58 protein-coding genes, 2 pseudogenes and 1 riboswitch (1 of these 61 running past the window's edge) are annotated in these 55,238 nt (G+C 68.3%); of the genes and pseudogenes, 26 read left to right on the top strand and 34 right to left on the bottom strand.

What is annotated here, in order from left to right; translation table 11 throughout:
• The 4 genes from ABD340_RS24770 to ABD340_RS24755 all read right to left on the bottom strand — a co-directional run.
• Positions 1–88 carry the 5' portion of an aliphatic sulfonate ABC transporter substrate-binding protein gene (locus ABD340_RS24770; RefSeq protein WP_344591989.1) on the bottom strand. 905 nt of this gene lie to the left of the window's left edge, so 88 of the gene's 993 nt are visible here — the first part of the coding sequence; it begins with the start codon at positions 86–88; its stop codon lies beyond the left edge, outside the window.
• Between the two features lie 13 nt (positions 89–101).
• A complete protein-coding gene (locus ABD340_RS24765; RefSeq protein WP_344591988.1) occupies positions 102–920 on the bottom strand; it encodes an ABC transporter ATP-binding protein in 819 nt (272 codons plus the stop codon).
• A complete protein-coding gene (locus ABD340_RS24760) occupies positions 917–1,630 on the bottom strand; it encodes an ABC transporter permease (protein ID WP_344593244.1) in 714 nt (237 codons plus the stop codon). Before ABD340_RS24760 ends, ABD340_RS24765 begins: the two co-directional genes overlap by 4 nt.
• 118 nt (positions 1,631–1,748) lie before the next feature.
• Positions 1,749–3,005, bottom strand: coding sequence for an ROK family transcriptional regulator (locus ABD340_RS24755; protein ID WP_344591987.1), 1,257 nt, complete (start codon positions 3,003–3,005; stop codon positions 1,749–1,751).
• 216 nt (positions 3,006–3,221) lie between these two features.
• Between ABD340_RS24755 and ABD340_RS24750 the strand changes: the two genes are divergently transcribed.
• From ABD340_RS24750 to ABD340_RS24730, 5 genes are all read left to right on the top strand, one after another.
• Positions 3,222–4,559: a family 43 glycosylhydrolase gene (locus ABD340_RS24750; protein ID WP_344591985.1), complete on the top strand. Its 1,338-nt coding sequence runs from the start codon at positions 3,222–3,224 to the stop codon at positions 4,557–4,559.
• Positions 4,552–5,772, top strand: a complete 1,221-nt coding sequence (locus ABD340_RS24745) for a hypothetical protein (protein WP_344591984.1) — start codon at positions 4,552–4,554, stop codon at positions 5,770–5,772. The genes ABD340_RS24750 and ABD340_RS24745 overlap by 8 nt, the downstream gene beginning before the upstream one ends.
• Before the next feature lie 825 nt (positions 5,773–6,597).
• The gene (locus ABD340_RS24740; protein ID WP_344591983.1) at positions 6,598–7,350 is read left to right on the top strand and encodes a hypothetical protein; all 753 of its coding nucleotides are present in this window, start codon (positions 6,598–6,600) and stop codon (positions 7,348–7,350) included.
• A 323-nt stretch (positions 7,351–7,673) separates the two neighbouring features.
• Entirely contained in the window at positions 7,674–8,027 is a 354-nt protein-coding gene (locus ABD340_RS24735; protein WP_344591982.1) for a transposase, read from the top strand.
• A 308-nt stretch (positions 8,028–8,335) separates the two neighbouring features.
• Complete coding sequence (locus tag ABD340_RS24730; RefSeq protein WP_344591981.1) at positions 8,336–8,929, top strand: ASCH domain-containing protein; 594 nt, start codon at positions 8,336–8,338, stop codon at positions 8,927–8,929.
• Between the two features lie 28 nt (positions 8,930–8,957).
• Here ABD340_RS24730 and ABD340_RS24725 read toward each other — a convergent pair whose 3' ends face one another.
• The gene (locus tag ABD340_RS24725; RefSeq protein ID WP_344591979.1) at positions 8,958–10,439 is read right to left on the bottom strand and encodes an RNA-guided endonuclease InsQ/TnpB family protein; all 1,482 of its coding nucleotides are present in this window, start codon (positions 10,437–10,439) and stop codon (positions 8,958–8,960) included.
• 489 nt (positions 10,440–10,928) lie between these two features.
• Between ABD340_RS24725 and ABD340_RS24720 the strand changes: the two genes are divergently transcribed.
• Positions 10,929–11,453, top strand: coding sequence for a pyridoxamine 5'-phosphate oxidase family protein (locus tag ABD340_RS24720; protein WP_344591978.1), 525 nt, complete (start codon positions 10,929–10,931; stop codon positions 11,451–11,453).
• A 626-nt stretch (positions 11,454–12,079) separates the two neighbouring features.
• Positions 12,080–12,493 (top strand): hypothetical protein, encoded by a 414-nt coding sequence (locus tag ABD340_RS24715; RefSeq protein ID WP_344591977.1) that lies wholly within the window; start codon positions 12,080–12,082, stop codon positions 12,491–12,493.
• A 102-nt stretch (positions 12,494–12,595) separates the two neighbouring features.
• On the opposite strand, the gene ABD340_RS24710 is transcribed toward ABD340_RS24715, so the two are convergent.
• The 5 genes from ABD340_RS24710 to ABD340_RS24690 all read right to left on the bottom strand — a co-directional run bounded on the left by ABD340_RS24710 (position 12,596) and on the right by ABD340_RS24690 (position 18,167).
• The gene (locus ABD340_RS24710; RefSeq protein WP_344591976.1) at positions 12,596–13,102 is read right to left on the bottom strand and encodes a hypothetical protein; all 507 of its coding nucleotides are present in this window, start codon (positions 13,100–13,102) and stop codon (positions 12,596–12,598) included.
• Positions 13,103–13,459: 357 nt separating this feature from the next.
• The gene (locus ABD340_RS24705) at positions 13,460–14,215 is read right to left on the bottom strand and encodes a spermidine synthase family protein (protein ID WP_344591974.1); all 756 of its coding nucleotides are present in this window, start codon (positions 14,213–14,215) and stop codon (positions 13,460–13,462) included.
• A 307-nt stretch (positions 14,216–14,522) separates the two neighbouring features.
• Entirely contained in the window at positions 14,523–15,722 is a 1,200-nt protein-coding gene (locus ABD340_RS24700) for an NAD(P)/FAD-dependent oxidoreductase (RefSeq protein ID WP_344591973.1), read from the bottom strand.
• 413 nt (positions 15,723–16,135) lie between these two features.
• Positions 16,136–16,855, bottom strand: a complete 720-nt coding sequence (locus tag ABD340_RS24695; RefSeq protein WP_344591972.1) for a TetR/AcrR family transcriptional regulator — start codon at positions 16,853–16,855, stop codon at positions 16,136–16,138.
• Between the two features lie 91 nt (positions 16,856–16,946).
• Positions 16,947–18,167: an FAD-dependent monooxygenase gene (locus ABD340_RS24690; RefSeq protein WP_344591970.1), complete on the bottom strand. Its 1,221-nt coding sequence runs from the start codon at positions 18,165–18,167 to the stop codon at positions 16,947–16,949.
• 84 nt (positions 18,168–18,251) lie between these two features.
• On the opposite strand from ABD340_RS24690, the gene ABD340_RS24685 reads away from it, so the two are divergent.
• From ABD340_RS24685 to ABD340_RS24665, 5 genes are all read left to right on the top strand, one after another.
• The gene (locus ABD340_RS24685) at positions 18,252–19,016 is read left to right on the top strand and encodes an alpha/beta fold hydrolase (protein WP_344591969.1); all 765 of its coding nucleotides are present in this window, start codon (positions 18,252–18,254) and stop codon (positions 19,014–19,016) included.
• A gap of 280 nt (positions 19,017–19,296) precedes the next feature.
• On the top strand, positions 19,297–19,497 hold the full coding sequence (locus ABD340_RS24680; protein ID WP_344591968.1) for a hypothetical protein: 201 nt from the start codon (positions 19,297–19,299) through the stop codon (positions 19,495–19,497).
• Between the two features lie 220 nt (positions 19,498–19,717).
• Entirely contained in the window at positions 19,718–19,942 is a 225-nt protein-coding gene (locus tag ABD340_RS24675; protein WP_344591966.1) for a hypothetical protein, read from the top strand.
• Positions 19,942–20,331 carry an integrase core domain-containing protein gene (locus tag ABD340_RS24670; RefSeq protein WP_344591964.1) on the top strand — a complete coding sequence of 130 codons (390 nt, stop codon included), beginning with the start codon at positions 19,942–19,944 and terminating at the stop codon, positions 20,329–20,331. Before ABD340_RS24675 ends, ABD340_RS24670 begins: the two co-directional genes overlap by 1 nt.
• A gap of 993 nt (positions 20,332–21,324) precedes the next feature.
• Entirely contained in the window at positions 21,325–21,558 is a 234-nt protein-coding gene (locus ABD340_RS24665; protein ID WP_344591962.1) for a transposase family protein, read from the top strand.
• Here the strand turns inward: ABD340_RS24665 and ABD340_RS24660 are convergent.
• Complete coding sequence (locus ABD340_RS24660; protein ID WP_344591960.1) at positions 21,540–22,118, bottom strand: dihydrofolate reductase family protein; 579 nt, start codon at positions 22,116–22,118, stop codon at positions 21,540–21,542. The genes ABD340_RS24665 and ABD340_RS24660 overlap by 19 nt on opposite strands.
• A 277-nt stretch (positions 22,119–22,395) precedes the next feature.
• On the opposite strand from ABD340_RS24660, the gene ABD340_RS48065 reads away from it, so the two are divergent.
• Entirely contained in the window at positions 22,396–22,749 is a 354-nt protein-coding gene (locus ABD340_RS48065) for a helix-turn-helix domain-containing protein (protein ID WP_425547456.1), read from the top strand.
• Here the strand turns inward: ABD340_RS48065 and ABD340_RS48060 are convergent.
• From ABD340_RS48060 to ABD340_RS24630, 6 genes and pseudogenes are all read right to left on the bottom strand, one after another.
• Positions 22,653–22,853, bottom strand: a pseudogene (locus tag ABD340_RS48060) (hypothetical protein); the annotation flags it as partial. The gene ABD340_RS48065 and the pseudogene ABD340_RS48060 sit on opposite strands and share 97 nt — an antisense overlap.
• Positions 22,850–23,314 (bottom strand): FAD binding domain-containing protein, encoded by a 465-nt coding sequence (locus tag ABD340_RS24650; protein WP_344591959.1) that lies wholly within the window; start codon positions 23,312–23,314, stop codon positions 22,850–22,852. The gene ABD340_RS24650 and the pseudogene ABD340_RS48060, both read right to left, overlap by 4 nt.
• Positions 23,254–23,724 (bottom strand): FAD binding domain-containing protein, encoded by a 471-nt coding sequence (locus tag ABD340_RS24645; RefSeq protein ID WP_344591957.1) that lies wholly within the window; start codon positions 23,722–23,724, stop codon positions 23,254–23,256. The genes ABD340_RS24650 and ABD340_RS24645 overlap by 61 nt, the downstream gene beginning before the upstream one ends.
• A gap of 109 nt (positions 23,725–23,833) precedes the next feature.
• Positions 23,834–24,073 (bottom strand): (2Fe-2S)-binding protein, encoded by a 240-nt coding sequence (locus tag ABD340_RS24640; RefSeq protein WP_344591956.1) that lies wholly within the window; start codon positions 24,071–24,073, stop codon positions 23,834–23,836.
• A 560-nt stretch (positions 24,074–24,633) separates the two neighbouring features.
• Entirely contained in the window at positions 24,634–25,344 is a 711-nt protein-coding gene (locus ABD340_RS24635) for an alpha/beta hydrolase (RefSeq protein ID WP_344591954.1), read from the bottom strand.
• Between the two features lie 188 nt (positions 25,345–25,532).
• Positions 25,533–25,997: an alpha/beta fold hydrolase gene (locus ABD340_RS24630; RefSeq protein WP_425547455.1), complete on the bottom strand. Its 465-nt coding sequence runs from the start codon at positions 25,995–25,997 to the stop codon at positions 25,533–25,535.
• A 2-nt stretch (positions 25,998–25,999) separates the two neighbouring features.
• Between ABD340_RS24630 and ABD340_RS24625 the strand changes: the two genes are divergently transcribed.
• Positions 26,000–26,176: a hypothetical protein gene (locus ABD340_RS24625; RefSeq protein ID WP_344591951.1), complete on the top strand. Its 177-nt coding sequence runs from the start codon at positions 26,000–26,002 to the stop codon at positions 26,174–26,176.
• A 143-nt stretch (positions 26,177–26,319) separates the two neighbouring features.
• Here ABD340_RS24625 and ABD340_RS24620 read toward each other — a convergent pair whose 3' ends face one another.
• The 8 genes from ABD340_RS24620 to ABD340_RS24580 form a co-directional block, all read right to left on the bottom strand.
• Complete coding sequence (locus ABD340_RS24620) at positions 26,320–26,727, bottom strand: TetR/AcrR family transcriptional regulator (protein ID WP_344591950.1); 408 nt, start codon at positions 26,725–26,727, stop codon at positions 26,320–26,322.
• 34 nt (positions 26,728–26,761) lie between these two features.
• The gene (locus tag ABD340_RS24615) at positions 26,762–27,016 is read right to left on the bottom strand and encodes a tyrosine-type recombinase/integrase (protein WP_344591949.1); all 255 of its coding nucleotides are present in this window, start codon (positions 27,014–27,016) and stop codon (positions 26,762–26,764) included.
• A gap of 185 nt (positions 27,017–27,201) precedes the next feature.
• Positions 27,202–28,140, bottom strand: a complete 939-nt coding sequence (locus ABD340_RS24610; RefSeq protein WP_344591947.1) for a sterol desaturase family protein — start codon at positions 28,138–28,140, stop codon at positions 27,202–27,204.
• Positions 28,141–28,221: 81 nt separating this feature from the next.
• Positions 28,222–29,052 (bottom strand): AraC family transcriptional regulator, encoded by an 831-nt coding sequence (locus ABD340_RS24605; RefSeq protein ID WP_344591945.1) that lies wholly within the window; start codon positions 29,050–29,052, stop codon positions 28,222–28,224.
• Positions 29,049–30,884, bottom strand: coding sequence for a DUF3703 domain-containing protein (locus tag ABD340_RS48055; RefSeq protein WP_425547433.1), 1,836 nt, complete (start codon positions 30,882–30,884; stop codon positions 29,049–29,051). The genes ABD340_RS24605 and ABD340_RS48055 overlap by 4 nt, the downstream gene beginning before the upstream one ends.
• Complete coding sequence (locus tag ABD340_RS24590; RefSeq protein ID WP_344591944.1) at positions 30,881–31,255, bottom strand: ArsR/SmtB family transcription factor; 375 nt, start codon at positions 31,253–31,255, stop codon at positions 30,881–30,883. Before ABD340_RS24590 ends, ABD340_RS48055 begins: the two co-directional genes overlap by 4 nt.
• 423 nt (positions 31,256–31,678) lie before the next feature.
• The gene (locus ABD340_RS24585; protein ID WP_344591942.1) at positions 31,679–31,900 is read right to left on the bottom strand and encodes a heavy-metal-associated domain-containing protein; all 222 of its coding nucleotides are present in this window, start codon (positions 31,898–31,900) and stop codon (positions 31,679–31,681) included.
• A 28-nt stretch (positions 31,901–31,928) separates the two neighbouring features.
• Positions 31,929–32,609 (bottom strand): urease accessory protein UreH domain-containing protein, encoded by a 681-nt coding sequence (locus tag ABD340_RS24580; RefSeq protein ID WP_344593240.1) that lies wholly within the window; start codon positions 32,607–32,609, stop codon positions 31,929–31,931.
• A gap of 1 nt (position 32,610) precedes the next feature.
• Between ABD340_RS24580 and ABD340_RS24575 the strand changes: the two are divergent.
• Positions 32,611–32,880: pseudogene (locus ABD340_RS24575) on the top strand (heavy metal translocating P-type ATPase); the annotation flags it as partial.
• A 210-nt stretch (positions 32,881–33,090) separates the two neighbouring features.
• Entirely contained in the window at positions 33,091–33,396 is a 306-nt protein-coding gene (locus ABD340_RS48050) for a tyrosine-type recombinase/integrase (RefSeq protein WP_425547454.1), read from the top strand.
• On the opposite strand, the gene ABD340_RS24570 is transcribed toward ABD340_RS48050, so the two are convergent.
• Both ABD340_RS24570 and ABD340_RS24565 read right to left on the bottom strand, forming a co-directional pair.
• The gene (locus ABD340_RS24570; RefSeq protein WP_344591941.1) at positions 33,299–34,090 is read right to left on the bottom strand and encodes a peptidoglycan recognition protein family protein; all 792 of its coding nucleotides are present in this window, start codon (positions 34,088–34,090) and stop codon (positions 33,299–33,301) included. The two genes, ABD340_RS48050 and ABD340_RS24570, sit on opposite strands and share 98 nt — an antisense overlap.
• 360 nt (positions 34,091–34,450) lie before the next feature.
• Positions 34,451–34,598, bottom strand: a riboswitch (cyclic di-AMP (ydaO/yuaA leader).
• Between the two features lie 155 nt (positions 34,599–34,753).
• A complete protein-coding gene (locus tag ABD340_RS24565; RefSeq protein ID WP_344591939.1) occupies positions 34,754–35,713 on the bottom strand; it encodes a coiled-coil domain-containing protein in 960 nt (319 codons plus the stop codon).
• Between the two features lie 1,304 nt (positions 35,714–37,017).
• On the opposite strand from ABD340_RS24565, the gene ABD340_RS24560 reads away from it, so the two are divergent.
• The 3 genes from ABD340_RS24560 to ABD340_RS48045 all read left to right on the top strand — a co-directional run bounded on the left by ABD340_RS24560 (position 37,018) and on the right by ABD340_RS48045 (position 39,610).
• Complete coding sequence (locus ABD340_RS24560; RefSeq protein WP_344591938.1) at positions 37,018–38,139, top strand: PLP-dependent cysteine synthase family protein; 1,122 nt, start codon at positions 37,018–37,020, stop codon at positions 38,137–38,139.
• Positions 38,136–39,401, top strand: coding sequence for an MDR family MFS transporter (locus ABD340_RS24555; RefSeq protein WP_344591936.1), 1,266 nt, complete (start codon positions 38,136–38,138; stop codon positions 39,399–39,401). The genes ABD340_RS24560 and ABD340_RS24555 overlap by 4 nt, the downstream gene beginning before the upstream one ends.
• An 80-nt stretch (positions 39,402–39,481) precedes the next feature.
• Positions 39,482–39,610: a hypothetical protein gene (locus tag ABD340_RS48045; protein ID WP_425547432.1), complete on the top strand. Its 129-nt coding sequence runs from the start codon at positions 39,482–39,484 to the stop codon at positions 39,608–39,610.
• Between the two features lie 1,172 nt (positions 39,611–40,782).
• Here ABD340_RS48045 and ABD340_RS24550 read toward each other — a convergent pair.
• Both ABD340_RS24550 and ABD340_RS24545 read right to left on the bottom strand, forming a co-directional pair.
• Positions 40,783–41,733 carry a M56 family metallopeptidase gene (locus tag ABD340_RS24550; protein WP_344591935.1) on the bottom strand — a complete coding sequence of 317 codons (951 nt, stop codon included), beginning with the start codon at positions 41,731–41,733 and terminating at the stop codon, positions 40,783–40,785.
• Positions 41,730–42,104, bottom strand: coding sequence for a BlaI/MecI/CopY family transcriptional regulator (locus tag ABD340_RS24545; RefSeq protein WP_344591933.1), 375 nt, complete (start codon positions 42,102–42,104; stop codon positions 41,730–41,732). Before ABD340_RS24545 ends, ABD340_RS24550 begins: the two co-directional genes overlap by 4 nt.
• Before the next feature lie 564 nt (positions 42,105–42,668).
• Between ABD340_RS24545 and ABD340_RS24540 the strand changes: the two genes are divergently transcribed.
• The 3 genes from ABD340_RS24540 to ABD340_RS24530 all read left to right on the top strand — a co-directional run bounded on the left by ABD340_RS24540 (position 42,669) and on the right by ABD340_RS24530 (position 44,534).
• Complete coding sequence (locus tag ABD340_RS24540; protein WP_344591931.1) at positions 42,669–43,091, top strand: DUF4396 domain-containing protein; 423 nt, start codon at positions 42,669–42,671, stop codon at positions 43,089–43,091.
• A gap of 125 nt (positions 43,092–43,216) precedes the next feature.
• A complete protein-coding gene (locus ABD340_RS24535; protein WP_344591930.1) occupies positions 43,217–43,597 on the top strand; it encodes a BlaI/MecI/CopY family transcriptional regulator in 381 nt (126 codons plus the stop codon).
• 4 nt (positions 43,598–43,601) lie between these two features.
• The gene (locus ABD340_RS24530) at positions 43,602–44,534 is read left to right on the top strand and encodes a M56 family metallopeptidase (RefSeq protein WP_344591929.1); all 933 of its coding nucleotides are present in this window, start codon (positions 43,602–43,604) and stop codon (positions 44,532–44,534) included.
• A gap of 261 nt (positions 44,535–44,795) precedes the next feature.
• Here ABD340_RS24530 and ABD340_RS24525 read toward each other — a convergent pair whose 3' ends face one another.
• Both ABD340_RS24525 and ABD340_RS24520 read right to left on the bottom strand, forming a co-directional pair.
• A complete protein-coding gene (locus ABD340_RS24525; RefSeq protein WP_344591928.1) occupies positions 44,796–45,347 on the bottom strand; it encodes a class I SAM-dependent methyltransferase in 552 nt (183 codons plus the stop codon).
• A 297-nt stretch (positions 45,348–45,644) separates the two neighbouring features.
• The gene (locus ABD340_RS24520) at positions 45,645–47,012 is read right to left on the bottom strand and encodes a YibE/F family protein (protein WP_344591926.1); all 1,368 of its coding nucleotides are present in this window, start codon (positions 47,010–47,012) and stop codon (positions 45,645–45,647) included.
• Between the two features lie 608 nt (positions 47,013–47,620).
• Between ABD340_RS24520 and ABD340_RS24515 the strand changes: the two genes are divergently transcribed.
• The 3 genes from ABD340_RS24515 (at position 47,621) to ABD340_RS24505 (ending at position 51,206) form a co-directional block, all read left to right on the top strand.
• Entirely contained in the window at positions 47,621–47,827 is a 207-nt protein-coding gene (locus ABD340_RS24515) for a heavy-metal-associated domain-containing protein (RefSeq protein ID WP_344591924.1), read from the top strand.
• Between the two features lie 224 nt (positions 47,828–48,051).
• Positions 48,052–48,822, top strand: a complete 771-nt coding sequence (locus tag ABD340_RS24510; RefSeq protein ID WP_344591923.1) for a hypothetical protein — start codon at positions 48,052–48,054, stop codon at positions 48,820–48,822.
• Positions 48,823–48,872: 50 nt separating this feature from the next.
• On the top strand, positions 48,873–51,206 hold the full coding sequence (locus ABD340_RS24505; RefSeq protein WP_344591922.1) for a heavy metal translocating P-type ATPase: 2,334 nt from the start codon (positions 48,873–48,875) through the stop codon (positions 51,204–51,206).
• 99 nt (positions 51,207–51,305) lie between these two features.
• Here the strand turns inward: ABD340_RS24505 and ABD340_RS24500 are convergent, their stop codons facing one another.
• Positions 51,306–51,989 carry a DUF305 domain-containing protein gene (locus tag ABD340_RS24500; RefSeq protein WP_344591920.1) on the bottom strand — a complete coding sequence of 228 codons (684 nt, stop codon included), beginning with the start codon at positions 51,987–51,989 and terminating at the stop codon, positions 51,306–51,308.
• Between the two features lie 933 nt (positions 51,990–52,922).
• Here ABD340_RS24500 and ABD340_RS24495 point away from each other — a divergent pair.
• The gene (locus ABD340_RS24495) at positions 52,923–53,774 is read left to right on the top strand and encodes a F510_1955 family glycosylhydrolase (protein ID WP_344591918.1); all 852 of its coding nucleotides are present in this window, start codon (positions 52,923–52,925) and stop codon (positions 53,772–53,774) included.
• Positions 53,775–54,435: 661 nt separating this feature from the next.
• On the opposite strand, the gene ABD340_RS24490 is transcribed toward ABD340_RS24495, so the two are convergent.
• Entirely contained in the window at positions 54,436–54,738 is a 303-nt protein-coding gene (locus ABD340_RS24490; protein WP_344591917.1) for an ArsR/SmtB family transcription factor, read from the bottom strand.
• Positions 54,738–54,917 carry a hypothetical protein gene (locus tag ABD340_RS24485; RefSeq protein WP_344591916.1) on the bottom strand — a complete coding sequence of 60 codons (180 nt, stop codon included), beginning with the start codon at positions 54,915–54,917 and terminating at the stop codon, positions 54,738–54,740. The genes ABD340_RS24490 and ABD340_RS24485 overlap by 1 nt, the downstream gene beginning before the upstream one ends.
• Between the last annotated feature and the right edge of the window lie 321 nt (positions 54,918–55,238).

Below are 55,238 nucleotides of genomic sequence, written 5' to 3'. Positions count from 1 at the left end.
CTCCGGAGTCGGTGCCGCAGGCGGACAGCATCATTACGGCGGCCATCCCGAAGGCGGTTGCGGCCGAGAGCTTGCGTGACAGTGACATGTCTGTCCTTCGGTCAGGGCGTTGTCGATGACGGCATGGGGTGCTTCGAATCGGCGGCCGTGCGGCCGTCCTGGTGGTACACGGAGTGCCAGACGCGGTTGCGCAGCGCTGCGAACTCCATGCTGAGTCGGAACTCCTCCGATCGTGGGTAGGGAAGGTCGACGTCGACCACGTCGTAGATGCGGCCAGGGCGGGCGGCCATCACGATGACGCGATTGGCGAGGAAGACCGCCTCGTCGACGTCATGCGTGATGAACAGGACGGTGCGCTGCTCCTTGCTCCAGGTGTCGAGCAGTTGGTCCTGGAGCTTCACCCTGGTGAGCGCGTCGAGCGCACCGAACGGCTCGTCCATCAAGAGGATCGAGGGGTTCACGGCATACGCGCGGGCGATCGCGCAGCGCTGCCGCATTCCGCCGGAGAGCATCTTGGGCAGCGCGTCGGCGAATTGCTCCAATCCGACCATCTCGATGAAGTGCTGGGCCCGGTCGCGGCGCTCTGCCTTGGGCACGCGCGCCGTCTTCAGCCCGAACTCGACGTTCTTGCGGACCGTCAGCCAGGGGAAGAGCGCGTACTGCTGGAAGATGACGCCGCGCTCGGGGCCGGGGCCGGAGACCGCCGAGCCGTCCACGAGCGCCTGCCCCTCCGTGGGCTCCTCAAGGCCGGCCAGGATGTTGAGCAACGTGCTCTTGCCGCATCCGGATGGGCCCACGACCGTGACGAACTCGTTGTCCGCGATGTCGAGCGAGACGTGGTCCAGCGCGGTGAAGGCGTCCTTGCCGAGTGCGAAGGTCTTGGTGATGCCCTTGACCGAGATCTTTGGCGCGGTGGTCATCGGCGCTCCTGCCATCCGGTGAGTTTGCGTTCGGCCAGCAGCAGCACCCGGTCCATGAGCAGGCCGAGGATTCCGATGGCGATGAGTCCGACGAAGATCGTGGGCAGGTCGTAGTACAGCTGCGCGTTCTGCATCCGGAACCCGAGGCCCTCTTGGGCGGCGATGAGTTCGGCGGCGACCAGCGTCGCCCAGGCCGAGCCGAGCCCGACCCGCATGCCAACGAGGATGAACGGGGTCGAGGCCGGCACGACCACCCGCACGAAAATGCCGGCATCCCTGGTACCGAGAACGCGGGCAGCGTTGATCAGGGTGCGGTCGACGTCGACCACGCCCTGGAATGTCGAGATGACGCAGACCAGGAACGCCGCCAAGAAGATGACGAAGATCTTCGGCGTCTCGCCGATGCCCATCAGCACGATGGCCAGCGGGATGATGGCCAGCGGCGGGATGGTGCGGAAGAACTGCACCCAGGGTTCGACAAGGCCGCGGACGAAGCCGTACCACCCCATGAGAAAGCCCACCGGGATCGCGAGGGCGGTACCGAGGGCGAAACCGGCGAGTACCCGGCCGATGCTGGCGGCGATGTCTTCCTGGAGCGTCCCGTTCGAAAGGAGCGTGCCTGCCCGCGACACCACCTCGGGCGGCGTCGGGAGACTGAGGCCCGCTGCGGCCAGCCCCCACCACAGGGCGATGCCGAGCCCGACGGACACGGCGTTCAACAGCAGGGGAAGTCCTCTGCGGCGCGGGGCCGTAGCCGCACTCGAGCGACCCCCGCCGGTTGACGCACCCGAGTCGCCCCGGTCGGTACGGCTCGCCTGGCCGCCCTGGTCACTGACCACGGCCATAAGCCACTCCTCTGTTCGTTGTCTTCCGTGCACGCTCGATCGACGCAGGACCGGCGGGGTTCGCCTCGGGGGCCTCCGGATAGGCCGCCAGCAGCGGCGAGCTGTGGAACAGCGCGGCGAGGGCGCCGAGCGCGCCGTCGTCGTCGGAAAGCTCGGCTCGGCGCACGACCGGCTTGGCCACGCCGGGAAAATGCTCGATTGCGATGGTGGCGGCGGCCTGCTGGAGCACAGCGGGCGCTACTCGGGTGATCTCTCCGCCGATGACGATGTCGGCGGGATCGAGGATCAGAGACGCGACGCCCAGCACTCGGCCGACGGCAGTCCCAGCCACTCGCAGCACCTGGTCCGCGACCGGGTGGGAGCGCTCGACCGCGGCGGCCAGGTCGGCGAGATCCTCGATGGCGAGACCCTGCTCCCGGCAGGCTCTCAGGATGGCGGGAACCGACGCCAGAGTCTCGACGCAGCCCTTCTTGCCGCAGCGGCATTCCGGCCCATTCGGATCTGCCGTGACGTGCCCCAGCTCGCCGGCCAGCCCTGACGATCCGGTGACCAGGCGTCCGCCGACGACCAGGCCTCCGCCAACGCCGTCGGAGAGCCGCAGGTAGAGAAGGTCCTCGACGGAGCTGCGGCCGAAGACGGCCTCCGCGAGTGCGGCCAGCCGGGTGTTGTTGTCCACGATGACGGGTGCCCCGAATCGCGTCGCGAACGCGGCTTGCGCCGATACCTCGGGGGTGCCGGCCGCCGCCGATTCGTGCGGCGCCATCACAAGAACGCCCGGAGTCGCGGAGTACGGCCCAGGGACTCCGATGCCGATGCCCTGCAGCGCGCCGTAGTGCACCCCGGACTCGGCACCGAGGCGGTCGATGAGCCGGAATGCCAGGTCGATCCGGATCGGCCACGGGGCGTCGTCGTACCGGGCCGACCCGGACACGACGATCTCGTGTGAGGCGTCCGCGACTGCCACCTGCACCCGGCGATGACCGAAATCGACGCCCATGAACTGCCCGGAGGCGGGGTCCAGGGCGAGCCGCTCGGCCGGCCGGCCGCTGCCCTCCCGCTTGGCTGCGTCGGTGTCGACGACCACGATGGCGCCTCGCTGCAACAGGCTGCCGGTGATCTCGGAGAGGGTGGTGCGGGACAGCCCGACGGCGCGGGCGATCTGTCCGCGGCTCAAGGCGCCGTGCTCGCGCAGGACACGCAAGACGCGTTCTTCGTGAGTGCGTCGCACCAGCGCATGCACTCCAGCCGACGTTGTCATGGGGAAACGCTGACAGCGGGCAATTTTTCCGTCAACACTCCGACAGAAAGACCGTACATTCTACCGAACAGGGTCGTACCTGACCCCACGACGCGTCCAACGACCTTTTTGTCGCATGTTCACTGACGGAATGAGTCTCTATAACGTCTCCTCCCAGGCAGGGCGCCGGCGTCCGGCACGACGAAGGAGGAGTGAGTGATGACCAGCTCCGGTAAGGGTTCGCACCTCGACCGACGGTCCTTGTTGATCGGTGTCGCCGGCTCCTTGGCAGCGGCGGCACTGCCCGCCACCGCCGCCGCACAGGCGTTCCCGGCGGAGGCCGCACCGATGCGGCGGTACCCGTCCAACTGGCCCGACCTGGAGCCCTACGGCCTCGCCGGCACCCGGCGGGACCTGTGGCCACGTAATGACAACTCCTTCATCCTCCCGCTCGAGTTGCGCCCCCGTGACCGGGAGCGCGGCCAGGTCTGGATGCGCGACACCTACGTCAACCGCTTCGTCGTCGACGGCCGTCCGCTCTACGTCGCCACCGGCACCAGCCGCGTGCCCGGACTCGACCGAGCCGCCCCGTGGAACGACGGCATCTTCGTGTGGGTGTCCCCGTCCCTGCGGGGGCCGTGGCGGCTGGTCGACACGACCGGTATCCGGTCCGGCGCCGAGAAGGGAAAGGTGTGGTCCCCCGAGTTCGTCGGCGAGAATCGGTCCGGACGCACGGTCGTCGCTCCGTGGCAGGAGTACTGGTACGACGACGAATTCGGCAAGCGCGGCGAGGTCTGGGCGTCGGAGCTGCACTACTTCCGCGGCACGTGGTACATCGTCGCGTGCATGGGCGACCACTCCCGCAAGGTCGGCTCGTTCATGCTGGTGAGCGAGGGCGGGATCGAGGGCCCGTACCGGCTCATCGAGGGCAACCACGACAAGCCGTTCGGCGACCCGTTCATCGGCGGGCCGAGCTTCATCGAGCCCGGCGCCTACCACCACATCGACGGCAGCCTCTACACCGAGAACGACGACGCGTGGCTCGTGCTGCACAACGACCTGTACGCGAAGTTCCGCGACGACATGGAAGACATCGTCCCAACGACCAACCTGCCGAGGTTCCAGCAAACGCCCTACTCACCCGAGCCGTACCTCGAGGGCGCCTACGTCTTCAAGTTCAAAGGCAAGTACTACCTCCTGCACGCCGCGTGGGACCGGACGTCGACCAATCCCGACGGCAGCACGCGCTACGCCTACGACCCGCCCGGCCCCGGCCGCACGCAGTACCAGTACGACGCGGTCGTCGCCGTCTCGGACACCTTCGAGGGCCCGTACTCCAAGCGGTGGACCGCAGGTGTCGGCGCCGGCCACAACAACTTCTTCACCGACAGCAGCGGGCAGCCGTGGGCGACCTTCTTCCGCAACCCGAACGCCGGCTACTGGGCCGACCCGTCGCGCATCGCCGACGCCGCCGTGCCCGGGGTCGTCCGGCTGGAATGGACCGGCCCCGAGGGTAACCGCCTGTACGTCCAGCGCCGTCACACGATCAGTGGTTGACGATCACTCACGGACTCGGAGCCGACTCATCCCACGTCACCGCCTCATCACCCGGATCTGCACCATCGCCGGCGTCCTCGCTGCCCTGACCGTCTCCATCCCCGGATCCCCCACAGTCGGCGACGGGGACGGCGGCCAGGTCGAGCCGCTACCCGCGCTGGGCGCGCTCGGTGCCAACTACAACGAGAACCTCGACCAGCTGAACCATCGGGAGCTGCACGAGGCGCGCGCCAGCTGGGTCCGCGGCTTTTACACCCTGCCCGAGGCCGACGAAGTCCCGCCGGCGCAGAGCGACACCATCCGGGCGATCCGCGGGGCCCACGACCAGGGGTTCCGCACCCTGCTCAGCCTGAAGTTCCCCAAGTCCGGCACCCCCTTCCCCCAACCCGGCAGTGAGGAGATGGCCGCCGAGCTCGCGCGACTGGACCGCGTGCTGCCACTCGTGCTCGGCACGGTCGACGTCATCACCGTCGGCAACGAGCCGTTCATCGAGAGCATGCCGATCCAGCGCGACGGGCGGCTCAACCGGTTCTACGAGACCGTCGCGCGCCACGTCATCGAGACCCGGGCCGAACTCTGCGGCGCAAACTGCTCCACCCACCTGTTCATGGGGGCACTGAACCGGCTGGACCTACCCCAGAACCGGACCCCCGCCGTGGAACGGTACCTCGCCTTCGCGCGCGAGACGTCCGAGATCGAGGGCGTCGACCTTCATCCGCACGTTCCCGACGAGGCCCGGATCCAAGACTTCCTGGACTACACCCTGCCGCGGCTTCGCCCTGACCAGACCTTCCTGGTCACCGAGTTCTCGCTGGTCTGGTACTGGCAGAAGCACATGACCGACCGGATTCCGGCCGCCTTCGCCCAGCGCTACGGCTACGCCCCCCACATCCAGGTGTGGCAAGTCATCGGCGAGGCGATCGAACATCCCTTCCCCGCGCACAAGTGGAACGACCTCCTCTCGCAGAGCCCCTGGTTCGAATCCAAGAAACACTTGCTGCGGGAGGAGATGGCGCGGTTCCGGAGTACAGGCCGACTGGCCGTGGCGACATACGGCTTCCGCCAGGTTCCCTCCATGACGGCCAACTGGAGCGCAACCAAGTCGCCCTGGCTGCTCAACAGCGTGTTCGCCCCGCTGACGGTGCAGCAACGCGACCAGGCCATGTCGACGCCGGGCTACGCCTGGATCGACGACTTCCGTCGACTGCAATGACCAGTCGGTCATCGAAGCGGCAGGGCGCGAGCCTGATCGGGAATTGTCACGACGGTGACCTGTGACGGCCAGGGACCAATCTCATTGGTACCTTGGCCGTCCGTTCGATCCCATCGGAAAGGATGGCCACATGACGGTTCCCGGTGGGCCTGGTGACCCTCACCGCGTCCCAGGCCAGTCACATTGACCTGGTCGTCGCTGAGGAAGCCATTGGCCGGGCCCGATGGGGTGACCCTCGCAACGTCATCGACGAATGCAAAGTGATCAACAACGTCATCAGAGCGCAAACGGGCAGGTAGAAGTCGCCTTGACCGCCGGGCAGTGGGACGTCGTGATCGCGGCGCTCGACAGGGCGGCCTTGTCGGCCATGTACCGCGGTGAACCGGACATGGCCGACTCCTCCATCCAGGCCCGCGACGCGGTGCTCGCCCAGGCCGGTCAGAGGGCCACCGCACGACACCGTCTGGCGGTCGAGGGCGCCCCCGGCGGTACCTCTGGGCGGGGAACGCGCGGGTACCCGCCGACCTGGGCACGGCGCCCCTCACCACCATCGATCACAACTGGACGATCCTGGCCGCGTGGTCGATATGAACGCCCGCATACAGCGCCGCATCGTCCTGGCCGGGTTGCTCGATAGGTACCATTGCGCTGCCTGAGCCTCCGCAAGATCCCAGCTCAACACCGATGTGCGCGATATCGGCACCCCACCCCCGCGGCGTCGCGGAGGCGGACGCCGACATCCGAGGAAATCAAGGTCTAGGCGAAGGCCGACGATCCTGTGATCATGGCTCTTGGTACAACGATGTACGGATGCAGGGAGGGACCGTGGTCCGATTCGCCGTGGCCGGAATGACGCTGGCCACCGCCTTATTGATGGCGCCGAACGCCTCCGCCTCCGCCAAGGAAATCCAGGACGTCTACGTCAAGGAGAGCGAGAGCCGCATCGCCGCGGTCGGCCCAGGATTCAAGCTCAAGCTGACCAGGCACGGAATCTCTTCGTCCATGGCGGAGGATGAATTCGGGGATCCCGCCACGGGCAACCAGATCGTACGGCTGTCCACCGATCTGGCCGGGCGCGTGTACCGTCCGTTCGTCTGCGAGAACGGCACGTATACGATCACGGCAGGCACGTTCCAGCGCGCCTACCGTTTCTCCTTGCTGGAACGGCGGCCCTCGATCTACCCGGAGCGCTTCCACACGTCGTTCCCTGGCTTCGTGACGCCGTTCATGGGTGAGTTCGACGCCACCGTAACCGACGAGGCGGGCAGGACACTCCGCGTGATGATCTCGGACCTCGGCTACGAGGCGCGGACGGTGGACGGCGGTTTCCGCGGCACGTACCCCATTCACGGCTTCGTGGTGGATCAGAAGGGCACGATCCGGGACCGCATCTCGCTGCTAGGCCGTTTCCGTTCCGGACCGGGCGGCGCGGACGCCAGGTACTGGATCGAAGACCGTGGCACCTGTCACCAGAGGGCCGACCTCGGCTGGGGGGTGCCGAACACCGATCGAGTGGTGGTGACGGGCCCCTTGCTGGTCCTCCCGTTCAACGCCCCCGTCGTCACACCGAAGCGGTAGCCCACCCGTCAGGCACACGGCGGTCCAGGTCCAGCCCCGGAGGTTCGGAGAGCCTGACGATCTCCCCCCCGGCGTTGCGGCTTCCCGCTCGTGCCCATCGCCTAGTGGTCGTCGTCGGCACGACCAGCACCCCGGGACGGCGAGGTCGTGGCCGGAGCGGACGATTCGGCCGACGGTGGGGCCGCCCTGGCCTTCGCCTTCGAGGAGGCCGAACTACACGGCTCGCGCGTCTACGGCTGCGGGGAACCGACGGCTGACCGGTTTGCCGGACTCGATTGTTGAGAGACTGCGGGCTTGGTGACGCCGAGAGGTGCCCCCACGTCATGCCCAAACCGTATCCCGCCGAGTTCCGTCGCAAGGCTCTGGACCTTGTCGAGTCCGGGCGCAGCGTGCGCGATGTCGCCGCAGCGCCCGGCATCGCCGAGTCGTGCCTGCATCGGTGGCGTTCGCGTGATCTCCTCGACCGAGGACTCAAAGCGCCCAGCCCCGGCGCGATGGAGTCGGCGGCTCTGGCCAACCAGCGGATCCAGGAGCTGGAGAACGAGATCAAGATCCTGCGCAAGTCAGCGGCCGCGGTCGAGGAGGTGGTCCCCCAAACTGAGCTCGCCGCTGAAGGAGTTCCGGTCAAGCAGGTGTGCCTGTCCCTGTCAGTGCCGAAAACTGTGTCACCGGCTTGACCTGCGATGTAGCGGGGGTTCGGTCTGGGTGTCGGCTGCGGGGTGGGGAGTGTGCAGGGCAACGTCGGTCCTCATGGCGCTACGTCTGGTCTATCTCGCGGTGGTGAGGGTCTTCGACCGGCTGGTGCTGGTGTCCGCGGCTTCGAGGCGCGCGTGGCGCGTCGCTCATGGAGGCGGCCACGTTCAGGCCTCAAGCGGACACGTTGCGTCTCCTGCGGAGCGGGAGATCGGCGGGGAACCTTGTGGCCTTTCTCAGGCACTTCCGAAGAAGATTGCAGAAGTAGAGGCGTATCACCCGGGAGGGAACGATGCTGTTCAGGCGGGAGGTCCTTGAGGGGATCGCGGGCGGGCGGATCGATCGGGTGTTCCGGGTGTGGGCCGAGCCCCGGGTCCGCGCGGGGAGCACCCAGCGCACCTGGGTGGGGATCATCGTCATCGACTCGGTCACGGCCGTCACCCCCGAGGAGATCACGGAGGAGGACGCCCTGCGTTCGGGCTTCCATGGCCGCGCGGCCCTGCTCACCGCTCTGTCCAAGAGCACCAAGGAGGGCGGCTACCACCGCGTCATGCTCCATCTGGGCGGCCCCGACCCCCGATCGGTGCTGGCCGGGAACGCCGACCTGACCGACCAGGAATTGGCCGGCCTCAAAGCCGCCCTGGACAGCATCGACACCCGCAGCCGCCGCGCCCCCTGGACCCGTGAGGTCCTCCGCCTCATCGAGGAACACCCTGGCCTGCGCGCCCTGGACCTGGCCGAACACCTGGACCGCGACAAACTCCCTTTCAAGGCCGACGTCCGCCGCCTCAAAGCCCTCGGCCTCACCGAAAGCCTGGAGACCGGCTACCGCCTCTCCCCGCGCGGCAAGGCACTCATGGCCTACCTACGCTCCTTGACCGAATGATCTATCCCGGGTGCTAGTGCCGTTTCAGTCAACGTTTGCCCCTGTTGGCGTGGGGGGGGGTTGGCTGATCCTCGCGTTCCGCTGGGGGGCGGTTGGCGAGCGACGTCCCCGTTTGCGGCGGGGCGGGCCGCGGCCGGCCGGGTGACCCTCGTGGGCCGCCGTGATGGGGGCGGCGTCTGGGGTCACGCCGCGTGGAGGACACCCCTGGGAGGTGGGGTCCTGCGCGACGGTGCGTGATCTCGACCGGGAACGCGACGTGCTGGCGTTCGTCGGTCGGGATGGGGCCGCCCTCGGTGGTTCGGGGGGCGATGTTGGCGCCGCCGACGAGGTCGCGGTGCCCGGTGAACCCGCAGCGCGGGCAGTGGAAGGCGCGTCCCCGTGGTTTGGGGGCGAGCCGGTGGCAGGCCGGGCAGGTGGAGGAGGTGCCGCGCTCGTCCACCAGTACTGCGGTGATCCCGGCCTGTTCGGCCTTGTCGTGCAGGCAGCCGATCAGGTGCCCGATCCGCCAGTCCCGGATCCGTTTGTTGTGCCGCCGCCCGGCCTTGAGGCGTAGTACGCCGCGGGGGGCGCCGATCTTCAGGGTGCCGATGCGGTGTTGCAGGCACCAGTCGATGACCGTGCGGGCGGCCTCGTGCTGGGCCTGTTTGACCCGCCGTCTGTGCTTGGCCTCGGCTTGGCGCTGGCGGCGGCGGTGCTGGCGCCAGCGCCGTGACCCGGCCTGCCCTGGCTTGGGCGCCCGCGACGCGGCCTTGCGGGCGCGGCGCCGGGTGTCTTGCAGGTGCAGGTGGGTCTCTGCGCGGATCGCCCGGCCCGAGACCAGCAGCCCTTGGGCGTCGGGTCCGGCGACCGCGAACGGGTGGATGATGCCGGGATCGATCCCGGCCACCCGCGCGGGGTCGGGGCCCCGGCCGTGGGGGTGGGTGGTGACCGGGACCTCGGCGGTCACCTCAACCGACAGCCGTCCGCCCTCGTTGAGCAGGGTGATCGAGCGGATCTGGTCGGCCGGGTAGGGCGGGTCGCGGTCCAGCCGCACCCATAGCGGCGGGCACCCGCGCGCGACCGGCAGCCGCAACCGGCGCTCGTCCAGGGTGAAGGTGCCGTGGTAGTAGCGCACCGGCATCAACCGGCGCTTGCGGCGTGGGTAGCGGGCGGTGGCGTCGCTGTCGCGGCGGCGCTTGGCGGTGGCGAACCAGGCGTCGGAGTAGCGGCGCAGCACCGACCGCGCTCCTCGGGTGTCCAGCTCCCCGAACGTGCCGGGGCCCGCTTTCGCAAGCTCGCAGCACAGCTCCTGGTAGCCGGCCAGCGGGGGCAGGCCGTCCTGGCGTCGCCACCGGGCCAGGTCCAGCACGCACGACCACACGTCCCCAGCCGAGACAAGCAGACCGAAACAGCGGCGCCGCTGCGCGGGAGTGGTGCGCAGCCCGATGCGGGCGGTCCGGTGGACCACCCCGGGGAGCATCCCGATCGCGACGGCGAGGCACCACACGACTACACCACGTGCCTGCGACATTTCTCGCCCACTCCGCCGATCTGACACACCAAGCCACACGCCCACCCGCTCACAACAGGGCAAACGTTGCCTGGTACGGCACTAGCCACAAGGTGCTGCGTTGTTTTGCTGCGGCATCCGAGGAGGATGACGCCGTGGCCGATGCGTACGCGGACGCCGATGGTGCGGAACCCGGCGCGGTGGTGGAGGGCGACGCGGGCGGTGCCTTGGCCTTGGGCGTGTCAGGGGGGACCTGGACGGAGTGCTCGACCACTCCGGTACACACCGGCCGGGTGGAGGTGGGGCTGACCGCGTTCAGCCCAGGAGCGTGCTCCCCTGTCCCCGGCAGCGGACATCCTCTTCTGCCGCAGGTGGCAGGCAGTTGCCGATGACGTGACGAGCGCGGATCCGTTACCGCGTTGCCCGTTCGTTGGCCGGCGCCTACGGACGGTCGCGAGTCTCGTTACAGATGGCGCTTGCCGGGGGAGAACGGATAGGTAGGTTCTGGATATGGAGATCATCAATCTGGGTAAGGCGGATGGGCTGCCGCCGGTGGATTGGGCCGCCGTTGTCGAGAAGCTCGATGCGGGGTCGACACCGCAACCGGACGCGGCGAACTCCCGCACGACGTGGCTGTCCACCCTCAACGAGGACGGTAGCCCGCATGTGACTGCGGTCGGTGCCCTCTGGGTGGAGGGCACGTTCTGGTTCCAGACGGGCGTGGATACGCGTAAGGGGCGCAACGTCGCGCGCGATCCGCGGTGTTCGGTCGCGGTGTCGATCCGCGACGCGGATGTCGTGATCGAGGGTGACGCGGTGCGGGTGACCGAGCCGGGCGCAGTGGCGCGCATTGCCAAGGCGTGGGCGGACAACGGCTGGCCGGCGCAGCCCGATGAGAGCGGGTCTGGCATCACCGCCCCGTTCAACGCACCGTCGCAGGGACCACCGCCGTGGAACGTGTACCGCATAGAGCCACGCTCGGCAACCGTGGTCTCGGCGGCGGAGCCGGGTGGCCTGACCCGCTTCCGCTTCTGACGCTGACCACGCGGCTCTGCCGAGGAGCGGGCAGTCCGATTGCGCCTCGTGTGAACGGAGCGGAACTCACTCCGATCGTGCCAGGACGCGGTTGTGGCCAACCTCTATCTCGTGCGCCACGACTACGGAATGGGTGCTCTCTGGTGGTGGATCAACGCCGAGTCGCCTAGCGACATCACGGATGCTTTCGCGGAGGTAGAGGTCGTTGAAGACCTCGACGATTGGCGCAGGGCCGAATCCTGGAACCTCGAAGAGTTCGACCTCGCGGACGCCGCTGCGGGTCCGCTGGCTTCGCTTGCACAACAGCAGGCCGAGCAACGGCTTCGGTCAACTGTTGGCGCGCGCAGATCGTGGTCAATGAGCCGCTTCCCCTGTCACCCGGGCCCAGGAGTGACTGTCTGCGTGGTGACGTCTTCGCGCTTCCTCCCAGCGACGACCGGGACTGATTGCGGCACAGATAAGCGCAGATCAGACGGTACCGCCGTTCGTTCATTGCCGCTGAGTGATCGCACCGATGACAGGACAGCCGGGGCAGGCGTTCGCTGGCTGTCCAATTGGGCACTAGGGCCGATGGTGGCGCGCGCGGGGTGGTTCGGCAGCAGGGCCCTGTGGTAACGATGGCGAGTATGAGCGAGACGCCCATCCCATACGCCGGCGACCACGACGGCCTCACGCGGGTCCTGCAGCTCCACACGCGCCGCGGGGTAGTTGCCAAGGCCGGCGTCACCATCGGTATCGACGGTGCCCACTACCACCAGCGTTGGGGGAGGGCGGCCTTCGAGATCCCGGCGGACAAGCCAGTGCACGTTGCCGTGTCGCAGGGAGGCGGTCAGATTGGCGTCGCTGCCACGGTTCTCACCCCTGAGCAGCCATCTGAGCTGGAGTACCGTGGCCCTGCGGCCCTGTACCTCGCAGGCACCATCGGAGCTCCCGGCACTGTGAAGCAGCGGGGCTGCCTGCTCCAACTCGCGATCTTCGCTCTTGCTCCCCTCATGGCGCTGGCGCTTGTGATCGTGATCGGCATCCTTCTGTCCCGATGACCGCCGACCCGTCTCTGATGCCGCACCCGCCGCAGATCCGGCCGCGCGCTCATGCCGCTGGTCGTGCGCTGCTGATCGCGGTGCCTGCCCCAGCGGGCAGCGTCATGGTTCGGCTGCGACGTCACTGAGGTCGAGCCGGTACCAGTCCGCGTACGTGAGGATGTGCAGGTCGGGGCCGCGTCCGATGACGAGCGCGTCGACGGGGAGTTTCTGCCCTCCGGGAGTACGACCCGGCATTCTCCGGTGCTCCGCATCCGGTCGTCCGGCGACCAAGTGGTCGCGGTCGGCGCCGTACCCGCCGTACAGGGCGATGCGTGAGCCGTCGGTGATGAGCGCATTTGCGGCGGCGCCGCCACCGTGCCAGCCGGTGAGAGCCTCTTCGTGGACGCGGACGATGGGGAAGTCGGTGTAGTAGCACGTCCAGGCGGTGTCCGCGTCGACACTGAGCGCTTCAGCGGCCAGAGCGGTTCCGTCGGCGGAGTAGATGGTCGCATTGCGATCCTGACCGTCCTGGCGCCATCGAGCCCTGGCACCCACGGCCAGAACTCGGCCGTCCGGCAGTGGCTGGACGGCCGGGGGCGTGAGCGGGAAGTCGTGGATCGTGGTCACGTTGGTCAGCTCGGTGAGTGCAGCGTCACGCGAGTGGTCACCGGGCGAGGAGCGCGAGGGTCTGGGAAGACGGCCCAGCCCGGTTGCGTCGTCGTCGACGTCACGGCCTGCACGTCGGCGGCGGCCGATCACAGTGCGATGACCTCGCCACTGGGGCCGATCGCGGCGTTCACTCGTGCATTGCCGCTCTGGGCTGCGGCGATGCGTGCGTGGTGACGTACGGGAAGGGGCGTCTTGCGCCCCATTGACCGCCGCTTGCGCTGCTCCTTCCCCCCTCACTTCACCGCCGCGGGCCGGGGAGGACCACCGAATATTTGGTGTCGCCAACGTCCCAGACGCACTCTTCTGCCGCGTACGTCATGCCTGGAGTGGTTGCGTCTGGGCGATGTAGACGGTGTTGGTCGCCGTGCGGTCCTGCAAGGGGTTGGGGAATTCAACGACGTGCGCGTCTGATGTGTGGAAGACCTGGGCGAGGACGGCGTTGAAGTGTTCGTCCGGCGGGTCGTTGGACCACAGGGCGAAGACACCGCCAGGATGAAGCCGCCGGGTAAGAGCGCGCAGGCTCTCGGGTTCGTAGAAGGGCGCGTGCGTGGGGCTCAGTACATGGCGCGGCGAGTGATCGATGTCGACGACGATGGCGTGGAAGCGTCGGTCCGCGACGTCGGGATCGAAGCCGCGGGGATCGGCGGCGAGCGAGAAGAAATCCGTATGCAGGAAGCGGCAGCGATCATCGGAGGTCAGACCGGCGCCGAGGGGCACCAGGTTCCGCTGGTGCCATTCGATCACTTCGCCGAGCGCCTCCACGACGATCAGCGAGCGCACGCGCGGGTCTTCCAGCGCCGCGTGGGCGGTGTACCCCAGCCCGAGCCCGCCCACGATCACGTCGAGGCCGGTGTCCGGCAGCGGCTTCAGGGCCAGTCGCGCCAGTGCGATCTCTCCCGCCGTGAACTGGCTGGACATGAGGAAGTCGTCATCGAGCTTGACCTCGTACACCTGGGTGCCGGAGGAGGGGTCGCGGCGCCGCCGCAGGCTGATGGCCCCCATGGCCGTCGGACGCCAGTCGATCTCCTCGAAGCGCGCACTCACGCATCCCCCACTCTTCGTCCGCCACATCCGCGGATGCAACTGTCGGTGCGTGATCACCCGCCTCGGCCGAACACGGCCGGGACAGGACACATCTGACGCTACCCCCTCCCAGAGGCGCAGACACCACACCACCAGGCCAGAGCAGACGCCTGGTGCCCGCTCTGAGCGCATCTGCCTGGGCCTCCCTTCGAGGAGATCCGCTGTGACGGACGCCGCCCGAAGGACTGTGGGCCCGCATCAGCCAGCGCATCCTGGCCCTCATCGTCGGCACACCGGTGAAACGCTCTCTGACCGCCTATGACCATTGACCAGCACCAACATTCCCATCAACGATCTAGGCCGCGGGCCCGGTGCTGGACGGCGTCGTGCGGTGTTCCGAGTGAGGCGCATCCGGGCGGTCGGTGCTGTTGCCGTGGGATGCGCGGGAACTGGCCTTGCGTGCCCCGGACACCAACTTGTTGAGGGTGAACCGGCAGGCGATCTCCTTGACGCCGGCACCGGTCCGCCCGCTGATGCTGAGCGCGTTCACCTTGTCGTTCGGGTAGGAGAACTGGGTGACGCCCTCGTTTCGGCCGAGGCTGAGGCACTGCCCGGCGAACCACATCCGGACGGGAGAGGGTGTTCTCCCCGCGATCCGGCGCAGGATCGTGTCGGCGGCCGCCGGCCCCAGCTGCACGGCGGCCTGGCAGCTCATCCGGAACGGATGGTCCGGCATCACCCCCGCGTCCCCGGCGGCGACGATGCGCTCGTCGTCCACGCTGCTCAGCGTCGTGTCGGTGACCAGGCGGCCGTCGGCGTCGGTGCGCAGCCCGCTGCGGGCGGCCAGGTCCGGGACACGGAATCCCGCGGTCCAGATCGTCACCGCGCTGGGCAGCTCGCGGCCGTCGCCGAGCTGTACGGCGTCGTGTGTCACTTCCGTCACCTGCGCGCCGGGACCTTCGAGGACGGTCACACCCAGCTTGGCGAGCCGGCGGGCGACCGGGCGGCGGACCCGGGCGTGCAGGGAGGGGCCGAGCACGTCGCCGCAGACCAGGGTGACCTTGCGACCCGCTTCCGCCAGCTCGGCGGCGGTCTCCATGCCGGTCGGGCCTGCCCCGACCACGGTCACCGGAGCCGTCGCAGGCGTCGCGTCCAGCGCCGAGCGCAGTCGTTCCGCCCCCTCGAGGTCCGACACCCAATAAGCGAACTCCGCCGCTCCGGGCACGCCGGGATCGGCGGCGCCGCTGCCCACCGCGTAGACGAGGTAGTCGTAGGAGACCGTGCCACCGCCCGCCAGCGACACACGGCGCTCGGCGGCGTCGATCCGGGTCGCGGTGTCGACCACCAGCCGGACGTTTTCGCCCATGACCCTCCCGAAGCCCTCGGTCGCGTCATCGGAGCCGGTCACGCGCTGGTGCAGGCGGATCCGCTCGACGAACTCGGGACGCGGATTGACCACGGTCACCGACACACCATCGCGCCGCGCCAGGCTGTTGGCCGCCGTCACACCCCCGTACCCGCCGCCGATCACGACCACCTCGACGTTCCCGTTCATTATGTCTCCCTTGTGTTGTGGACTCGGTATTGAGACCTTGGCCGCGCTTCCGATGTGACGGCCCGCGGATGAGACGTAGCGCACATCGGATGCGGCGGAAACGCCGCCCCTTCCGCCGTGAGTGGCGTAACGAGGCCCTGACCTGGTCGGGCAGGGGCCGGGGAGTCTCGCGGTAGCGGGCGAGTGGGGCCCGGCCCGCTGTATGCGGGCTGACACGGCTCGTGGTGGCTGCGGGGGCGACATTTATGGAGCCGACGGGCATGAGGCCGGCCCCGTTCCTTCAGCCTGAGCCGGAAGGCGGCGCTGCGTCCCCGGCCGGTTTCGCCGCCTTGCCGCGCTTGGTGCGCCTCGTGCGTTGGCCTACGCTGCGTCGGCTGATCCGCAGCTGAACGGCACGGCCTTGAGGACACGGGTCATCTGGTTCCGGCGGCGCCCGTCGCAACGAGTCCCAGCAGGTTGTCGTGAATCTCGGTGAACCGGACCTGCACCGCTTCCGCGGCCTTGGCGACATCGCGTGCGGCGGGGGCGCGAGGCCGTTCGAGCAGCAGTTGGACGGTGTCGGCCAGGGCGGTTTCGGGATCGTCGATGCTGAGCGGGCCTGCGACATCGGCGTTGTTCATGACGGTGACGAACCCGACCAGCACGGCGTGCAGGGCGTACATCTGCCTGGGCAGCGGGAGATCGTCGCGCACGATCCCGTGGTCGCGAAGGATCGTCACGACCGCGTTGCCCATCGCGCTCGTGGTGGCCTCGGCGAAGCGCTCTTGGTCGGCGGGGCGGTGGAGCAGCTGCCGCATGGCGCTGTCGTCGCTCTGGAGCCACCGCAGCCACGGGTTGCTCAGTGTCGTGCGGATAAGCAGCGGAGCGAGACGGCGGGGCAGGATGGACTGCGGGTCCTGGGCGATCTGGTTGTTGACGGTCTTGATCCAGGCCAGTACCTCGCGCGCGGCCAGCCCCACGAACAGGTCTTCCTTGGTTTCCCAGTACAGGTAGACCGTGCCCTTGCCCACGCCCGCGGCCGCGGCGATCTCGGCGATGGTCACCTTGCGGACGCCGTGTTCGAGGACCAGCTCGCGCGCGCTGTCGAGGATTCTGGCCGCCTTGGCGGAGTCGTGTTCGATCAGCCGGCTCACCGTCGTGTTTCCTCCCGTTCGTTCTTCGGCAGCATGATGTCACGGGGGTTCACGGAGGTGAGCCGACCGTGCGGCGGGCTCCAAGGCCGGGTCACGCCAGGGCGATGTCGACCGTCTTCATCCGGGAAGCCTTGCTGCGGTGCTCCAGCTTCGAGACGAGCGTTCTGCCGACCGTCGTCCCCACCACGTGGTCGAAGACGGACCGGATCTGGTACTCGGTGTGGTCGGCCGGGACGAAGAGCTTGCGCATGGCCATGCCGGTGCCCTGGTGGAACTCGATGAAGGGGCGAAGTTTCGCCTCCCAGGCCCGCAGCGCCTGCGGCACGTCCCCAAGATACCGCTCCAGCATCGTGCCCAGCATGTCGGCCCCGGCCAGGCCGCTGGAGGCCCCCATCCCGGAGTAGAGGGTCAGGCACCACGCGGAGTCGCCGACGAGCACCACCCTGCCCTGGTGCCATGTGTCGAGCCGCACCTGCTCGGCGGTGTCGAACAGATGGTCTGGTGCCTGCTCGAACCGGTCGAGCAACCAGCCGAGCGTCGAGCCCGTGGGCTCCGGTCCGAACACCGCCCGCAGCGAGTCGATGGCGGGCCGGGTGAACTCGCCGTCCACATCGTCGGTCCGGTAGTTGAACAGCACCGTCGGTGGCCGGTCGGCGAAGGCGAACACCCATGCCGACCGGCCCAGCTCGGACATGATGATTCCGTCCGTGCCCCGGAAACCGGGGACCGGGCCGGGCAGGGCGCACGCCGCGAGCATGTAGCCGAGACGGTGGATGCGGCCTTCATCGGGCCCGAACGCCAGCCGGCGCACGGTCGAACGCAGGCCGTCGGCCCCGACCACGAGGTCGAACCGTTCGGTGGTCACCGTCCCCGCGGCCCGGTCCTCAATGTCAACCTGCACGCCTTCCGCGTCCTGGCGTAGCGCGACCGGAATGGACGAGTACCGGATCTCCACGTCCTCGGGCAGGGCGTCGAACGCGGCCTGCTCCACGTCGCCGCGCACGACCGGGCGTGACTCCCCGGCCACGGCCTCGGCGAAGCCCATGCCGCGCCGCCGCCGGCCCGCGCGATCGACGTTGTAGTAGGCGATGTCCTCCGAGAAGCGGTCCGGGACCTCGATGCCCAGGCGCTCTGCCGCGGTGATTCCGGTGCCGAAGAGGGTGAGGAAGTACCCGCCGCGGCGGCGTTCGGCTGCTTTCTCCAGGACGGCAACGTCCCAGCCCGCCTTGTGCAGCCGCAGCGCGGAGGCGGTTCCGCTGACGCCGAGTCCGACTACAAGAGCCCGCTGTCGCGGGGTGGTGTTCGTCTTCATGCCCCCAGACTATACTCACTGACCAGATTGGTCATTCGGTCAGTCGCGAAGTCGGTCGCGACCAACATGAACGGAGTTCCCGCCATGCCAGCCGTTTTCGTCCACGGCTTCCCTGAGACGCCGGAGGTCTGGGAGCCGCTGCTCGTCGAGCTCGAACGCATCGATCCCGCTCGACCCGGCCCGATCCGTCTGTCCCCGCCCGGTTTCGGGGCGCCCTTGCCGACAGGGTTCGGTGCGACCGTCGGTGATTACCGGGACTGGCTCATCGGCGAACTGGAGCGTTTCGCCGAGCCCGTCGACCTGGTCGGGCACGACTGGGGCGGCGTGCACACCCTCAACGCGGTGATGGCCCGCCCGGACCTCGTACGCAGCTGGGTCAGCGATGTGATCGGCCTGTTCGACCCGGACTACGTGTGGCACGAGTTCGCCCTGAGTCAGCAGGTGCCGGAGAGCACGGGACCGGACCCCGCCGTCCCGTTCGGCCCGGACCTCGCGGTGCGGGTCGCGATGCTTGTGAAGTTCGGCATGAGCGAGCCGGCGGCGAAGCGGGTCGCGGTAGGCCAGGATGAGGCGATGGGGCGGGCCGCACACGCGCTCTACCGATCAGCTGCCCAACCGGTGATGGCCGAGCTGGGCCGGAACCTCGAACGTGCGGCGCAGCGGCCGGGCCTCGCCCTGCTCGCCACCGAGGACCTCTTGGTCGGGACCACCGAACAGCGGTGCCGCACGGCGCAGCTGGCCGGCGCCGGGACCGCGACGCTCGACGGGCTCGGCCACTGGTGGATGACTCAGGACCCCGGCCGTGGTGCCCAGGTGCTCACCGATTTCTGGCACTCGTTGGACCGCTGACGAGCCAAGCGGCCCGAACTGGAGAAGGCCGTCGCCCGCGAGTTGCGTGCGTCCGGCGTCTCGCGTCACGCTCGTCGTCCACGAGCCCAAGCGGCTGGGCTGCACCATCGCCCTTGCGACCCTGACGGAGGAGCTGAAGCGATCGGCGTCGGCCCGGAGTTCCTCATCGGGAACCGGAGGCTCGCACGACCCGTCCGGCATGGTAATCACCGTGCCGGACGCCCTGTGGGGCGCCAGAACTCGTCCATGGCATGTGAGCTGGACTCTGACCTCGGCTCTCATGCTCTTTCGGCTGCTGTACCTGATGTTCATCCGCGTCCTGGGTCGGTCGGTGCTGCCGGCTCGCGGTGATGCCTCGAAGGATGCAGAGATCTTGGTGTTGCGTCGGCAGGTAGGGCGGCCGCAGCGGGGCTGGGCCGACCGCGCGGTGCTCTCGGCCGGCTCGTCGGCTTCCGCCGTGGCTGCGCGCATCGGCTGGTGACGCTGAGCACGCTGTTGGCCTGGCATCGGCGCCTGGTCGCCGATCACTGGACCTACCCGAGCAAGGCCGTTCGTCCGCCTGTCTCGGAAGAGGTCCGCGACCTGGTGGTTCGACTGGCCACCGAGAATCCGCGATGGGGGCATGGCCGGATCCAGGGCGAGCTGCTCGGTCTGGGGTACCGGATCGGGGAGGGCACCGTCCGGCGGATCCTGGCTGCTGCGTGGCTGGGGCCGACGCCGTGGCGGGCTTCGCCGACCTGGCGGCAGTTCCTGGCCGCCAGGCCTCCGGCATGCCGGCGTGCGACTTCCTGCACGTCGACACCGTGCGCCTTCAGCGCCTGTACGTGTGGTTCGCGATGGAGATCGAGACCCGCCGCGTGCACATCATGGGCGTCAGTACTCACCCCACCGGCCCTGGACCGCGCAGCAGGCCCGCAACCGGCTGATGGACCTGGGCGAGCGGGCCGACCGGTTCGAGTTCTTGATCCGTGACCGCGACGCCAAGTTCACCGCAGCCTCCGAAGTGGTGTTCACCTCGATCGGCATCCAGATCATCGTGACGCCGGTACGGGCTCCGCGGGCCAACGCGATCGCCGAACGCCGGCTCGGCAGCGTCCGCCGCGAGTGCACCGACCGGATCCTCATCGGCGGCGAACGGCACCTGCGTGCTGTGCTGGCCGAGTACGTCGATTACTACAACACCCACCGGCCGCACCGCAGCCTGGCTCAGCGATCACCGGACGGACGCAGCCAACAGCTCCCGCCTGGCATTGTCCACGTGTTACGCCGTGATCGACTCGGCGGACTCATTCACGAATACTCGCAGGTCGCATGAGGTGACAGAGTGTTCGGCGCCGACAGTTGCCCTGCTGAGCTGCGATTTGTCCGATGTGGTCGACTACAGAGACGCCCGAGCGGTTATTCTACGGCGGTAGATCGAGTCCGGGGCACCGAGCACCGATGTTCTTACGGATAGTCTCGTCCGCTATGGAGCTCTTGACTTCTCGTCAGCGGGAAATTCGACCCGCCGGGATGCGAGTCGCTGGAAGGCGCCGCCTGGAGGTGCCGACCACACCTCTTCCGTACCCCTATAGACAGGAGACTTCCCCGCAGCCCGGTGGACCCTCCAAAGGGTCAGGCGGGAACCGTTGGAGCACGTGAAGCCGGCGTACTCTATCTGCGTGTTATGAAGGGCGATCCGTCCGGCCTTAATACCGCGAAGGGGCATGAATCGGCCGTCTCGCAATTCTAGAGCGAGGGCTTCGATGTTCCGCGAGCCAGCCATCAGCGCAATGAAAACCTCATCGTTCCGGTCACCGTTCACGTCGGCGAGGCCCAGCCACGTCATTCTGGCACCCCGGAACGGCGCTACGAGAACCTGGCTGTGCCTGAAGCCGGCACCGGTGACGAGACGAATGGTGACCTTGTGTTGTTCTCCGTACCCGCGTGCCGTCATATAGACCGTCGCCGTCGAGGTCGCCACTGTGAAAACCCTCGCATGTGCCCGCCTTCGGCCCGCAGACCTCGAGCCGCAGACAAGAGGAGCGTGCGGATGCCTATTCCTGGCGGTAGCTTTTCGGTCTCGACGAGGGGAGGTCATTCGAGGAGACCGAGCAGGACGCTCAACGGGGCCGGTTGCCAGGCGGAATCGGGCAGTTCGGTCGTGGCCGTCTGCTCTGCAAGCTGTGCGGTCCATGCCCTGAGCCGTTTCCATCCTGAGATAGCTGGTCACGAGGTGGTCGCGGTCTGCCGGTTCTGATCACTAAGCAGTGAAGCTCCCGGTAGATGCGGAGTCGACCAAGACTCGACCGGCCTACCAGGAGCTTCAGTGCTGTTCTTTCGTGCTGCGCTGCATTTGTCGCTCGCGTCCCGCCAATACGTCGCCGGCCTCGTTCGCCGGCATCGCCGCCGGATCGGGTCGCGCTGGCGGGTGCTGCCGCCCGAGCGACAAGCGCTGCTGGTCCTGGTGCACCTGCGCCGCAACGAGACCTTCCCCGCCCTGGCCACCGCGTTCGGCGTCGATCTGGCGACTTCGCGCGGCCCTCAGCGGACGACGTCGTAGACGAGCTTGGTGATGCCGTTGGGGTAGCTCTCGGACTCGACCAGCTTCAGCATCTGCTTCTCCTTGTCGGTGTCGCTGAACATGCGCTTGCCGGCTCCGAGCAGCACCGGGAAGAGCAGCAGGTCGTAGCGGTCGATCAGGCCCGCGTCGGAGAGGCCGCGGGCGAGGCTGGCGCTGCCGTGGATGAAGATGGGCCCGCCGTCGGTCTCCTTGAGTCTGGCGACGTCCTTCAGGGAGCGCAGGATCGTGCTCTCGCCCCAGTTGCCGACCAGGGCGTCCTCGCCGAGGGTAGTCGAGACGACGTACTTGGGCAGCTCCTTGATCGGGGCGAACTCCGCCATGTCGGGCCACAGCGGCGAGAACGCCTCGTAGCTGGTCCGGCCGAACATCAGCGCCCCGGCCTCCTCCATCTCCCGGCTCTTGAGCTCGTAGACCTCCGGCAGGAACTCGATGTCCTTGAAGGTCCATCCGCTACTGCGGTGGTTCTCGGAGGAGCCGCCGCCGGGCGAGTCGACGACGCCGTCCAGCGAGACGAAGGCGGTGTAGATCAGTGTGCGCATCTCTTCTTCCCTTCTGGATCCTGGTTCGGGATGGATGCTCTCAGTCTCCTGTGACATCGCGCGGACGGCCACACCTTCGAGACGCGCACGGAGACGCGCACCGGCAAATCCCAATGGAAGAGAGCCGTTTCCATCCTGAGATAGCTGGTCACGAGGTGGTCGCGGTCTGCCGGTTCTGATCACCAAGCAGTGAAGCTCCCGGTAGATACGGAGTCGACCAAGACTCGGCCGCCCTACCAGGAGCTTCAGTGCTGTTCTATCCAGCTGCGCTGTATTTGTGGCTCGCGTCCCGCCAATACGTCGCCGGCATCGCCGCCGGATCGGGTCGCGCTGGCGGGTGCTGCCGCCCGAGCGACAAGCGCTGCTGGTCCTGGTGCACCTGCGCCGCAACGAGACCTTCGCCGCCCTGGCCACCGCGTTCGGCGTCGGTCTGGCGACCGCCCACCGCAACGTCACTGTGTACGAGCCGCCGGTGTTGTCTTCGTACGGCAGCGTGGGCGCGTTGTGGTGGCTGATCACGCTCAGCACGCCGGCCTCGGCCTCGGCAGCTGTAGTGTCGATCGCGGTGATCCGGCCGCGGCCGATACTGCTGTCGACCATCACCGCGTACGCGACGTCGTCGATGTCGTGATCGGGTCCGTGGTCGGCCGCGTACCTCGCTCGGCCGGTGACCTTGAGGCGGCCTTCGACACGCTTCAGTGGGCGGCCGACGGCCACCTCGGGCTGGTCACTCATCGCTGTTCTCCTGCGATTCGCAGCTGACGCTCGACCGTGCGCTGGAGCAGGTCGACCTTGAAGGCGTTGCGTGCGAGGGGTTCGGCCCCGTCGGCCGCGTGTGCGGCCGCGGTGCGCCACAGCTCAGTTGACGGCCGCCGCCCGACGAGCCGCCGCTCCACTGCGCGAAGCCGCCATGGCACGGTGCCAACGCCGTCGGCAGCGACCTTCGCCGTCCGGATCACGCCGTCGCGGATCGAGAGCGCGACGGCGGCGGAGGTCAGTGCGAACTCGTAGCTCTGCCGGTCGCGGACCTTGAGATAGGCCGACCGCAGCGGACTCGGTTGGGCGGGGGTCTCCAGCGCGGTGATCAGTTCCCCGTCCCGCAGTGCGTGTTCTCGCTCGGGCGTGCCTCCCGGCACTATGAGGAAGTCGGCGAAGGCCACCCGGCGGCGTCCGGACGCGCTTCGCAGACGAACCATCGCGTCCAGTGCAGCGAATGCCACGGCAAGGTCGGAAGGGCGGGTGGCTCGCAAGCCCCGGAGATTCCCAGGATTGCGTGGGCGCGGTTGTCGCCCTCGAGAGCGGCGCATCCGGAACCCGGCTCCCGCTTGTTGCAGGGCGCCGATAGGTCTCGGAAGTACGTACACCGGGTTCGCTGCATGATGTTGTCGCCAATGGTGGCCATATTGCGTAGCTGGGCCGAGGCGCTCAGTTCGAGGGCCTCCGAGACCACCGGATAGGACGTTCGAACGCGCGGATCTGCGGCAGCCTCAGCCATCGTCGCCAGCGCGCCGATGCGAAGACCCCCGCGGCGGGTGGGTGTGATGCCGCGCATCTGCAGCTCGCTGATGTCGATCAACGTTTCGGGACGTTCGACCTCCTCGCGCATCAGGTCGACCAGCGTGGTGCCCCCGCGATGAAGCGTCCACCGTGGCGCGCCGCGGCGACGGCAGCGGACTGGCTGTCGACCTTGAGGTACAAGAATGGGTACATCGTCGTCACGCGCCTTCGGCGCCAGCGGCTTGTTGCACCGCTCGTACGATCTTGACGTAGCCGCCGTAGCGGCAGATGCTGCCGCTCATCGACTCGCGGATCTCCTCCTCGGAGCCTGCGTGCCCTTCACGGATGCAACCGATGCCGGACATGATCTGCCCCGGTGTGCAGTAGCCACACTGGAAGGCGTCGTGGTCGATGAACGCCTGCTGCAGCGAATGGAGATCATCGTCGGCCGTGGCCAAGCCCTCCACGGTCGTGATCTCGGCGTCCTGCAGTCACGCCGTTGACCTTCAGCGCGACTCTGCTGGTGGGCCCTGCGTGAGTGCAGCCGAGTCTGCCGGGCTCGCCGACCCGAACGCAAGTACACCCGCTGTCGCGGTCCTCGTCGCCGCCATGAACGTCGTGTCGAGACAACGGCCCATCAGGGTGGTGTGTCGTCAGTGGACATGTGGGTCTTCCTTCTTGGCATAGGCCGGCGCCCCGGATGCTGTTCGCTCGGTCGAGGCGTTCACGGCGCCGGACGGCCGTGCTCGGTCCGGGATCTGCTCCTCGTTTGCGGCTTGGTACTCGGTCGGTAGCGGCGGTGACCGGTGCAGGTGCGGCCCGCGTGAGTGAGTGCAGCTGTCAGCGCCAAGTGGCGGCGTTCTCTCGGCCCTCGTGGCGGGGCTGGGTGACCGGTTGCGGATTCTCAGCATGGCCGACTCGGGCCTGTTCGAGACTCGTTCGGATATTCCAACGGCGAACCGCTGTCAGTCCCTTGGTGATGCGGCACGTTGCCGGGGTCGTGGTCCGAGCAAACAGGTCAGCCGATGCCGGACGCTTCGTTGCGGGCTGGTGTGAATGTGTCGAGCATCGCTGCGAGCTCTGTGGGGCGGCTGAGGGCGGGGCAGTGGCCGCTCGTGATCTCGGCGGGGGTGATTCCGAGTCGCTCACGTACAAGTTGGCGCTGGAATGCTGCGGGAAATAGCCGGTCCTCGGTGCAGAGGATGTATCGCGTTGGCGTGGTCGGATAGGTGTCGAGGGGCCAGGGCTCGTAATAGGCGGAGTTGGAGGGCGGGGGCGGTTCCCTACTCGACACCTGGTCGGCCAGATGCTTGGGCACGTCGTGGAAGTAGCTCACGTATGGGTCGGAGGAACCGGTGAGGCCACCGTCTTTGGCGGCCTGGATTCGGACGACCTCCGGATGTCCGGTGTTGCTCCACCAGTCGGCCGGCGGCTCGCCGGGCCGGGGGATCATGGCGGTGACGTAGATGAGTCCGGCGGTGGGAAGACGTTCGGCGACCAGGGGTGCGGTGAACCCGCCGAACGAATGCGCAACAACGAAGAGTTCGTCCTTTGTGTCGATTGTGTTGACGACGGCGTCGGCGTAGTCGTATAACGTCGCCGTATCGTCGCCGGTCCACAGTGTGGGGGCGACAGTGGTGTGTCCGAGGGATCGGAGTTCGGCTTCTATGAGGTGCCAATACCAGCCTCCGCCGACGCCGGCGCCGTGGATGAGCGCGAATGTACTCATGGCTCGTTGCCTTTCTTGTTGCGGTGAGCTTGATAGACGCCATCCCCCGGAGCGGGCATCACGTATAACGATGTATTGCGATGGGAATGAACGTTTCAGGCGATATTTGGGAACTTCCTCCGAGCGGTCGCCTACCGTGAAGGTGAGCGAACGGATCCGCCCGGGTGACGGCGAGGAGCAACACGAGTTCAGCTTTGTTCGGTGTGCTCGACGATTGCCGCTATGGCTAGGTCCCAGAGTTCTCGTGGCGGTTGTTGATGCCCGGCGCCGGGGAGGGAGACCAGTTGCGCGCCGGGGATCTCGGCGGCGAGGGCTCGGCCATGCTCGAGGGGGAACATCGGGTCGGTGGTGCCGTGCAGGACCAGGGTGGGGGCGGTGATCTGGTCGAGCCGGGAGCCGGTCGGGGTGTCGTCGTCGAGGACGAAGTGGTTGGTCATCGAGGCGGCCATGTCCTGGGTTCGATCGACCTCCTGGGCGGCGAGCTGTCGGTAGTGCGGCTCGTCGAACCCGAGGCTTCCCGCGTACGGCCGTTCAGCCTCGACCCGATAGGCCACTACTGCGTCACGGTCGGTCCAGTCGGGCCCGGGTTCGGGGTCGGTGAACGTGGCCATCACCTGTCGACGGCGGCCTTGCATGGCTTGCCGTTGTCGCAGCCGTGAACTCCGTCGCGAGCGTCTTCTACTATCTGCGCTGGATCGCGCCTGCTTTCAGGCGTACCCCCGGCCCGGCCATCACCCTTCGCCGCGGGCCCCAGGCCGTTGCCTACATCGCTGCGGCGGCGTCGCTCGTCCTGGGCGTGGCCAGTGGCGTCGCGCTGACCGTTCAGACCTGAGCAAGACGCAGGCAGGGCCTAGGAGGCCCCACCCGAGTCCGTGTGACTCGGGGAGGCGTAACTGTGAGTTACGTCTCCCATCACGGCTCAGTTGCCCCGCCGCCGTGATGCCTAGCCAGTCAGCACTGATTAAACGGACTTCGTCACCACTCGGCGGCGTGGCGTGCGGGCAGACGTCCCGCGCGTACCTCCTTCGTCGGACCGTGGACGATGATGTGGACGACGTTGACCAGCCAGACGGTGGGCGGGTCGGCGCGGAAGACGCCTTGTTCCTGACCGCGGTGGATGAGCTCGACCATGCGCCGGGCGGGCTCGTCGTGCAGTTCTCGCACCCGTCCCGCCGGGAGGACCTCCTCGGCGGCGGTCAGTAGGGCTGCGGACTCGGCCGCGAGCTGCCAGCTCGAGGCCAGCAGACGAGCCATGACCTCGCGGGCGTCTTCCAGGTCACTGGAGGCCAAGGTTTCTGCTCCAGCCCCAAGCGCGTCCTTCAGCGCGGCTTCGATCAGGTCGGTCCGGGTGCGGAAGTGCCCGTACAGCGTCATCCGCCCCACGCCCGCGGCCTACGCGATGTCGTCGGTGTTCGCTTCAGGGGCCGAACTCAGCAGCACGCGCGCCGCGGACACGATGCGGGCGATGTTGCGCTCGGCGTCGGTGCGGCGGGCCCAGTGCACGTACGATCGCGCCGCCCTTGGACACGACTCGGGCCCGGCGGAACTTCAGGTCGAGGTCTTCAATGTTCAGGCTGAGGATCTCTTCGGTGCGGGCGGCGGTTTCGTAGAGGAGCCGCCACAGCACCCGCTCGCGCAGCGAATGCGCGTGGTCGGCCAGCAGCTTGTCCAAGCGGGCGCGGGGATGGAGCGGTCGCCGCGACGGGCGGCCTCGCGTCGGGTCAACCGCCGGATTGGTCTCCAGGACCTCTTGGCGCTGCAGCCCAGGTGGTGAACGAGGTGAGCGCGGACATGCCGGTTCTGTTTCACAGGCTCCTGGCGGGACGCGGGCGAGGTGGCCGTTGTCGTCTCTCTGGGTCAAGCGCTGGTGGTGTGCGGGGCGGGGGCTGCGGTGCCGGTGGTGGGGGCGGCGCAGGCCCCTGACGGTTTGAACGGTTCGGTGAGCTGGGCGAGGTAGCCGTCGGGGTAGTGGGGTTTGGCGGCCATGCCCAGGTCGTCCGTAGTGAAGCGGCGGCGCGGGTCGTAGGAGTAGGTGCGCAGGGCGTGGTCCCAGATCAGGGTGAACAGGCCGAAGTTGACGTCGCCGATGCCGGCCCATTTGAGGTGGTGAAAGCGGTGGCCTTCGTTGAGCGCCAGGAGGTGCTTGAGGGGGCCGATGCGGTAGTCGACGTTGGAGTGCTGCAGCAGCAGCTGCACGGCGACGGCTAGGGCAAGTGCGGTGGCCACGTCCAGGGGCAAGCCCGCGATCAGGAGTGGAGTGACGCCGACGGCGGTCTCCAGGGCTTGGTGGAGGGGGTGTTTCATCAGGCCGTTGAATCCGTAGCAGCGGCGGACGCTGTGGTGGACGGCGTGCAGCCGCCACAGCCAGCCGATCTTGTGGCTGGCGTAGTGGACCAGGGTGATCCCGGCGTCGGCGACCACGATCGCGGCCAGGACCTGGAGCGCGAACGGCCAGCCGTTCGGCCAGATGCCGTTCCCGGGGATTAGGGCGGCCAGCAGCGGGAGGGCGGCGACGCTGCCCAGGGTGAGGGTCTCATTGACGATGGCGTGGGCGGCGTCGCGGCGGTCGTCGTCTTGCGGGGTGTTCCAGGCGTTCTCGTACGGCAGCAGCCGTTCGGCGGCGAAGGAGCAGGCCACCGCGCCCCCCAGCAGAGCCAGCAACCAGGCTTTGCCTATGCCGTCGGCGACGCCGGTGGTGATCAGGGCGACGGCAGTGCCGTTGGCGCCCAGCAGCATGAACGGCACGTATCCGTACCGCACCAGCGCGGCTGTCTTTGTTGTCGTGGTTGTGGTCATGGCATCCAGGCTGGCCGTCACCCCGGGGCGGGGGCTTGAACGTAGCGGCTGACCTCGCCCGCCCCTGCGGGGCGCGCGGGGTTAGTGCCAGTGCAGGTGGCGGGCGGCGGTCGAGGGGGCCAGGCCGAACATGGCGTGGAAGACGCGGGTCAGGTGGGCGCTGTCGGCGAACCCGGCGGCGTGCGCGGCGGCGGTGAGGGTGCCGCCGCCGCGGACCGTCGCCATGGCGGCCTGCAGCCGGGCCCACCGCACGCAGGTGGTGAACGGCAGCCCCAGTTGTTGGGTGAACACATGGCGCAGGCGGCTGGCCGACAGGCCTGCCCGGGCGGCGACGGTCTCCAGCCGGACCGGGGCGCCGGCGGCGATGAGTTCGGGCAGCGCCGCCAGCGCGGTGTGCAGCGGGCCGCCCTCGGGCGGGGCCGCGGGGTCTGCGAGTCCGGCCAGCGTGCCTACGGCCCGGTCGGCCGCTGCGATGCCCGCCCCAGGATCGGCAAGCAGGTCGTCGGCGGTGTCGGTGATGACCGGCACGGCGGGACCGGCGGCCGCCTGCCAGACGGCGACCCGGCTACCAGGGTCGTCGTCCGCCGCCGGGGGGTGCGCGGTCGCCTGTTCCAGCCGTGCGGTCAGCGCCCGGGCCTGGCGGCCGGCCGGGTCGAGGTAGACCATCACGCCGCAGGCGTCGTCGGCCTGGATGGTGTGCGCGGCTCCGGCGGGGATCACCGCCGCGCGGACCGGCCGCGCGTGCCCGCCGGCGTCGGTGAGCACGACGTCGCCGCTGACGGCCACCAGCAGCTGCACCGCGGCGTGCGAGTGGGTGTGGGCCGACCCGAGCCGGCCGGCGAAGGTGAGCCGGCCGGGCCGCAGCCGGACCGCCACCGCCCAGGACCGGTCCCCGGTGATCGGCTCGGTCATCGGGGCAGGAGCGCGGCCAGGCCGGCGGGCACCGGCATAGGCTGGGGCAGGCCGACGCGGGCGCGGCCGGTGTTGCCCTCGGGGTAGCGGCCCAGCGCCGAGCCCGGGGCGGCAACGATGATGTGGATCACTTGGCCGGACGCTGTGTGACGGTCACGCTGGTGGACGGCGAGCCCATGGACGAGGGTGCGGCCGCGATGACGGCGCGGTATTTGCCGCCAGCGTTCGGCTGTGGTGGTTCGATGTAGATGTGGTCCAGGTCGTGGTGGGCCAGCAGTTCGCTCAGGCGGGTCTGGTTCTGATGCCAGAGGGCGTCGGGGTCGCTGTGGAGCGCAGGGTGCGTGCGGATGCGCAGCGTGGTGGGGGCGGTCTGGACGATCTGGAACAGCTCCAGTCCCGGCACGGCCTCCAGCAGGGTGGCCAGCGGCAGCGGGGCGAGGGTGGCCTGCTCGCCGTCGGGCCGGGGGAAGGTGATGGTCGGCCGCGCGGCCCTGAACGCGGATGGCCGGGCCGGGGTTGCCGCATGGGCAGCGGTCGGGACGGGCCTGGACGGCGTCGCCGAGGTCGTAGCGCAGGATCGGCTGGAGGTGGTTGGCCAGGTTGGTTGACCCCCGGCCTTCAGCCAGGTGAGCAGCATTCGCGCCATCATCGCGCCGGTCACCGCGGCCGCGCGGGCGTCTTGCAGGAAGATGCCCTGCGTGCCGGTGGTGCCTGAGGTGGTGGTCAGCGTGTAGCGGTCGGCGAACGGCTCGGCGATGCGCGCGGGGTCGTCGGCGAACGCCCTGGCCTGGGCCAGGGCGACCGCGGGGTCGGCGCCCCAATCGTCGATGGCGGCGCATCAGCTCGCTCTTGCGGGTGACTGGCAGGTCGGCCAGGTCGGCTGCCCCGGCGGGGAGGTCCCGGTACAGGTGCCGGTTGTAGGGCGAGCGTGTGCGCGCCCAGGCCGCGAGCTCGGCCAGGCGAGCTTGCTGTCGGGAGGCCATGGCCTGTTCGCCGCCGGCCTCGGCGCGGCGGGTGTCGGCCAGCAGCCGCACCGTCGAGACCTTCATCGCTGGTGGTTTCCTTCCTCGCGGCCAGCGGCGTTGGTCCTGTTTGTGGTGTCGATGCTCGTGGTGGCGGGGGCGTCGGTCCGGCAGCAGTCGTCGGCGCAGCCGGCGTCCTTCGCCGTGGTGGCGCCATCGCTGGTGGGGGAGAGGGGGGCGCGGGCAGCAGGCGTCCCCGCGCCAGGCTTCGCGGCCTTCCTTGACCGCGACGGTGGCGATGACCAAGGCGGCGATCGGGTCGGCCCAGGACCAGCCGAACAGGCTGTTGACCGCCAGCCCGACCAGCAGCACCGCCGACAGGTAGGTGCACAGCAGGGTCTGCTTGGAGTCTGCGACCGCGCTGGCCGACCCGAGCTCGCGGCCGGCGCGGCGCTGGGCGTGCGACAGGAACGGCATGATCGCCAAGCTCAGCGCCGCCAGCACCAGCCCGGCCGTGGAGTGCTCGGCCTCGCCTCCGCCGACCAGGGCGCGCACCGAGTCAATGCTGACGTAGGCGGCCAGCGCGAAGAACGACACCGCGATGATCCGCAGCGTCCGTTTCTCCCGCCGCTCCACCAGCTCCGGGTCGCGGGCGGAGAACTGCCAGGCGACGGCGGCCGCGGAGGCGACCTCGATCACCGAGTCCAGCCCGAACGCCACCAGCGCGCCACTGGAGGCCAGGGTCCCGGCGGTGACCGCGACGACGGCCTCGATCACGTTGTAGGTGATGGTGGCGGCCACCAGCCACCGCACCCGCCGTGCCAGCACGGCCCGCCGCCGCGGAGAGGGGTCCAGCGCCAGCACTGTCATGCCCGTGCCTCCGGCTCGGGAGCGCACGCGCCCAACTGCTGGTCGGTGCCGGTGCCGTAGGTCGGGCAGAGCGCGACGGCGCGGTCGGTGGCCGCCAGGAGGTGCTCGGCCGAGCGCAGCAGGTCCAGCAGTTCGGGGGTTGCGATGAAGTAGAACGACTGGCGGCCCTGGGCGCGGTAGTCCACGAGCATGCAGCCGCGCAGGCAGGCCAGGTGCTTGGACACCGTGGACTGCGCCAGTCCCAGCTCGCGTGTCAGGTCCACCACCCGCGCCTCGCCCCGGGCCAGCCGCTGCACGATCGACAACCGCACCGGGTCGGCCAGCGAGTGGAACAGCGCCGCCGCCGGCGCCAGCCCATCCAACGAAGTCATTCCATAATCGGAATCAATCGACATATCGTGATGATATCGAAGTAATGTGATCCATCAAGGCGCGTTTCCGGTGGCGGTCACCCTGGCCTCCTTGGCCTGGGCGGATGGCTGACCGACACCGCGGGCATCACCGCTGTCTACACCGCCGGGGCCGTCCCGCTGGCCGCCGCCGCGATCGGGCGCGCCGGACTCACCGGCCACAGCACGCCGAGCAACAGCTCCACCGGCCACACTGATTAGTGGGGATTTCCGTTCGCCTGGCGCGGCCGGGTCCGAGGGCGGTGGTGGCCGGCAGACCGGTCAGCGCGACGATCGTCCAGGGGGCTGCCGTGCGGCGGCGGGCACGTGAACGACAGGTATAGCCCGACCCGTCGGTAGGGGGCGAACGTGGATACCAAGCCGTTCGACGTGCCCGCGCCGTTGCTAGGTCACTGGTGAGGCGTGGTAGCCGAGTTCCTCGATCGCGCGGATCACCTCGTCGGGACCGCTCTGGCTGGTGTCGAGTTCGACGGTGCTGCGTCGATGTTTGATCGTGGTCTGGGTGGCGTGCACGCCTGGCAGGTCCTCCAGGGCGTCGTCGATCAGCAGCGCGCAGCTGCCGCAGTGCATGCCGTCGACCTGGAAGACGTGGGTGGTAGTGGCCATGGTGAAATTCCTCGTTCGTGCGGATGCTTCAGACGATGGTGATCAGGCCGGTGTACATGCCCATGCCGCAGGCATAGTCGAGACGCCCGGGTTGTAGGACGCCCAGGTCGATGCGGGTCTCACCGTTGACCGGCAGGATCTTCTGTTCGCCTCGGATGATGAAGGACCGGATGCAGCCCTGGGCGCCGTCGGACTTGATCACCAGCGTGGTGGGGACGCGGGAGCGGACCTGGACGTTGGCGGGGCTGTAGGAATTGGTGCGCGCGGTGATCACGACGGTCTGCTGGCCGTTCTCCGTGGTGGCGGCCATGGTGGCGGCCGGTGCCTCGCCGGCGATCCCGGCCGTTTGCCCGATCCTGCTGGCCGCCAGCGGTGATCCGGCCAGTTCCAAGCCCCCGTTGAGGGTGTAGAGACCCATGCCCAGTACCACCAGGCCGGTAACCACGGTCAGCCTGCCCCTCCAGGCGGTGGCGGCCTTGCGGGCGGCATATCCCAATACGGCGAACAGTGGACCGGTACCCAGCACGAAGACCGCCATTGTTGCCGCACCGGCCAGCGGGGATCCCGAGGCCAGTGCCAGCGCCTCCACCGATATCGTCACCCCGCAGGGGATGAGGACGGTGGCCAGGCCGAGCAGCGCCGGTGCCAGCGCGGCCTGGGAGCGGGCCTGGTTGCGGACGATCCGCGTCCAGGAGGGCGGCGGTTCGATCACCGGCCGTGGCGCGCGGCTGGGGATCCTGATCAAAGGCTCGGAGGTGCTGGAGTCCACCTGCCGCACCGACACCGTGGTCCTGGACAAGACCGGCACCGTCACCACCGGCAAGATGAGCCTGCTCAGCGTGCACACCGCCGAGGGCGTCGAGGAATCGCAGGCGCTGCGGCTGGCCGGTGCGCCAGAGCACGCCCCCGAGCATCCCATCGCCCACGCCATCACCATCGCCGCCCAGCAACGCCTCGGCGAGCTGCCCGCGGTCGAGGACCTGCGTGGCCATCATCAGCGGCATTCAGGGGAGGGGCACCGATGAGCGCCGACAGGTTCCAGGTGTGGGCCGCCGCGCGTACAGCGGCCACCCGAACGCCGCCGTCACGCCGAGCGAGATCAGCGTGTCCATGGTGGCGGCGCCCCGTCGACGAGTTGTACCACGGCACCTGGTTCGACGAGGCCCGCCGTGTCGAGTCGGTCAAGACGCATGCCGCGCTGGGCGGCAAGCTCGTGCACGGCTGCCAGTCCAAAGCGGACTCGTACGGCGACCGAGGTGCTCGACGGCATCGCAGACCGGACCAGGATCGAGGTCGCGGCCGGGACGAGGAGTTCACCCCACGCGCTGCGGCACACCCTCGGCACCACCCTGGCCCGGCAGGGCGTGGACGTGGTCACCCTCGCCGACATGCGATCCCTCATGCGAGGAGCTTCGCGGGGACGGCTTTGGCGACTTCGTCTCGGAGACGTGGGAGTGTGGGGGCGAACTTGTACCCGCAGCAATCGGTGTCGTTGAACTTCATGTGCGGCACGATGGCCTCGTGCGGGTTGAGGTCGTACTGAACGGACAGCCAGGCGCACATGCGAACCAAGGAGGCGAGCAGTCGGCGGGGTGGCATGACCGTGTTGTAGGTGCCTTCGCATTCGATCCCCACTGAGAAGTCGTTCGCCCCCGCCACGTGGGTTCCCACGACCATTTCGCCGTCGCGGGCGGCGGCGAGGCTGCCGGTTCGTCCTTCGAGTACGTGACCACCGCGGCTGATGGTGAACTGCTGACCGGTGTCGCCCCACCCCTGGTCCATGTGCACGTTCTGGATCGAACGTGCGAGGCGCTGGGCCTGCGCCAGTGAGTAGTCGTCGACGTTGTCGGTGAAGGTGTGGTGGACGACGATGTACTTTGGACCAGACTTCACGGTCGCCGTCCTCTCGGCCTCGCGGGCTCCCCACCGTTCGGTCGCGTGAATGAGTGGAGCGGTGGCCGACTTGCCGGGCTTCCGGGACTTCCGGGACGCGCGAGGGCTGTCTTCGCGGGACGCTTCATCAGGGGTAGCACTGGCCTGCCGTGCGCTTCGCTCGGGTGACGAGCCCAGCGTCCCGACCACGCCGAATGCCGCTCCGGTTGCGAGGATGCCGCCGCCGAGCAGGACGGCGCGGCGGGGCAGGAGGCTACCGGGGGGATCGGCGTTGCGGTGCCTGCCGTTGTAGTCCATGGGGGTTCTTCCTTTGATGGTTCGCCCAGGGCACAGCCGGGAAATGGGCAGGCCGAAGGGCAGGCGGTATCGACCGCCTGTGATGAGGGAATGGGATGCGCGACGAGCGAATAATTCGGGGAAGCTCAGCAAGCACTACTGCTGGTAGTAGTGCATAAATTGCGAATTAGTTGCGCATATGGGCGCGGGGCCCAGGGGAGTGGGGCAGCAGCCAGCTGTGATCAGGGGGACGCTTGATGTGGGATCTACGTCACTGGCTGCGTCGACTCTCCGTCACGGCCGCCCGGAGGCGGCTGTGGCCGTCCATGCACGGGGGGCAAGTCGTGGTGGCCGGGCTCTGACCAGCGTGCGCGTTCATGTCTCTCCTCTCCTTGACTGCCGACCGGGTTAGCTGACGGGTTCGGACCAGGAGGAGGCCCTACCGCGACGGCGGGTCGCGGACTCACCCCAAGGAATGGGTCCCCGGTTTCCAGGCGTCGGGCGCCATGGAATTAGGCGGATGATCCTCCATCTTTCAGAGAGATGGAGGTCGGCTACTACGAAACATAGGAGATGATGTAGCGGTTTGCCAAACTTCTCTAGGTAAAATCCAATAATGATCTACCTGCGCGGGCGGCCGTTCCCAGCCGCTTGAGGGTCGGTGCCCTGCCGGGGTTGGCTGGTTCAGAGGACGGAGACGTGGGGGTGGTCGTAGTGGTTGGCGGTGACGCTTCCCCGGTCCTCCATCTGCCGCCAGCCGGGGTTGCGCATGTCGTAGATGCGCTGGCGCCAGATGACGTACTTGATGCCGAGCCGGGACGCGTTGCTGATGACGTACTGCGCGACGGAGTCGCCGTGCGCGGTCGCGCTGGCCGTGGGCATACGGCCGCCTGTGCTCTCCATGAAGTCGCAGGCGCGGCCCGTTCCGTGGTCCTGCGGGTCCCCGGGCCTGTGGCAGCCGATCGTGGGGAAGGGGCCGAACTTCCCGTCGACCTCCTGGAGGACCTGCCGCATGCGCGGCGTCATGTAGTTGCCGACCAGGGGTGACTTCGTCTTGCCGCTGACGCCGTCCGGACGACCCTGCTTGGGCGTCTCGGGCTTGTGCTTGGCCAGCAGCTTCTTGACCTTCTTGCGTTGACCTGCCAGGTCGTCGAGCTCGCGCTGAGCTGCTTTGATCTTCGCTTGGGCGGTCCGGTGGGACTGTTTCGCGGCGGCGGAGAGGTCGGTGACGCGTTGGATACGGCGGTTGTTGTTGCGGGCGAGGTACTCGGTGATGACCACGCCGCGCATGGACGCGCCGTCCGTGGCGAGCATGGCCTGAACGGGATCGCCTCCGCCGGCCATGTAGGATCCGGCCGCCATGGTGCGGATCTGGGATCGTGCGGCGTCGAGTTCCCGGTTGCGCCGCTCGCTGTCCACCGTTGCTCGCTCGGCGGCGCGTCTGGCGTCGCGGAGCAATTCCAGATTGCCGCGATACTCCTTCTCCAGGCGTGCGGCCTGCTTCTCCAGCTTCGCCAGCTCTTGCTTCGTGTCTTCGGGTGCGGTCGGCTGCGACTGAGCATGGCCGACAGGAACACTCGGAACACCGGCGAGTGCGGCGGTGGCGGCCAGGGCAATGGCGCTACGGCGTGTCGCCCGGCGCACCGAAACAATCCTTGGGGAAAGGGGCTGGAGCGGCAACGCCCGGTCTCCTCTCGCATATGCTGCACTGCTGGCCCGGCCTGGTCGGCGGCCGCTTCGAGGGAAAGCGGGCGCATCGTGGCTGAGTCCGGTCCCTGACGGTGCTCGGGCCGAACATGTCCAAGGGATCGTCAAGCGGACGTAAAGATACTATCTACCATAGTAGAGGCCGCCGGGCAGGGGATTTGCAGATTGCCTGCATCTGGCCTGCCTGGTTCATCGTCCATCTGGGCTGTGGGTGGACTCTGGAGCGGATCCGGGCACGAGCGGTCAGCGTTCAACGGTGCTGCTCACTTGGGACTTTGGGCATTTGAAACACCCGCCTGGGGTGAGTGGCCCATGCTTGGTGGCGCAGGGGTGTGGACGTGGCGCCCTCAGGGGGCTGCCTTGGGGGCGGTGGGGTGGAGGGATCCGGCTGCCGGTTTTGACAACATCTACTAGGGTTCACAGTAGTCGGTGCCCGCGCCGCGGGCGCTGCCGCATTGGTGCCAGGCGTGGCCCATGGGCGTTCCTCATTGCGCGCCGAAGCGTGTCGCAGTGTTGTTGTGATCGGTTTGCTGAGGTCACGCCAAGAATCAACCGCCAGATCAGCCCGTATTCTTCTGTCCTGCTTCCGTTATCAGGTTGATATATGCGATGTAAGACTGGCATAGTCGACGCGATGTCCGCCGTAGATGCGTCCCCGAATGCACGGGGCATATTGACCAAGCAGTCGTATATGCGGGTCATCCCCGTGCTGCTTGTGCTATTGAGCTTGGCGTTCATGCACGGCGCGTGCATGACGCACGATGGCGCTGCCCACGCGGGCATCGGTGCCCATGCCGGTGCCGCCTCGGCGGATGGGGCTGGGCATGTGCATCCTCCCGAGGTGGAGGGGCACCAGCACGACCATGGGCCCGACCACGATCCATGCTGTACTTACGCGCCGGAGGCTGCCCCTGCGGCCCTGCTGACGGTCATGGCCTTGCTCCTGCTCGTTGCTTTGGGCGCGGTTGGACGAGGACTGATTCAGGACGGCGCTCTCCAACGAGCTCTGGCCGGTCTTTGCCCGCGACGAGGCCGTCCCCCTCGGGTCTCGCCTCGTCACGCCCTGTGCGTGCTGCGCCTCTAGAGATCCCGCGCGCCGTCACCGCTCAGCCGGGCTCCGTGCTCCCAGTCGAAGGAGCGGAGCTCCTGGTGACGACGTGCCGACACATGTCCTCGGCCGGTCGACGGCCAACGCAAATGTCGCCAACGGAACGGGGCCACCCGTTCGGGGGATCTTCACCATGGAATCGAATACCCGTCTCGCACGCCCGGAACCCGCCTTCACCAAGACCTCGGGCCAGCGCGGCAGCTCATCTCTGTCCCTCGCCATCGGCAACACGCCGGTGGCGAGGATCTCCGACCCCTTCGTGCCCATGCCGGGCGCCTTCTCGGCCAAGCTCGAAGGATTCAACCCTGGCGGGATCAAGGACCGCCCCGCCCTGCACATGATCCGGCGGGCACGGGCTCGCGGCGAGCTGGTGCCCGGCGGAACCATCGTCGAGTCCACCAGCGGGACCCTGGGGCTCGGACTGGCGCTGGCCGGCATCATCCTCGGCCATCCGGTGGTCCTGGTCGCCGATCCCGGCCTGGAACCGCTGATGTGCGGCATGCTACGCGCCTACGGGGTGCGCCTGGAGATCGTGCCCCGGCCCGACCCGGTCGGCGGCTGGCAGGAGGCCCGGAGGCAGCGCGTGCGCGAGCTGATGGCCACGCTGCCCGGCGCCTACTGCCCCGACCAGTACAACAACCCCGACAACGTCGACGCCTACGCCGGCCTCGCGCACGAACTGCTCGGCCAGTTCCCGCACATCGACGTGCTCGTGTGCGCGGTCGGCACGGGCGGGCACAGCGCCGGCGTCTACCAGGTGCTCAAGCGGCAGTTCCCTGATCTGCGGCTGGTCGGCGTGGACGCCGTCGGGTCGACGATCTTCGGCCAGCCTGCCCGACCACGGCTCATGCGAGGTCTGGGCAGCAGTATCTACCCGCGCAATATCGCCTACGACTCCTTCAGCGAGGTGCACTGGGTCAACCCTGCCGAAGCCGTGTGGGCGTGCCGCGAACTGGCCAAGCACCACTACGTCACCGGCGGCTGGAGCACCGGAGCCGTGGCCCTGGTGTCCCGGTGGCTCGCGGGAGCGCTGCCCGGCGATCCCACCGTGGTCGCCATCTTCCCCGACGGGCCGTTCCGCTACTGGAACACCGTCTATGACGACGACTACTGCCGCGGGCATGACCTGCTCGCCGGCCCTCCCGCCGGCGAACCCGACGAGATCGCCCATCCGGGTGACCGGGTTGTCGAGCGCTGGACCCGCTGCACGACCGTGGCGGACCCGCTGACCTGGATCGAAGGAGCCGCCGAATGATCGCCACGATCAAGGGGTTCGGGTCCTTCGGCCGGCCGGCCCAGATGCTGTTCGTCAACCAGGCGGGGATCAACATCGGCTTCTACATGCTGATGCCCTACCTCGCCGACCACCTGACCAACGGCATGGGGCTGGCGGTCTGGCTGGTCGGCCTCATCCTGGGGCTGCGCAACTTCAGCCAGCAGGGGATGTTCCTCATCGGGGGCACCCTCGCCGACCGGGTGGGCTACAAGCCCATGATCATGCTGGGCTGCGGGCTCCGGGTCATCGGGTTCGGCCTGTTCGCCTTCTCGGCGGCCGTGCCCGCGCTGATCATCGCATCGGCGCTGACGGGATTCGCCGGAGCCCTGTTCAACCCCGCAGCGCGCGCGTACCTCGCCCACGAAGAGCCCGAACGGCGGGTCGAGGCGTTCGCGATGTTCAACGTCTTCTACCAGACCGGGATCCTCATCGGACCGCTGGTGGGCCTCCTGCTGCTGCGCGCGGACTTCCAGACGGTGTGCCTGGGAGCGGCGGCCATCTTCGCCGTGCTGACCGTGCTGCAGTGGTTCCTCCTGCCCGCCCGCACCGGGGCGGAGGCCGACTCGAACCGGCCGGTCCTCACCGACTGGCGCGAGGCCTTCGGAAACCGCACCTTCCTCGGGTTCTCCGTTGCGATGATCGCTTCCTACGCCTTGTCCTTCCAGGTCTACCTGGGGCTGCCGCTGGAGGTCCGCCGCGTCACCGGAGGCGAATTCGGCGTGGTGGCGCTGTTCGTGATCTCCGCGCTGCTCGGCATGACGGGCCAGGTACGGCTGACGGCCTGGTGCAAGAAGCGCTGGAGCCCCGGGCAGACGATGTCGCACGGCCTCACCGTCATGGCGCTGTCGTTCGTCGCCTTGATCGTGGGGCAGTGGTTCACCGGGGCGCTGGCCGGACTGATCGCCATTCTCATCTGCACCACCGGGCTCACCGTCGGCACGATGATGGTCTTCCCGTTCGAGATGGCCACCATCGCCGCCCTGGCACGCGGTCGCCTGATCGGTACCTACTACGGGCTCTACAACCTGCTGTCAGGCGTGGGCATCCTGCTGGGAAACCTCATGAGCGGAGCCGCTCTGGACCTGTCCCGTGCCACCGGCGTGGCCGCCCTTCCCTGGCTGGTGCTCCTCGGCGGCGGCCTGGCGTCCGCCCTGGCGGTGCGGAGGTTGGACCGCGCTGGAAAGCTGACTGAGCCCGACCTTGCGGCAGAGCAAGGCCGCAAGGCGGTCGCCGCACGATGAGCGATCTAAGGGCAAGCATTGGCTATATACCCTTAGGGGTATAGAAACGGCTGCGACGTCTTGAAGGGCAGGGGCGCGGCGTGCAAGGGGTGGTCGAGCCGGACTGTTACTGCATCGACGTCCCACCCAGATCTCCGCGCCCCAGGCGCCCTGGACAAGGTCGCCCTCGGACTGCTGGCGGAACGAGAAGGAGTAGGACGCGGCGCTGAATAGTAGCCCCGGCGCATTGGCGATAGCGCGAGCCCGGACGGTCAAGAAGAAGCGCGGGATCAGTGGCTCGGTCGCGCGTGCCTCGGCGAGCATGAAGGCGATTCCAAGGACGAGGGCGAAGACGACGGCGATGGTGCCGGGCGTGCTCCCGCCGGTGTCAGCCGACGCCAGCAATCCGAAGACCAGGGCGGTGAGGCCGCCCGTGCCCAGCAGCGCGCCAGGTACATCGAGGCGGGCCGGGCGCGTTGCGGGCCGATTCTCGGAGATCAGCCGGGGCGTCAAGGCGAGCGCTGTCGCGGCGATGGGCAGGTTGATGAAGAACATTCAGCGCCAGGAGGCGAGGTCGGCGAGCGCGCCGGACAGGACAAGGCCTGTGGTGCCGCCCAAGGCCGCAAGGCCTCCCTAGACGCCCAGGGCCTTTGCGCGTTCCCTTTCTCCGGGGAATAAGAGCGTGACCAGCGCCAGCGCGGCCGGGCTGGTCATTGCAGCGCCCGTCCCCAGAACGAACCGTCCGGTGATCAACTGCCGTGGGTGCGTGGAAAGTCGGCGGTCATGTCGCTGACGCTATGGACTGTGCGCCATGGCCGCCATCAGCTATGAGGCCAAGTGATAGTGCATCAAGGACATAGACCCGCCGCTATGGGTGACGACGGCCTGTGTCCGGCGCCCTCGGGCGTGGGTGCCATCGTCGTGTGGAGCTTTCCACTGTCTTTGGGGGTGGTTCTCCGAGCACGGCCATCCGCAGCACCAGCTGGCATGGACCCGGCGCGGTGTGCTCGCCATTGCGGTCAACGACCGCCGGTACTCCCCCCGACCCGGTGCTGAGGATTGCAGCCGGAATCCTTCATCGGACCGGCGCAACCCGTGACGTGCTCATGCGGAGCCTCTATTTCGAGCCAGAACTGTGCCGTCTGGACTGGAAGGACCCTGCAGCGGTCGCGGCCGACGGGCTGCTGGCCCACATGATCACCTATCTCGCGCATGACGGCACCTCGCGGACGGACCACGGCTTCGTGCCGAGGCCGTGGTCCAGGACCTGCTGCGGCCGCTTCCCACGATCTCGACCGACGTGCCGGAGGCCGTCGATGAGCGTGTCCGCGCGGTCGCGAAGGCGCTGGTGGCCGACCCCGCTGACCCGCGCGGGCTGGACGCGCACGAGGCGGGCCGGGGGTCACAGCGGGAGGTGGCAGTGCCGTTCGAGCAGCGCGATGATCGCGGGATTGGCGGCGAGGGTGACCGGGAGGGCAAGGAACAAGGCGACACCGAATCCGCCGGTGAGGCGCGCGGCGCGAGACAGCGGGGCATGAGGGGCCAGCAGCCGACGGACCCGGACGACGGCCGTTCCGCCACCCGCGCCCATGGCCATGGCGGGAGCCCACCCGTTGGCGACGGTGACCAGGGCGGCGGCCAGCGTGGTGCGGTCGTGGTGCCGTGCGGCGGTGTCGTCGGCCAGCAGTTCGACCAGCCGTGCGATCTCGTCCTTGGCGGCACGGAGAAGTGGCACAGCGGGGAAGGCGCGGCCGATGGCCCTGGCGAAGTTGAGGACCAGGTCGTGGCGGCCCTTCAGGTGGGCCCGCTCATGGGCGAGGACGGCCGCCAACTGCTCGCTGCTCAGCCGGTCCAGCGCTCCCGTGCTGACCACGACGCAACGGCGCCGTCCCGGCAGGCAGTAGGCCATCGGCTGGGCATGCTCGACGACCAGGGCTCCGATGTCGAGGCGGCGTCGTGCCACCATGTTCAGGGTCTCCAGGTGGCGCCGCCGTTGCCGGACGGCGGTGATGAAGACGATCAGTATCTGGCAGGTGGTCCACAGTACGACGCCGCCGGCGACCAGAATCCCCACGTACGCGGCGATCGGCTGCGGGCCGCTCCCGTAGTGGGCCTGGAGCATCAGCCGGCACGCGGCGAGGAGATCGGCGAGGCCGTGCGGTGCATTGGCGATCGGGACCACCAGGGCAAGTCCGGCGAGCATGATCGCACCCAGAACCGAGACGCTTGCGGCCTGCCAGACCAGGATGCCCAGCCTTGGCGAGCGTTCGGCCCAGCTCGAGCGGCGCAGCAGCCATGGGCCGCCGCCCCCGAGCGCCGCGGCGTAGGCGAGAAGGCTGATCGCCGCGGTCACGTGGTGCCCCGGGGTGGCACCACCTTCAGGGCTGTTTGCAGGGCCTCGGCCTCTCCGGGGGAGAGGTCGGAGAGGAAGTGCACCAGCGCCGCGGCCTGGTTGTCGCTGGTGGCGAGCGCTTCCCGCATGAGCTTGGCGGTGTAGCCCTCACGCGAGGAGACCGGCTCGTAGATGTAGGCGCGGCCCTGCCGGGTGCGGCGCAGCCAGCCCTTCTTGTGGAGGTTGTCCATCACGGTCATGACCGTGGTGTAGGCGATGGTGCGGGTCTGCTGGAGGTCTTCGAGGACTTCGCGGACGTTGGCGGGACGGCCGTAGGACCACATCCGGTCCATCACCGCGGCCTCCAGATCGCCGAAACGCTGTCCGGCCATGCGTCACCGCCCTTCGACAATGCTGCTCCAGCTCAACAAGTACTACAATTGATAGTAGCAGCGGAACTGGGGGATGTGCCTGCTCGGCATCGCCTACCTGCTTCCGCGTCCTGCTGCCGTGGCGTTCTAACCTGCATCTACCCTTAAGGGAGGTCGCTGGCGGCGTCCGCCGGTTCGAGGTGCTGTTGCGTGTTATGTCGCTCGTTGTGTACCTGAGTGGTAACTGAGCTTATCTACTGCTGTGCTTAGTAGATTTGGCGCAGCTCGCCAGAATCGACCGCGATCTCCTACGGTGCGTAGGTCACTTTTGAGGTAGATCATTTCAGCGCTTCATGGAGTGTCCGATAGCGGATCTCATGGGCCGGTGTGACCGCAGCCGTTGAACGAGCCGGTCGCCTGAGTGAATGACTTGAAGGTATGGAGCACTCCTTGGACATGCATGAGCAGCACGTTCCTTCATCATCTGAAGGCGCCCCCGGACAGGGGGAGCGTCAGCATGACGGCCCGGTTCATGATCATGTGCACGCCGAAGGTCATGGTCATGGAGGTGCGGTCAGCTGGGGAATGGCGGCGCAGGCGACTCTGCACTGCCTGACGGGCTGCGCGATCGGCGAGGTGCTGGGCATGGTGATCGGCACCGCGCTGGGCTGGCCCAACCTCCCGACGATCGTGCTGGCGGTCGCCCTGGCGTTCGTGTTCGGCTATGCCCTGACGATGCGGGGCGTCCTGAAGGCGGGCCTGTCCCTGCGGGCCGCGTTCAAGGCCGTGCTGACCGCAGACACGGTCTCGATCGCGATCATGGAGATCCTGGACAACGGGGTCATGCTGGTCATCCCGGAGGCCATGCACGCCGGTCTGGCCAGCCCGCTGTTCTGGGGTTCGCTGGCCTTCGCTTTCCTCGTCGCGTTCCTGCTCACCACACCCATCAACCGGTGGATGATCGGCCGGGGCAAGGGGCACGCGGTCGTCCACCAGTACCATCACTGAGTCGCCTCGTACCCAGGGCGTTCGGCCGGAAGGACTTGGACGCCCCTATGAACGGCGGGACCGTCCTTGTTCACGCCCCTGTGCCTGCTTGTTGGGCAGAATGTGGGAGAGATTGGGGTGATCGCGTGGTCGGACTCGCAGGTTCGCTGGAGCGCGCCATCGTGGAGGCGCTGTGGGCGGCGCCTGGCCCGCTGCGGATCCGCGAACTGCTGGAACGCCTGAACGAAGGAGGGACAAAGCCGCTGGCCTACAACACCGTCCAGACCGTCGCGGAACGCCTGGCGCGTAAAGGCATGCTGACGAAACTCGCCGACGGGCACGCGTTCCGCTACCGCCCCACACGAGCGCGGGAGGCATACGTGGCCGAACTCATGCTGGACGCCCTGACCGAGACCGTTGATCACGGCGCGGTTTTGACGCGCTTCGCAGAGGGTGTGGCCGCTGAGGACGCCCGGCAGCTGCTGGAAGCGCTGCGTCGTCGGGCAGCCGACGAGTTCGGGACCTGAGCGGATGCTCGCCCTGCTGATCGTCCTGATCACGGCCGTGGCCCTGCTGGGCTGCGTCGCCGGAGTCGTACTGGATCGCCTCCGGCCCTCGGAGGCGCACCCGGGAACCGCCGTCGCTTGCTGGCTCGGAGCGCTGGCAGGGACCGTCGCAGCCGTCGCGGGCGTGATCGCGATCGGGTTGTTGTGGCCGCCCACGCCTGGTCACGGGTTCGTCGAATGGCTGCGCGGCTGCCTGCCCCATCACCGGACCGCCGTCACCGTGATGGCCGGAGCGGCGAGCCTGCCCGTGTTCTGGATGTGCTGTGCCCGGCTGGCCCGCGGCGTGCCCCGCCTGCGCCGCGCCCTGCGGCGGCGGCGCGACCACCGTGAGGTCCTGCACATGGTCGCGCGCGAGGACGGCGATCATCCCGACGTTCTCCTCCTCGACCATCCCATCCCGGTGGCGTACTGCCTGCCCTCGCGGTGGCGACCGATCGTGGTGAGCACGGGCGCCCGCAAGAGGCTGTCCCCCCAGCAGTTGAAGGCCGTGCTGGAGCACGAGCGGGCGCACCTGCGGCAGCGTCACCATGCGCTGCTGCTTTTCCTTGATGCGGTTCACGCCCTCCTGCCGTGGTTGCCCACTGTCCGGCTGGCTAAGGCCAGGGTCCCCCTGCTGCTGGAGATGGCGGCGGACGACGCGGCGGCCCGTACCAGTGGCAACCGGGCCTTGGCGGATGCCTTGCGGCAGGTCGCCACCGCGCCGGAGTTCGCCGGGGCGCTTGCGGCCTCGGGGCGAGGACAGGGCATGCTGGCGCGGCGGTTGACCCGATTGGAAGGGGCGGCGGGACGGCCACGGCGGGTCGCCCGTCCGATCGCCTGGATGATGGCGGTCGGTGCGATGACGCTGCCGTTTATGGCGACGGTGACGGCCCTTGGAAGGTTGGCCGGCCCCTGCTGATCCCTTCTGTGTCCAGCGTGACCGTTGTTCGCTTTGAAGGCTCGAGTGGCGTATTGGGCTGAGAACTCCCACTTTCCCTAGGAGTCCTCGCTTGGCGTTCTCTCCGAACAGCGATGACGGCGCCGCTTGCTTGCCCCGATCACTGGTCCAGCGTGCGGGAAAGCCCGCGCCGAGGTCCACATAGTCGACCGGACTGGAGGGGTAAGGGCATCGGCAGCGAAAGCGCTGGGCCTCGGGCTTTCGTCGTGGAGTTCTGCTCTGTCAGATCTGGCCCCAGACCACACCGGCCTCGCTCGAGACCTGGGTATGGCCGACGTTATGGAAACCAGCGTCTCTGAACGCCGTGATCCAGAACTCGGGCGGTGCTGCGGATGAGGTCGCCAAGTGGTAGCCGAACTTCGTGATAGTCCTCAGGTGCTGCCAGGTTCGGCCCGGCCTCTCGTCCTCCAGGATACGGAGCTTCGTGCGGACGATGCCCTGATCGCCAGGCGAGGAGCCGCGCTGGAACATCATGTCTCCGACCACGAGTCGGCCTCCAGGTCGCAGCCAACGCCGGGCGCCGTTGACGATCGCCTTCTTCTCGGCGTTGTGCAGGTGATGCAGCACGTAGCTTGAGACGACGAGATCGACGCTTTCGCGTGCCAGAACGAACTCCGTGAGATCGACGGCGATGGGAACGACAGCCGCAAGCTGTGTGCCACCGGCTTCGCCGCCGATCTCCTCAAGTGCGGGTTCGGTGGGATCGACGGACACGATACGCCCGATCACTCTCGCGAGGCTTGGGGCGAGCCTGGCCCCTGCTCCGAGGATCACTCCCCTCCAGCAGCCGGCATGGCGCGCCGCAGTATCTCCTCTCGAACGGTGTCCAACGCGTCGGAGTCCGTGTCGTGATGGTGTCCGTATTTGGAGGTCCGGTCCTGCCCCTGGTTGCTTGCCATGACCACGCTCCACCGTAGCTCGCGCTACTACCTACAGCAGTAGGTCAATCGCATATAGACCCAAGGTCACCTGGTTGCTTCCTCTCAGTCTACTAAGATTCATAGTAGTAAGTCCATCGGCCCGCCGTGTCTTGGCGCTGGTGTGAAGAAGCGGCCTGGCGAGCGCCCGTCCTCAACTGGTCGATCGGGCGGATGGGCTGATCCTTTTCCCGTTCCGGTGCGCTGGTCGCCATGAATCTCCGTCGCGACCGGGGATGGCGTCCGGCGACGATGGCCGTGTGGCGGTGAGCGCGGCCAGTGCGGTGGTCAGGGGTACGGCGGCGATCAGGCCGAGGGTTCCGGCGACGCTGCGGACGATCTCCTGCGCGATGACCGGGCTGGTGATCACGTCGCCGAGCGGCTGGCGGCCGAGACTGAACATCAGCAGTAGCGGGAGCGACGCTCCGGCGTAGGCGAGGATGATCGTGTTGATCACCGAGGCGATGTGTGCTCGGCCGACGCGGGCCGCCGCACGGTACAGCTGGATGAAACTGTAGGACGGGTTGGCATGGGCCAGCTCGCGGACGGTGGCCGCCTGAGTGACGGTGACATCGTCGAGTACGCCGAGCGAGCCGATGATGACGCTGGCCAGGAGCAGCCCTTGAGTGTTGATCTGGTAGCTGAGGTCCAGATAAAGCGAACTGTCGTCGGTGATCCCTGTGAGGCTGGTCAGGTTGATCGCGGCCATTGCCAGCACCCCGGTCAGGGTGAGGCTCCCGAGGGTCCCGATGACCGCGATCGAGGTCGCGAGCGTGAAGCCGTGGGTGAGGTACAGCACCGCAAGCATGATCGCCGCCGCGCACACGATCGCGGTGAGCAGCGGTGGCCGGCCCTCGATGATCGCGGGGATCAGGAAGAGTAGGAGGAGCGCGAAGGTGACGGCCAGCCCGATCAGCGCCGTAACGCCGCGCCACCGGCCAAAGGCGATCACCGCGAGGATGAAGGCAGCGGCGATCAGCCACAGAGGGTTGGATCGGTCGTGGTCCGATAGCTGGTAGGAGGGTCCCTGTGTGTCCTCGCCGGGCATGTCGAGCAGGATCACATCGTCCCCGACGGTGAACACGCGAGTGCCGGGGCCGCTGGGAAGCTCTGCGGTGGCGACACGACCGGGCAGGGGGCCGGAGGTCATCTGGACGAGGGCGTTGCCGCACCTGCGCGGGTCCTGCGCGGGCGAGCGACCCCCCTTCTCTTGCTCCAGTTGGCGTGCGTCCAGCGGCAAGCCGTCCGGGGCCACCTGCTTTGGGCACGGCTTGAGATCGACGCGGATGATCGTCCCCGTGACGCGTTTCATCTGCGTGGAGGTCGGGCCGGCGGGTTCGGGGGCGGACGGCCACATCCACACGAGAGCGCCCAGTGTCACGAGCGACAGAGGAATGATGACGGCCAGTACCGCGCGGATAGCGGTGCGGGACGCGGGCTCGCCTCGGTGGCCGGCGAGACCATGGTCATGATGGGCACCCATGTTGAACGGCTCTCCTTCGTCGTGCGTTCCGAGGTACACCGCGTGGGGCCGGCATCAGATTGCCGGAAGAGCGCCGCGAGTCTTCTGTGGCGCTCTAAGGGGAACCTGTGGTCACCTGCGTGCCGCCCACGGGCCGATGGCGAACGGCGGGTATCTCCTACTCTGTGTAGGAGTGCACTGCACTGTACTGTGCGGCCCCGGGTGCAGATGCTGATGATTCAGGAGGTCGTAAGCCCGTCAAGGCTGGGTGATGTCAGGTCGCCGCCACTATGGACGGGGCTTGCCCGGTGGCGATGGTGCGGCGCAGACGATCAACGCCTTGGTTCGGACGGCGACGAGGAGGCTGCCGTCGGCTAGTCGGGGAAGGGCCGCCCACTGGGTGTGAGGGCTGTGCACGCACATGCCGAGGGGCGGCACTTCGGTGAACGCGACGGCCTCCCGTGGACATCTCTCGCCCGCAAGTATGCGCAACGCGCAAGCCAGCCAGTGGTGCACCGACGGCCATGAGCCGGTCGAGTTCTCATGGGATGTCGATGGTGGCATCGTTGCCTGGCGATACGTGTAGGGGGTAGGGGTTGCAATTCGGCGACTTGCAGGGCATCATGGCGATACGGATACCCCTTAGGGGTATCTGAGAGGAGTAAGGGATGAGCACCGCGACCTACACCGTCTCCGGGATGACCTGCGGGCACTGTGTGAACTCGGTCAAGGAGGAGGTGGGCCAGGTCGCCGGAGTGAGCGACGTGGCCGTCGACCTCGCGACCGGCCAGGTGACCGTGACCAGCGAAGCGCCCCTCGACGCGGCCCGGGTCAGGGCGGCGGTCGAAGAGGCCGGATACGAACTGAAGGCGTGAGATGAGATGAACACCGCGACCAAGCTGGGAGCGTACGCCCTGGGCCTGGCCGCCGTCTTCGGAGGCGCCCTCGGGGTCGGCAATGTTGTCGGCCCCGTCGGTGCCGCCACTGAGAAGACGGGTCATGCCGCGGGCGGCCACGGAACGAAAGGTGAGAAGGTGGACGGCCGCGGTGGTCATGGCGCGACTGGCGCCGATACCCCCCCGTTCCGGGTGGTTTGCAGGTGTCCCAGGACGGTTACACGCTCCGCCCGGAGACCACGACGGTGGAGCCCGGGAAACTTTCCGATTTCCGGTTTACGGTGGACGGCCCGGACGGCAGGCCGGTCACGCGGTACACGCCGCTGCACGGCAAGAAGCTGCACCTGATCGTCGCCCGCCGTGACCTGTCGGGCTTCCAGCACCTGCACCCGTCCGAGGCGGGCGGCGGCGTTTGGACGGTCCCGCTCACGCTGCCCGACCCCGGCGCCTACCGTTTCTTCACCGACGTCCAGCCCGAGGGCGCGAAAAAGCAGCTCACGCTCGGGACCGACGTGACCGCGCCGGGCGATTTCCGTCCGCGGAAGCTGCCGAAGGTCGAGCAAGTCGCGAAGGTCGACGGCTACGAAGTTACGCTTACCGGCTCCCTCACCCCGGGGGCGACCAGCAAGTTGGTCCTTTCGGTAAGTAAGGGGGGTAAGCCCCTCACGGATCTGGAGCCGTACCTGGAGGCGTACGGCCACTTGGTCGCGCTGCGAGACCGGGACCTGGCCTACCTGCACGTCCACCCGGACGGGGAGCCGGGCGACGGCAAGACCCGCCCGGGGCCGTCGATCACCTTCTACGCGGAGGTGCCGAGCTCCGGTGCGTACCGGCTCTACCTGGACTTCCAGCATGAGGGCAAGGTCCGCACCGCCGAGTTCACCGCGACGGCCGGTGACCAGGGAACCCCCACCCCGCCCGCCGAGCCCGGATCCGAGCCCGGTGACGGGCACGGCGACCACGAGCACAACTGACATCCCGCACGACGATCCCAAGGAACGGCGAATCCCAAGGAGGAGAGGCGATGACTTCCGGCAACGCGCTGGACCGGGTCGAGCTGGCGATCGGCGGGATGACGTGCGCCTCGTGCGCCGCCCGGGTCGAGAAGCGGCTGAACCGCCTGGAGGGCGTGACCGCGACGGTCAACTACGCCACCGAGAAGGCGCGGGTGGACTACCCCGAGGGCGTCAGTGTCGATGACCTGATCGCGCAGGTGGAGAAGGCCGGCTACAGCGCCGAGCCGCCCCCGCCCCCCGATCCCGACCCGGAGTCGGCATCGGGGACGTCCGCCGCCGCGTCCGCGGACGATGACGCGCTGCGGACGCTGCGGCAGCGGCTGGTCACCTCGATCGTGCTGTCGGTGCCGGTGATTGCGTTGGCGATGGTCCCGGCCTGGCAGTTCGAGTACTGGCAGTGGCTGTCGCTGACGTTGGCCGCGCCCGTGGTGGTGTACGCAGGCTGGCCCTTCCACAGGGCGGCCTGGACGAACCTGCGGCATGGCGCGGCGACGATGGACACGCTGGTGTCGCTGGGCACCCTGGCCGCGTTCGTCTGGTCGTTGTGGGCGTTGTTCTTCGGGACGGCGGGTGAGCCGGGGATGCGGCACGGGTTCGAGTTCTCGATGACCCGGTCGGACGGGTCGATGAACATCTACCTGGAGGCGGCCGCCGGGGTGATCGCCTTCATCCTGGCCGGGCGCTACTTCGAGGCCCGTTCCAAGCGCCGCGCCGGTGCGGCCCTGCGCGCCCTGCTGGAGCTGGGCGCCAAAGAGGTCTCGGTGCTGCGCGAGGGGGGCCGCGAGGAACGCGTCCCGGTCGAGCGGCTGGCGGCCGGGGAGGTGTTCGTGGTCCGCCCGGGGGAGAAGATCGCCACCGACGGGCAGGTCGTCGAGGGTTCCTCGGCGGTGGACGCCTCGCTGCTGACCGGCGAGTCGGTCCCGGTCGAGGTCGCCCCCGGCGACGCGGTCACCGGCGCGACCGTCAACGCCGGCGGGCGGCTGCTGGTCCGCGCGACCCGCGTCGGCGCCGACACCCAGCTGGCGCAGATGGCCAGGCTGGTGGAGGAGGCCCAGGGCGGCAAGGCACGGGTGCAGCGGCTGGCCGATCGCATCTCGGGGGTGTTCGTCCCGATCGTGATCGCGCTGGCGGCCGCGACGCTGGGGTTCTGGCTGGGCACCGGCGCGGGTGCGGCGGCGGCGTTCACCGCCGCGGTCGCCGTGCTGATCATCGCCTGCCCGTGCGCGCTGGGCCTGGCCACCCCGACCGCGCTGATGGTGGGCACCGGACGCGGCGCCCAGCTGGGCATCTTGATCAAGGGCCCGGAGGTGCTGGAGTCCACCCGCTCGATCGACACCGTCGTGCTGGACAAGACCGGCACCGTCACGACCGGCCGGATGGCCATGGTCGACGTGGTCACCGCCGAGGGCGTGGACGATGCCGAGGTGCTGCGGCTGGCCGGCGCGCTGGAGAACGCCTCCGAGCACCCGATCGCCCGGGCGATCGCCGCGGGCGCCGCCGAGCGCGCCGGGGAGCTGGGCACCGTCGAGGACTTCGCGAACGTCGAGGGCCTGGGCGTGCAGGGGATCGTGGACGGGCACGGCGTGCTGGTCGGCCGTCCCCGGCTGCTGGCCGAGTGGTCCCAGCACCTGCCGCCCGTCCTGGAGGAGGCCATGTCCGCCGCGCGGGAGCGGGGGCACACTGCGGTCGCGGTCGGGGTGGACGGCGAGGCCCGCGCGGTGATCACGGTCGCCGACCAGGTCAAGCCGTCCTCGCCGGAGGCGATCGAGCGGCTGCGCGCGCTGGGCCTGCGGCCGGTGCTGCTTACCGGCGACAACGAGGCGGTCGCCCGTACCGTCGCGGACGCGGTCGGGATCGATGAGGTCATCGCCGAGGTCCTGCCCGAGGGCAAGGTCGATGTGATCAAGCGGTTGCAGGCCGAGGGCCGCACGGTCGCGATGGTCGGGGACGGCGTCAACGACGCCGCGGCGCTGGCCCAGGCCGATCTGGGGCTGGCGATGGGCACCGGCACCGATGTCGCGATCGAGGCCTCCGACCTGACGCTGATCAGCGGGGACCTGCGGGCTGCCGCGGACGCGATCCGGCTGTCGCGGCGCACGCTGGCCACGATCAAGGGGAACCTGTTCTGGGCCTTCGCCTACAACGTGGCGGCGCTGCCGCTGGCCGCCACGGGCCTGCTCAACCCCATGATCGCCGGTGGGGCGATGGCGTTCTCCTCGGTGTTCGTCGTCAGCAACAGCCTGCGCCTGCGGGGCTTCAAACCGCTCAAGGGAGAACCGGTCGAATCCGCTCCCGAGACCGATTCCCCGGTCAAGCGAGAGGCACAGACGGCCAGCTCTTGATCGCAAGGCGGCCCATGCGGATGAATGAACAGGCCCGGCGCCGAGATCGGTGCCGGGCCTGTCACTACCCTGAGGACGAGCCCGAAAGGGCGACCGCCGTCACATCTTCTTGAGCATCCCCTGCATCGTGGCGATCTCGGCGTTCTGGGAGGTGATGATGGAGCCCGCCATGGCTTTTGCAGCGGGGAACTGGCCGGAGGCCTGTTCCTTCTTGGCCATGGAGACCGCTCCCTGGTGATGCTTGATCATCATCTCCAGGAAGGCCTTGTCGTAGGCCATGCCCGAGAGCTTCCCGAGCTTCCCCATGTCCTCTTCGGACATCATGCCTTCCATGCCGCCGTGGTCCATGCCGCTCATTCCGGGCGAGGGCACGGAGGCGCCCCAGCTCTTCAGCCAGGCGGTCATCTGCTTGATCTCCGGGTCCTGGGCCTTCTCGATGTCGGCGGCCAGCTTCTTGACCTCCGGCATGGTGGCCTTGGTCTTGGCCTGCTGGGCCATCTCGAGCGCCTGCTGGTGATGCGGGATCATCATCTGCGCGAACATGACGTCCTGCTCGTTGTGCTGCCCCGCCTGCTGACCGGCGGACGGCGCGGCGCTCGTGCTCATCGAGTGGCCGGGCATGGAGCCACCGCCGGAATCGTGGTCGCCGCCGCACGCGGCGAGCGTGAGGGCGAGGGCGGGAGCGATGATGAGCGGGATCGTGCGTTTCATGATGGGACCTTCCGTGTCGTCATGACATGACCGGGGAACGCGGACGCCGGGGGAGCGCCGCGCGGTCGCCATCACAGCCGCAACACGGCCGATCGAAAGGCCAGCGGAGGGGGCGAGCGACCAGACCTCCGAACCCGTCCCCGTGCACGGCCGCGCCGAATCAAGAACCCATACCTCCACGCACGCCATACGGCGCGGAGCAACACGATCCAGAGCGCGAGCGTCAGCAGGGCCAGGCAGATCTCGCCACCCGCATGCTCTCCAGGATCATGAGAACCGTTGCCCTGCGAGGTGCCATGGCCGGATTCCTCGGTGCCAACGAGCGTGCCCATGAGCATGTGATCGGAGCTGACCTTCGGCAGGGCTTGGGCGTTCGCAGGACTGTTCGACGCCTGAAGTCCGTGCATGGCAATTACGCAGCAGATCAACGCGAACCCGAGCAGGAGCGTCTTGGGGTTGCCGACCCGCCATGGGGAGATTGGCCCGCCGCCATCATGGCGACCGGGGCCAAGGCTGGATCCCACCACCGGAACGGGCGCGCGCATTGCCGGCAGCCGGGACCCTATGGCGGTCCTGGCCGCGCGATGCCGCACGGATGCCCCTTGCATAGCCCCTCTCTCGCCCCCGAAGAGATCAGCATGTCATTGAGATCTGCCAACTACACGTCTTAGTAAATGATCGGCCTGACGGCGTCGGCATGTGACGGCCGGTCCTGAACCCATGATGCTCCTACCCCTCGGGGTTCCCGCCAACTCGTAGTTGACCTGCTAAAACAAGGGCAGGACGTTCGTCGTACTGCGTGCTCGCCTTGGGGGCGGGCTGACCCTCACCCCACGCCACCAGCCTCAATGGTTACTATAGGCGTTAGTACGCGGCCTCGCCGCGACAGCTTCACTGGGGGGCCGGTTCCTGAGTGGAGTGGCCCTCTGGGCTCCTTTCTCGTGCTCTCTGGAGGGGTCGATGCGCACTCACCCACCCCGTGCTCGTGGGCGCCTGGCAGCCGGGATGACCATCCTGGCCGCGGCCGCCGCGTCGCTCGTGGCATGCGGTGGGAACGGCCCTGAGCAGCCTTCCGAAGCACACAACAGCGCCGACCCCGGGATGGGACACGTCCACGGTGTCGGCGTTGATCCGGCCGACGGTGCGGTGTACGTCGCCGCGCACCATGGTGTGTTCAGGATCATCAATCCGACGCGTGCCGATCAGGTGGCCGGACGGGTGCAGGACACCATGGGCTTCACGATCGTCGGGCCGAGGATGTTCCTGGCCAGTGGGCACCCTGCGGCGGCGGACATCGGCCCCGGCGTCCCACCGCACCTGGGGTTGATCCGCTCAACTGACGCAGGGAAGACCTGGTCGTCGGTGTCCGAAGCGGGCAAGGCCGATTTCCATGCGCTTCAGCCGGCAGGAAAGGTGCTCTACGCCTATGACAGTCAGACGGCCAAGGTGCGTCACAGTCGGGACGACGGGCGGACCTGGACCCTTGGCGCGCCCATGGAAGTCGTCGACCTGGCAGCGCACCAGGGCGAGCCCGAAAGGGTGTATGCCACGACCCCGCAAGGGCTTCGGGTCAGTGAGGATTCCGGTGCGGGCTTCAAACCGGTGGCAGGTGCGCCCGTACTGACACACCTCGACTCGCCCGACAGTGAAACCTTGGTGGGTGTCGCTCCAGACGGACGAATCCAGGTCAGCCGGAGCGGTGGGAACTGGGAGCAGCGAGGTCGAGTTCCCGGCGGCCAGGCAACGGCCTTCGCGGTCGTCGATGAACGCCGGCTCCTCGTAGTGACGGACGACGGGACCGTGCACGAATCGCGTGACGGCGGCCGAACCTTCACCACCGCCTACCGCAACAACTGACCAGGCCCATCGCGATCGAAATCCTCTGGCGATCAGGCTGGTTTCGGCTTTATGCGGTCAGGGGGGAGTGTCAGGGACAGCCCGGCCAGGATCAGACCGAGTGCGGAGTGTTCAGCCTCCTCGCTCCCGAGCAGGGTGCGGAGCGAGTCCGCAACGACGTACAGGGCGAGTGCGAAGAGCGACACCGCGATGATGCGCAAGCCCGACGTTCGCGATGCTCGACCACCGTCGGGTCGCGAGCGGAGAACTGCCAGGCGACCGCGACCGCCGACGTTACCTCGATCACCGAGCCCAGCCCGAACGCCACCAGTGCGCCCGACGAGGCGACCGTTTCCGTTGTGATCGCCGTTACGGTCTCGGTCGCGTTGTAGGTGATGGTCGCGGATACCAGCAGCCGCACCCGCCGTGTCACGACCGACCGGCGGTGCGGAAGGACCCAAAGGCAGTGCCGTCACGACATCCCCTCCGCAACGGCTTCGCCTTACTGAACCATCCCTCGGCGGCCATGCCGAAGGTGGGGCACAATGCGGCGGCTCGGTCGGTGTCGGCCAGCAGCTGCACGGCCGAGCGCAGCAGGTCCAACGGCTCGGGGACGGCGCGGAAGTAAAACGGCTGCGACCGTCAGCGCGGTAGTCCACCAGTTTGCAACCGCGCAGGCATCTCAGGTGCTTGCACACCGTAAACGCGCCAGCCCAAGCTCACGGGTGAGGTCCACAACGCAGGCCTCGCCGCGGGACAGCCGTTGCACGATCGACAGCCGGACCGAGTCGGCCAACGAGTGAAACTGGGCCGCCGCCAGTGCCAGCCCGTCTTGCGGAGTCATTCCGCAATCGGAATCAATCGCCATATCGCGTTGATAGCGGGCGTTCATTTGCTTGGTGGAGTCGGCCTCGCGGAGTGGCACGCGTTGCTCGAGTGGTCGGCTCTTCTGCTGGTCCGCGGCTTGCTGTAAGCGTTCGGGCATCAGCCTGCCGGTGCCTGGTGGGCTGTGCCGCTGGGCTGGATGCCCGCGACAAGGTTGAACGTGCCGGTGAGCATGTTGAGCGTGACCAGGCCGACGACGTCGCCGATCGTCCGGTCGCTCCAGCCGTGCTCGCGGAGGGCGGTCACGTCGTCGGTGGTCAGGCCGGCGGGTTCGGCCATGACCACGGACGGCGAAGGCCAGCAGTGCGGCTTCTCGGATGTCGGTGGAGGTACCTTGCCGGGCCAGGGCGATTTCGGTCTCGCTCAGTCCAGCGGCACGGCCGGACAGAGTCCGTGCCGGACGCCACCCTCCCCGGGCTGGTAGCACGCCGTTGAGCCGACGTTGGCTGGGCTCGACTAATGACCGTCGCCGCGGCGCGTTCCCGAAAATTTACTGTCGGTGAGGGCGAAGAGTTCCTGGCCGGACTGATGCGCCCCGGGTCTGATGGAGGCTCGATTCCCTGAGAGGATCGAGTCATGGCACGTCCGTCCCGTTATCCC

Origin of the sequence: Actinomadura vinacea (assembly GCF_039532545.1) — a bacterium.
Classification (GTDB): domain Bacteria; phylum Actinomycetota; class Actinomycetes; order Streptosporangiales; family Streptosporangiaceae; genus Spirillospora; species Spirillospora vinacea.
The sequence above is the reverse complement of the archived record's forward strand: the minus strand, read 5'-3'. Positions and strand labels throughout refer to the sequence as shown.

Coding starts and splice junctions, on each gene's coding strand:
- ABD340_RS24680 (WP_344591968.1), top strand. CDS start 19,297: ATGCTCTTTCGGCTGCTGTACCTGATGTTCATCCGCGTCCTGGGTCGG.
- ABD340_RS24540 (WP_344591931.1), top strand. CDS start 42,669: ATGGCGGCGCAGGCGACTCTGCACTGCCTGACGGGCTGCGCGATCGGC.
- ABD340_RS24610 (WP_344591947.1), bottom strand. CDS start 28,140: ATGACCACAACCACGACAACAAAGACAGCCGCGCTGGTGCGGTACGGA.
- ABD340_RS24495 (WP_344591918.1), top strand. CDS start 52,923: ATGACCATCCTGGCCGCGGCCGCCGCGTCGCTCGTGGCATGCGGTGGG.
- ABD340_RS24545 (WP_344591933.1), bottom strand. CDS start 42,104: ATGGCCGGACAGCGTTTCGGCGATCTGGAGGCCGCGGTGATGGACCGG.
- ABD340_RS24605 (WP_344591945.1), bottom strand. CDS start 29,052: ATGACCGAGCCGATCACCGGGGACCGGTCCTGGGCGGTGGCGGTCCGG.
- ABD340_RS24750 (WP_344591985.1), top strand. CDS start 3,222: ATGACCAGCTCCGGTAAGGGTTCGCACCTCGACCGACGGTCCTTGTTG.
- ABD340_RS24765 (WP_344591988.1), bottom strand. CDS start 920: ATGACCACCGCGCCAAAGATCTCGGTCAAGGGCATCACCAAGACCTTC.
- ABD340_RS24560 (WP_344591938.1), top strand. CDS start 37,018: ATGGAATCGAATACCCGTCTCGCACGCCCGGAACCCGCCTTCACCAAG.
- ABD340_RS24645 (WP_344591957.1), bottom strand. CDS start 23,724: ATGCGCGAGGAGGTCGAACGTCCCGAAACGTTGATCGACATCAGCGAG.
- ABD340_RS24725 (WP_344591979.1), bottom strand. CDS start 10,439: ATGTCGCAGGCACGTGGTGTAGTCGTGTGGTGCCTCGCCGTCGCGATC.
- ABD340_RS24730 (WP_344591981.1), top strand. CDS start 8,336: ATGCTGTTCAGGCGGGAGGTCCTTGAGGGGATCGCGGGCGGGCGGATC.
- ABD340_RS24705 (WP_344591974.1), bottom strand. CDS start 14,215: ATGTGGCGGACGAAGAGTGGGGGATGCGTGAGTGCGCGCTTCGAGGAG.
- ABD340_RS24515 (WP_344591924.1), top strand. CDS start 47,621: ATGAGCACCGCGACCTACACCGTCTCCGGGATGACCTGCGGGCACTGT.
- ABD340_RS24715 (WP_344591977.1), top strand. CDS start 12,080: ATGAGCGAGACGCCCATCCCATACGCCGGCGACCACGACGGCCTCACG.
- ABD340_RS24485 (WP_344591916.1), bottom strand. CDS start 54,917: ATGGCCGAACCCGCCGGCCTGACCACCGACGACGTGACCGCCCTCCGC.
- ABD340_RS48055 (WP_425547433.1), bottom strand. CDS start 30,884: ATGACAGTGCTGGCGCTGGACCCCTCTCCGCGGCGGCGGGCCGTGCTG.
- ABD340_RS24735 (WP_344591982.1), top strand. CDS start 7,674: ATGCCCAAACCGTATCCCGCCGAGTTCCGTCGCAAGGCTCTGGACCTT.
- ABD340_RS24685 (WP_344591969.1), top strand. CDS start 18,252: ATGCCAGCCGTTTTCGTCCACGGCTTCCCTGAGACGCCGGAGGTCTGG.
- ABD340_RS48050 (WP_425547454.1), top strand. CDS start 33,091: ATGCCGCGCTGGGCGGCAAGCTCGTGCACGGCTGCCAGTCCAAAGCGG.
- ABD340_RS24650 (WP_344591959.1), bottom strand. CDS start 23,314: ATGGTTCGTCTGCGAAGCGCGTCCGGACGCCGCCGGGTGGCCTTCGCC.
- ABD340_RS24690 (WP_344591970.1), bottom strand. CDS start 18,167: ATGAAGACGAACACCACCCCGCGACAGCGGGCTCTTGTAGTCGGACTC.
- ABD340_RS24635 (WP_344591954.1), bottom strand. CDS start 25,344: ATGAGTACATTCGCGCTCATCCACGGCGCCGGCGTCGGCGGAGGCTGG.
- ABD340_RS24490 (WP_344591917.1), bottom strand. CDS start 54,738: ATGCCCGAACGCTTACAGCAAGCCGCGGACCAGCAGAAGAGCCGACCA.
- ABD340_RS24585 (WP_344591942.1), bottom strand. CDS start 31,900: ATGGCCACTACCACCCACGTCTTCCAGGTCGACGGCATGCACTGCGGC.
- ABD340_RS24530 (WP_344591929.1), top strand. CDS start 43,602: ATGCTCGCCCTGCTGATCGTCCTGATCACGGCCGTGGCCCTGCTGGGC.
- ABD340_RS24720 (WP_344591978.1), top strand. CDS start 10,929: ATGGAGATCATCAATCTGGGTAAGGCGGATGGGCTGCCGCCGGTGGAT.
- ABD340_RS24700 (WP_344591973.1), bottom strand. CDS start 15,722: ATGAACGGGAACGTCGAGGTGGTCGTGATCGGCGGCGGGTACGGGGGT.
- ABD340_RS24500 (WP_344591920.1), bottom strand. CDS start 51,989: ATGGCGACCGCGCGGCGCTCCCCCGGCGTCCGCGTTCCCCGGTCATGT.
- ABD340_RS24670 (WP_344591964.1), top strand. CDS start 19,942: ATGGACCTGGGCGAGCGGGCCGACCGGTTCGAGTTCTTGATCCGTGAC.
- ABD340_RS24555 (WP_344591936.1), top strand. CDS start 38,136: ATGATCGCCACGATCAAGGGGTTCGGGTCCTTCGGCCGGCCGGCCCAG.
- ABD340_RS24570 (WP_344591941.1), bottom strand. CDS start 34,090: ATGGACTACAACGGCAGGCACCGCAACGCCGATCCCCCCGGTAGCCTC.
- ABD340_RS24660 (WP_344591960.1), bottom strand. CDS start 22,118: ATGCGCACACTGATCTACACCGCCTTCGTCTCGCTGGACGGCGTCGTC.
- ABD340_RS24590 (WP_344591944.1), bottom strand. CDS start 31,255: ATGACTTCGTTGGATGGGCTGGCGCCGGCGGCGGCGCTGTTCCACTCG.
- ABD340_RS24505 (WP_344591922.1), top strand. CDS start 48,873: ATGACTTCCGGCAACGCGCTGGACCGGGTCGAGCTGGCGATCGGCGGG.